39 protein-coding genes, 2 tRNA genes, 1 pseudogene and 1 riboswitch (2 of these 43 cut by a window edge) are annotated in these 57,671 nt (G+C 36.3%); of the genes and pseudogenes, 28 read left to right on the forward strand and 14 right to left on the reverse strand.

What is annotated here, in order from left to right; genetic code table 11:
- The 3 genes from GNY06_RS11875 to GNY06_RS11885 form a co-directional block, all read right to left on the reverse strand.
- Positions 1 to 215, reverse strand: partial view of a hypothetical protein gene (locus GNY06_RS11875; RefSeq protein ID WP_166520268.1) — the 5' portion only. Its footprint begins 43 nt before the window's first position; 215 of the gene's 258 nt are visible here — the first part of the coding sequence; its start codon is at positions 213 to 215; its stop codon lies off the left edge, out of view.
- Between the two features lie 57 nt (positions 216 to 272).
- Positions 273 to 1,778: a GH3 auxin-responsive promoter family protein gene (locus GNY06_RS11880; RefSeq protein ID WP_166520269.1), complete on the reverse strand. Its 1,506-nt coding sequence runs from the start codon at positions 1,776 to 1,778 to the stop codon at positions 273 to 275.
- Positions 1,779 to 1,878: 100 nt separating this feature from the next.
- Positions 1,879 to 2,175 carry a hypothetical protein gene (locus tag GNY06_RS11885; protein ID WP_166520270.1) on the reverse strand — a complete coding sequence of 99 codons (297 nt, stop codon included), beginning with the start codon at positions 2,173 to 2,175 and terminating at the stop codon, positions 1,879 to 1,881.
- Positions 2,176 to 2,817: 642 nt separating this feature from the next.
- Between GNY06_RS11885 and mfd the strand changes: the two genes are divergently transcribed.
- Together mfd and pth are read left to right on the forward strand one after the other, a co-directional pair.
- Entirely contained in the window at positions 2,818 to 6,174 is a 3,357-nt protein-coding gene (gene mfd / locus GNY06_RS11890) for a transcription-repair coupling factor (protein WP_166520271.1), read from the forward strand.
- A gap of 15 nt (positions 6,175 to 6,189) precedes the next feature.
- On the forward strand, positions 6,190 to 6,753 hold the full coding sequence (gene pth / locus GNY06_RS11895) for an aminoacyl-tRNA hydrolase (protein WP_166520272.1): 564 nt from the start codon (positions 6,190 to 6,192) through the stop codon (positions 6,751 to 6,753).
- Between the two features lie 8 nt (positions 6,754 to 6,761).
- Here pth and GNY06_RS11900 read toward each other — a convergent pair whose 3' ends face one another.
- From GNY06_RS11900 to GNY06_RS11915, 4 genes are all read right to left on the reverse strand, one after another.
- Positions 6,762 to 8,354, reverse strand: a complete 1,593-nt coding sequence (locus GNY06_RS11900) for a SulP family inorganic anion transporter (RefSeq protein ID WP_166520273.1) — start codon at positions 8,352 to 8,354, stop codon at positions 6,762 to 6,764.
- A gap of 228 nt (positions 8,355 to 8,582) precedes the next feature.
- Positions 8,583 to 8,888, reverse strand: coding sequence for a hypothetical protein (locus GNY06_RS11905; protein ID WP_176590028.1), 306 nt, complete (start codon positions 8,886 to 8,888; stop codon positions 8,583 to 8,585).
- Positions 8,889 to 8,949: 61 nt separating this feature from the next.
- Positions 8,950 to 9,615, reverse strand: a complete 666-nt coding sequence (locus GNY06_RS11910) for a carbonic anhydrase (RefSeq protein WP_166520274.1) — start codon at positions 9,613 to 9,615, stop codon at positions 8,950 to 8,952.
- A 157-nt stretch (positions 9,616 to 9,772) separates the two neighbouring features.
- Positions 9,773 to 11,083 carry a UDP-glucose dehydrogenase family protein gene (locus tag GNY06_RS11915; RefSeq protein WP_166520275.1) on the reverse strand — a complete coding sequence of 437 codons (1,311 nt, stop codon included), beginning with the start codon at positions 11,081 to 11,083 and terminating at the stop codon, positions 9,773 to 9,775.
- Between the two features lie 319 nt (positions 11,084 to 11,402).
- Between GNY06_RS11915 and rimP the strand changes: the two genes are divergently transcribed.
- The 8 genes and pseudogenes from rimP to GNY06_RS11955 all read left to right on the forward strand — a co-directional run bounded on the left by rimP (position 11,403) and on the right by GNY06_RS11955 (position 26,995).
- Complete coding sequence (gene rimP / locus GNY06_RS11920) at positions 11,403 to 11,870, forward strand: ribosome assembly cofactor RimP (protein ID WP_166520276.1); 468 nt, start codon at positions 11,403 to 11,405, stop codon at positions 11,868 to 11,870.
- Positions 11,871 to 11,900: 30 nt separating this feature from the next.
- Entirely contained in the window at positions 11,901 to 13,136 is a 1,236-nt protein-coding gene (gene nusA / locus GNY06_RS11925) for a transcription termination factor NusA (protein ID WP_166520348.1), read from the forward strand.
- A gap of 66 nt (positions 13,137 to 13,202) precedes the next feature.
- Positions 13,203 to 16,052, forward strand: a complete 2,850-nt coding sequence (gene infB / locus GNY06_RS11930; protein ID WP_166520277.1) for a translation initiation factor IF-2 — start codon at positions 13,203 to 13,205, stop codon at positions 16,050 to 16,052.
- Positions 16,053 to 16,425: 373 nt separating this feature from the next.
- A complete protein-coding gene (locus tag GNY06_RS11935; RefSeq protein ID WP_166520278.1) occupies positions 16,426 to 19,227 on the forward strand; it encodes a SusC/RagA family TonB-linked outer membrane protein in 2,802 nt (933 codons plus the stop codon).
- 20 nt (positions 19,228 to 19,247) lie between these two features.
- A complete protein-coding gene (locus GNY06_RS11940; protein ID WP_166520279.1) occupies positions 19,248 to 20,717 on the forward strand; it encodes a RagB/SusD family nutrient uptake outer membrane protein in 1,470 nt (489 codons plus the stop codon).
- A gap of 323 nt (positions 20,718 to 21,040) precedes the next feature.
- Positions 21,041 to 22,202: pseudogene (locus GNY06_RS15800) on the forward strand (IS256 family transposase).
- A 353-nt stretch (positions 22,203 to 22,555) separates the two neighbouring features.
- Positions 22,556 to 25,414, forward strand: coding sequence for a SusC/RagA family TonB-linked outer membrane protein (locus tag GNY06_RS11950; protein WP_166520280.1), 2,859 nt, complete (start codon positions 22,556 to 22,558; stop codon positions 25,412 to 25,414).
- A 15-nt stretch (positions 25,415 to 25,429) separates the two neighbouring features.
- Positions 25,430 to 26,995, forward strand: a complete 1,566-nt coding sequence (locus GNY06_RS11955) for a RagB/SusD family nutrient uptake outer membrane protein (protein ID WP_166520281.1) — start codon at positions 25,430 to 25,432, stop codon at positions 26,993 to 26,995.
- Positions 26,996 to 27,210: 215 nt separating this feature from the next.
- Here GNY06_RS11955 and GNY06_RS11960 read toward each other — a convergent pair whose 3' ends face one another.
- The gene (locus GNY06_RS11960) at positions 27,211 to 27,588 is read right to left on the reverse strand and encodes a helix-turn-helix domain-containing protein (RefSeq protein WP_244614431.1); all 378 of its coding nucleotides are present in this window, start codon (positions 27,586 to 27,588) and stop codon (positions 27,211 to 27,213) included.
- A 538-nt stretch (positions 27,589 to 28,126) separates the two neighbouring features.
- Here GNY06_RS11960 and GNY06_RS11965 point away from each other — a divergent pair.
- From GNY06_RS11965 to pckA, 8 genes are all read left to right on the forward strand, one after another.
- Positions 28,127 to 30,988 carry a SusC/RagA family TonB-linked outer membrane protein gene (locus GNY06_RS11965; RefSeq protein WP_166520282.1) on the forward strand — a complete coding sequence of 954 codons (2,862 nt, stop codon included), beginning with the start codon at positions 28,127 to 28,129 and terminating at the stop codon, positions 30,986 to 30,988.
- Between the two features lie 10 nt (positions 30,989 to 30,998).
- Entirely contained in the window at positions 30,999 to 32,549 is a 1,551-nt protein-coding gene (locus GNY06_RS11970) for a RagB/SusD family nutrient uptake outer membrane protein (RefSeq protein ID WP_166520283.1), read from the forward strand.
- A 279-nt stretch (positions 32,550 to 32,828) separates the two neighbouring features.
- Positions 32,829 to 34,757, forward strand: a complete 1,929-nt coding sequence (locus GNY06_RS11975; protein ID WP_166520284.1) for a putative porin — start codon at positions 32,829 to 32,831, stop codon at positions 34,755 to 34,757.
- A gap of 9 nt (positions 34,758 to 34,766) precedes the next feature.
- Positions 34,767 to 36,359 (forward strand): bacillithiol biosynthesis cysteine-adding enzyme BshC, encoded by a 1,593-nt coding sequence (bshC, locus tag GNY06_RS11980; protein ID WP_166520285.1) that lies wholly within the window; start codon positions 34,767 to 34,769, stop codon positions 36,357 to 36,359.
- A gap of 38 nt (positions 36,360 to 36,397) precedes the next feature.
- The gene (locus GNY06_RS11985; protein WP_166520286.1) at positions 36,398 to 38,308 is read left to right on the forward strand and encodes a LysM peptidoglycan-binding domain-containing protein; all 1,911 of its coding nucleotides are present in this window, start codon (positions 36,398 to 36,400) and stop codon (positions 38,306 to 38,308) included.
- A 55-nt stretch (positions 38,309 to 38,363) separates the two neighbouring features.
- Entirely contained in the window at positions 38,364 to 39,239 is an 876-nt protein-coding gene (gene fabD / locus GNY06_RS11990; protein ID WP_166520287.1) for an ACP S-malonyltransferase, read from the forward strand.
- Between the two features lie 52 nt (positions 39,240 to 39,291).
- Positions 39,292 to 40,209, forward strand: a complete 918-nt coding sequence (locus GNY06_RS11995; RefSeq protein ID WP_166520288.1) for a GYDIA family GHMP kinase — start codon at positions 39,292 to 39,294, stop codon at positions 40,207 to 40,209.
- Positions 40,210 to 40,302: 93 nt separating this feature from the next.
- Entirely contained in the window at positions 40,303 to 41,880 is a 1,578-nt protein-coding gene (gene pckA / locus GNY06_RS12000; RefSeq protein WP_166520289.1) for a phosphoenolpyruvate carboxykinase (ATP), read from the forward strand.
- A 47-nt stretch (positions 41,881 to 41,927) separates the two neighbouring features.
- Here the strand turns inward: pckA and GNY06_RS12005 are convergent, their stop codons facing one another.
- On the reverse strand, positions 41,928 to 42,338 hold the full coding sequence (locus GNY06_RS12005; protein ID WP_166520290.1) for a type II 3-dehydroquinate dehydratase: 411 nt from the start codon (positions 42,336 to 42,338) through the stop codon (positions 41,928 to 41,930).
- A gap of 219 nt (positions 42,339 to 42,557) precedes the next feature.
- Positions 42,558 to 42,652, forward strand: a riboswitch (SAM riboswitch).
- A gap of 80 nt (positions 42,653 to 42,732) precedes the next feature.
- On the opposite strand from GNY06_RS12005, the gene GNY06_RS12010 reads away from it, so the two are divergent.
- The gene (locus GNY06_RS12010; RefSeq protein ID WP_166520291.1) at positions 42,733 to 45,651 is read left to right on the forward strand and encodes a SusC/RagA family TonB-linked outer membrane protein; all 2,919 of its coding nucleotides are present in this window, start codon (positions 42,733 to 42,735) and stop codon (positions 45,649 to 45,651) included.
- Between the two features lie 15 nt (positions 45,652 to 45,666).
- Positions 45,667 to 47,169, forward strand: coding sequence for a RagB/SusD family nutrient uptake outer membrane protein (locus tag GNY06_RS12015; protein ID WP_166520292.1), 1,503 nt, complete (start codon positions 45,667 to 45,669; stop codon positions 47,167 to 47,169).
- Between the two features lie 130 nt (positions 47,170 to 47,299).
- Here the strand turns inward: GNY06_RS12015 and GNY06_RS12020 are convergent, their stop codons facing one another.
- From GNY06_RS12020 to GNY06_RS12030, 3 genes are read right to left on the reverse strand one after another with little or no spacing between them, the layout of a single operon-like run.
- Positions 47,300 to 47,728 (reverse strand): hypothetical protein, encoded by a 429-nt coding sequence (locus GNY06_RS12020; protein WP_166520293.1) that lies wholly within the window; start codon positions 47,726 to 47,728, stop codon positions 47,300 to 47,302.
- A gap of 7 nt (positions 47,729 to 47,735) precedes the next feature.
- Positions 47,736 to 48,116, reverse strand: coding sequence for a Rid family detoxifying hydrolase (locus tag GNY06_RS12025; protein WP_166520294.1), 381 nt, complete (start codon positions 48,114 to 48,116; stop codon positions 47,736 to 47,738).
- Between the two features lie 25 nt (positions 48,117 to 48,141).
- Entirely contained in the window at positions 48,142 to 50,745 is a 2,604-nt protein-coding gene (locus GNY06_RS12030; protein ID WP_166520295.1) for a putative LPS assembly protein LptD, read from the reverse strand.
- Positions 50,746 to 50,793: 48 nt separating this feature from the next.
- Here GNY06_RS12030 and GNY06_RS12035 point away from each other — a divergent pair, with 48 nt between their 5' ends.
- From GNY06_RS12035 to GNY06_RS12055, 5 genes are all read left to right on the forward strand, one after another.
- Positions 50,794 to 52,101, forward strand: a complete 1,308-nt coding sequence (locus tag GNY06_RS12035) for an N-acetylmuramoyl-L-alanine amidase family protein (RefSeq protein ID WP_166520296.1) — start codon at positions 50,794 to 50,796, stop codon at positions 52,099 to 52,101.
- Positions 52,102 to 52,162: 61 nt separating this feature from the next.
- Positions 52,163 to 52,234, forward strand: a tRNA-Glu gene (locus GNY06_RS12040).
- 72 nt (positions 52,235 to 52,306) lie between these two features.
- The gene (gene rpsT, locus GNY06_RS12045) at positions 52,307 to 52,561 is read left to right on the forward strand and encodes a 30S ribosomal protein S20 (RefSeq protein WP_166520297.1); all 255 of its coding nucleotides are present in this window, start codon (positions 52,307 to 52,309) and stop codon (positions 52,559 to 52,561) included.
- A gap of 9 nt (positions 52,562 to 52,570) precedes the next feature.
- A tRNA-Glu gene (locus tag GNY06_RS12050) sits at positions 52,571 to 52,642 on the forward strand.
- 425 nt (positions 52,643 to 53,067) lie between these two features.
- A complete protein-coding gene (locus GNY06_RS12055) occupies positions 53,068 to 53,280 on the forward strand; it encodes a hypothetical protein (RefSeq protein WP_166520298.1) in 213 nt (70 codons plus the stop codon).
- Between the two features lie 127 nt (positions 53,281 to 53,407).
- Here GNY06_RS12055 and GNY06_RS12060 read toward each other — a convergent pair whose 3' ends face one another.
- Positions 53,408 to 54,925 carry a Do family serine endopeptidase gene (locus GNY06_RS12060; protein WP_166520299.1) on the reverse strand — a complete coding sequence of 506 codons (1,518 nt, stop codon included), beginning with the start codon at positions 54,923 to 54,925 and terminating at the stop codon, positions 53,408 to 53,410.
- Between the two features lie 262 nt (positions 54,926 to 55,187).
- Between GNY06_RS12060 and GNY06_RS12065 the strand changes: the two genes are divergently transcribed.
- From GNY06_RS12065 to GNY06_RS12075, 3 genes are read left to right on the forward strand one after another with little or no spacing between them, the layout of a single operon-like run.
- The gene (locus GNY06_RS12065; RefSeq protein WP_166520300.1) at positions 55,188 to 56,432 is read left to right on the forward strand and encodes a peptidase U32 family protein; all 1,245 of its coding nucleotides are present in this window, start codon (positions 55,188 to 55,190) and stop codon (positions 56,430 to 56,432) included.
- Positions 56,433 to 56,435: 3 nt separating this feature from the next.
- The gene (locus tag GNY06_RS12070) at positions 56,436 to 56,666 is read left to right on the forward strand and encodes a ferredoxin (RefSeq protein WP_166520301.1); all 231 of its coding nucleotides are present in this window, start codon (positions 56,436 to 56,438) and stop codon (positions 56,664 to 56,666) included.
- Between the two features lie 3 nt (positions 56,667 to 56,669).
- Positions 56,670 to 57,233: a 5-formyltetrahydrofolate cyclo-ligase gene (locus tag GNY06_RS12075; protein WP_244614432.1), complete on the forward strand. Its 564-nt coding sequence runs from the start codon at positions 56,670 to 56,672 to the stop codon at positions 57,231 to 57,233.
- Here the strand turns inward: GNY06_RS12075 and GNY06_RS12080 are convergent.
- Positions 57,197 to 57,671 carry the 3' portion of a hypothetical protein gene (locus GNY06_RS12080; protein WP_166520302.1) on the reverse strand. The gene runs 131 nt beyond the window's last position, so 475 of the gene's 606 nt are visible here — the last part of the coding sequence; its start codon lies beyond the right edge, outside the window; it ends in the stop codon at positions 57,197 to 57,199. The genes GNY06_RS12075 and GNY06_RS12080 overlap by 37 nt on opposite strands.

Consider the following 57,671-nt stretch of genomic DNA (forward strand, 5'->3'; position numbering starts at 1 on the left):
TTATAGATAAAATAATGAAAGGATTTATATTTTTTCTGGGAGCCCTTCTCTATAGTATAGTCGTAAAAAAATCTCAAGAGACATCTGAAGGTATTGTTAATTGCCTTGTAAACTTCCTCAGCCAGCATTATCCGCAATATGGTTAATAAAATAACTCTGGAAATAGATTTTAAATCAGCATATTCTGCATTTATAAGTTTGGTTTTAGTGTGCATAAATTATGGGGGAGACGATCGAAGAACTTACTTTTGGGTGATTAATAGCTGATTGTATCATGAGGTTTGGGTAGGGTTGGTAAAAAAATCAGCAATATCTCGATTGTTCGCAAGACGCGGAATTTTATTTTGCCCTCCCAGTTTACCTTGTGTTTTTGCGTAGTGGAGGAAGCTACCTCTTTTCAGCTGTGTAATTACAAGAGGCTGGAGAATGTTTCCCATAATTAAATCATCATAATAAGTATTTCTGTCTCTTAGCGCCCTATCCAATGTCTTAGCAAAACTGTAGAGGTCACTCGGTTCTTTTTCGAATTCTATCAGCCATTCATGGTAAGGCAGTCCGTTGGTCGGACTCACTTGCGGTGCTAAATGGAACTCCGATATCTGCGCTGGATATTTTAGCAGGGTTTCTTTAAGAGCTTCTTCTACTTCATATGCGATAACATGTTCTCCAAATGCAGAGGTATAATGTTTCGTTCTGCCACTAACGATAATTTTATAAGGTTGCTTAGAGATAAAGCGTACCAGATCGCCTATCATATAGGCCCAAAGACCAGAATTGGTGGTAATCACCAGTGCGTAGTCGGTATGCAGCTCTATTTGGTCTAAGGTAAGTCGTCTAGGCATTTCTTGGCTCAAATCTTCATAGGGGATAAACTCATAAAATATACCGTGGTTGGTTAAGAGGAGTAAACCTTCTTCTTTGTAATTATTTTGATAAGCAAAAAAACCTTCTGAGGCCGGAAATGTTTGGATAATATCCACATCGCCTCCTAATAGAGTGTTCATCTTATCACGATAAGGTTCGTAGTTGACACCTCCGGTGACAATTAGTTGAAGGTGAGGAAAAAGCTCTTTTATTTTTTTTCCTGTTTCTTCGGTAAGTTTTTCAAAATACATAATAAGCCATGGGGGAATTCCGGAAATAAGCGTCATATTCTCCTTTTGCGTTTCCTCCACAATTTTGGATATTTTGATTTCCCAATCGGTTATGGTATTGGTGTCTCTGCTAGGTAATCTGTTTTTTTGTAAATACTTAGGAATATGGTGGTCTACAATACCGGATAGTCTCCCTGTAGGTATGGCATGGAGATGAGAAAGTTCCGGAGAACCTTGTAGGAAAATCATTTTTCCATTCACAAAATCGGCTTCTTTTTTTTGATTAATATAGAAAAACAGAGCGCTTTTGGCTGCATTAATCTGATAAGGAATTCCTTCTTTGGAGATGGGGATATATTTACTTCCGGAAGTCGTTCCAGAAGTTTTTGCAAAATATTCGGGTTTTCCGGGCCATAAGATATCACTTTCCCCCTGCTTAATTCTCTCAATATAATGTTTAAGATCTTCATAATCCACTAAGGGTACTCTCATTTGAAAATCCCGAATACTTCGAATGTTTTCAAAATCATGTTCTCTTCCAAAGTGTGTGTGTTTTGCTTTTTTTACTAGATTATGTAATGTTTTTTCTTGATCGGAAATGGCATTTTGAATAAATTTTTCCGATGTTTTTACATATTGCTTTGCCCAAAGTTGAGCAACTGATTTTTTTATGAAATTCAACATAGTTGCTACAAAATTAAGCAATTTTGATATTAAATCTAAAAGCGCGTCTGAAATTACAATTTCAGACGCGCAACATATGGGTTATCGTATCAAAGATGATCTATTTTTTTCGATTTTCTTTGTACCTTCTGTCCGGCGCTCCGTCTTTTTTAAGGTGTCGGGAAGATTTGTATCTTCTATCCGGAGAGCCATCTTTTTTAAGGTGAACTTTGGTAGCGGCTGTAGTGGCTTTTGCTTTTTTTAACGCTTTCTTTGTTTCTTTCCTTGTTTCTTTTACCACATTTTGAACCTCTTTTTTTAGAGGCGCAGTTTGATGGATTGAGCGGGGTGTCGTTGTTTGTGCTGTAGATAAGCCTAAGCCTACTATGAAGGCAAGGGCGGATAATAGATTTTTCATTTTTTAAAAGTTTAATTTAAAAGTTTTCTATGTGAAATTACATTAAAAATTTTATATAGAATGTTAAAAATCATCGTGTAAACACGATTTAACTAAACTTTATAAATGATTAAAATAGGCTTAATAAAATGCATGTGTGTTGTAAGCATGCCTAAAAACAATCGAATTTAAAAGAATCAAAAAGATGATTTTAAATTAAAAGATCAGATTTATCCCAGATCTTGAAGGATTATGCCCAAGGGTAATTCGTGAAGAACGATGTCCGATATCAGATAACAATCATTATATCCTCCCCATGATGACTTAAAAGAAATTCGTACGATGAATGACAGATGAGAGAATAAAATAAAAATTGATATTTTCGATCCGTAATCAGACGCAGAGTCCTCCCGTATTTTAGATCTAGCCTTTACCTGATCAAAATACTTACAGTTATCCTTCTTGTGTAAATAGCAGAGGCATGCATCTGTCTGATGAAATGGGGCTCACCATCATGTATTGTCCCTTTGCATAAAAGGGAATAAATAATTAAATTTTATTAGAATATTATAAAATTTAATTATTTGTAAATTTGCGGTTGGAACGCAGTATCAGGAAATTGTTAATATTTCTTTGTGTTCTTTAAATGAAAATTAAGACTAAGTGCAGTTAACTTCTATTAAGAATTCTCTACTGACCGATTTGTTGCATAAGCAGTGGGGCAGAGCGTTATTTGAAAGACTTCTGGAAAAACAAAAAATAAGTGTAAAAGGGGCTGTAGGTTCTTCAATGAGTCTTTTGGCAGCTGAATATTTTTTGTTACATAATCAGTCCATATTGCTGATATTTGATGATAAGGAAGAGGCTTTGTATGCTACTGCAGAGCTTGAGGAGCTTTGTGGAAAAGAAAAGGTGTTTTATTTTCCGGCAACCTTCTTACAACCTTATCAGCTGGAGAAAACACAGAATGCCAATCGTGTATTAAGAACCGAGGTGATAAATGAGATCTATTCTTCTGGATTACCTAAAATTATTGTGAGCTATGCTACAGCACTTACCGAAAAAGTGGTAAAAAAGGAGACATTTAGTAGCCTTAGCCATAGGATAAAAGTGGGGGAACAATTGGACTTTGATTTTGTGGATGAATTATTGCATCACTATAAATTCAACCGTACAGATTTTGTTTCAGAGCCCGGAGAGTTTTCGGTTAGAGGTGGTATTATCGACGTGTTTTCGTATGCTTATGAATTTCCTTTTCGTATAGGTTTTTTTGGAAATGAAGTGGAGAGTATTCGTACATTTGATATTGAGAGCCAACTCACAAAAAATAAGGTAGAAGAATTCCAGCTGGTCTCAGCTCTTCAGGGTACAGCTGTAAATGAAAGCAAGCTTTCTTTTTTAGAAATTTTACCAAAGGATACGCATATCTTTTCCAAAAATGCTTTTTTGTGCGGCAAGCATATACGCAGCTTTTTTATAAAAGCAGAAGAAGTTTATGCTAGCCTACATCAAGATATTCAATATAGCGCTCCGGCGGTTCTTTTTGTTTCGGAATCAGAGTTTTTTAAGCAGTTGAATCAGTATGTATGGGCGGATTTTACCTCGGAGCCTCTAGAAACTACACCTCTACAACTTCATTTAAAATTGAATCCACAACCCGTATTTAATAAAAACTTCGATTGGTTGATTCAAGATCTTGAAGATAAACTCGCTCAAGGTTATGATATCTGGATTTCTTTTTCCTCCGAAAAGCAAAAACAGCGGTTAGAAAGTATTTTTGAAGAACTCGAAAAATGTATTCCTTTCCGAAGTTTTGCTTCCGAATTGCATGAGGGTTTTGTAGATACCATACATAAAATATCGGTTTACACAGATCATCAAATTTTTGATCGTTACCAACGCTATAAAGCCAAAAATGCTTTCGCAAAAAGTGAACAGCTTACCCTTAAAGATTTAATGTCTCTTAAAGTGGGAGATTATATTACCCATATCGATCATGGAATAGGAAAGTTTATGGGTTTAGTAAAAGTTAATAATAATGGTAAAGTTCAGGAATGTTTTAAGCTCTCCTATAAAAATGGAGATTTACTATATGTAAGTATTCATGCACTACACAAAATTGCTAAATATCAAGGACCGGAAGGTAAAGATATTGTACTGAGTAAATTAGGGTCTTCTGCTTGGAAGACGTTGAAAAGTAAAACGAAAGCTAAGGTTAAGCAGATTGCCTTTGATCTGATTAAGCTTTATGCACAGCGTAAGAGTAACAAAGGATTCGCTTTTTCACCAGACAGCTATATGCAGAATGAGTTAGAAGCTTCTTTTATTTATGAAGATACTCCCGATCAGGAAAAAGCCACCTTGGATGTTAAAGCAGATATGGAGGCGGATAGCGTAATGGATCGTTTGGTATGTGGGGATGTAGGGTTTGGAAAAACAGAAGTAGCCATGCGCGCGGCCTTTAAAGCAGCATTAGATGGTAAGCAGGTAGCTGTGTTGGTGCCTACTACGATCTTGGCCTTTCAGCATTATAGAAGTTTTAAACAGCGGTTTAAAGATTTTCCGGTGGAAATTTCTTATCTCAGTCGGTTTAGAACTGGTAAAGAGAAAAAGGAAACCCTTGAAAAACTGGCTGCCGGAAAGATAGATATAGTGATCGGAACACATCAATTGGTAGGAGTAGGCGTTAAATTTAAAGACTTAGGCTTATTGATTATTGATGAGGAACATAAGTTTGGTGTAGCCATAAAAGATAAGTTGAAAACGATGAAGACCAATATCGATACCTTAACCCTAACAGCGACACCTATACCCAGAACCTTACAATTTTCTCTTATGGCGGCGCGGGATTTGTCGGTAATTAAAACCCCTCCGCCCAATCGTCAGCCTGTAGAAACCAAACTTATAGGCTTTAATGAGGAAATTTTGAGAGATGCCATCCTCTACGAATTGCAGCGCGATGGGCAGGTGTATTTCATTAACAATAGAATTGAAAATTTAAAGGAGATAGCAGGACTGATCCAGCGATTAATTCCCGATGCAAGAGTGATTACAGGTCATGGGCAAATGGACGGGAAGCAATTAGAGGCTAATATGATTGATTTTATGGAGGGTAAGTATGATATACTGGTTTCCACTACTATTGTGGAGAGTGGTCTTGATGTTCCCAATGCCAATACGATTTTTATAAATGATGCCCAAAGATTTGGAATGGCCGATCTCCATCAGATGAGAGGAAGAGTTGGACGTAGCGATAGAAAGGCTTTTTGTTATCTGATTACCCCGCCAATGGACTCCATATCTTCTCATTCCCGTAAACGATTGGAGGCAATTGAACAATTTTCAGATTTGGGAAGTGGTTTTCATATTGCTATGAAGGATTTGGAGATCCGAGGTGCTGGAGATCTACTGGGAGCGGATCAGAGCGGATTTATCAATGAAATGGGTTTTGATACCTATCAGAAAATTATGCAGGAAGCTTTAGAAGAGCTTAAGAATGAAGATATGGAAGATATTTTCCACAATGAGGAAGAACGTCAAAAACTTTTTAGTTCAACGAAAGATGTGAATATTGATACGGACTTAGAATTGATGTTTCCAGATGATTATATTAATAGTACTGAAGAGCGCCTTATTTTGTATCAAAAATTGGCGGGTGTAAAAAATATAGCAGAGTTAAGTCAATATGAATATGAGCTGCAGGATCGTTTCGGAACTTTGCCCCCAGAGGCGCATAATTTGCTAAAAAGTATTGAATTAAAATGGCTCGCTGGAGAAATAGGTTTTGATAAAATTGTGATGAAAAATAGTATTTTTCTCGGTTATTTCCCGAGCAATCCACAAGATAAATTCTATAGGAGTGAAAAATTTAAAAGGATTATTCAGTACCTCGAAGCGCATCCAGAATATGCACAACTTAAGGAAAAACATTCGGCCGAGGGCAGCCAATTGATGTTACGTAAAGATAAAATAACTCATGTAGATGAGGTGAATGCCTTATTGAATAATATATTGCGCTAAAAAATAATAATAAAGATGAAGTATTTAATTGTAGGTCTTGGTAATAAAGGAGAGGAGTATAAGGAAACACGACATAATATAGGTTTTAAAGTAGCAGAAAGAATAGCAGAACTTATAGAAACTTCTTTTAACACGACTAACTTTGGCTGGATGGCTGAAGGAAAATACAAGGGAAGAAAGGTTTTTGTGTTAAAACCCGATACCTATGTAAATCTTAGTGGACATGCAGTGCGTTATTGGTTACAAAAAGAGAAGATACCTATAGAAAATCTCTTAGTAATTACCGATGATTTGGCTCTTTCTTTTGGCACCTTACGCATGAAAGCAAAAGGTAGTCATGGTGGACATAATGGGTTGCGCCATATAGAAGATATTTTGCAGACGGGCCAATATGCACGTTTGCGTTTTGGGATCTCCGCTGATTTTAAAGAGGGGGAACAAGTGGATTATGTTATCGGAAGGTGGAAGGGTGAGGAAAAAGAAAAGCTACCCGAGAGAATTGAAAGGTTTTCTCAGGCAGCCTTATCTTTTGTTTTTGCGGGTATAAACCACACTATGTCCGGTTTTAATGGAAAATAGGTTTTTGTTTATATCGACCTTCGGTGCTCAATCACCACATGAGGCTCGTTTATTTTTCTATAATCGGTGCGGAATCCGATAAGTTTTACCGTGATATTGTTCTCTTTAGCAGTCACATTGGCAAACTCCTGAAGGAGTTCCAGTACGTCGGTGGCGATATAAGAGGTGCGTTTTGCATTAATGGTCACCGTAGCACCTGCTTGTATATTTTTGAGGGTTTTCTTAATAGCAGCTTTGTTGAGGAAGGAGACTTCCTCTGCTAATTCTATGGTGATTACATCTGCATCTTCTAAATCTTGGCGACTAAGATAATAGGCTCGTTTCATATTTCCCAGTAAAATAAAGAGAATGCTGATCACTAAGCCCAGTGCTACTCCTTTTAATAAATCAGTAAAAACTACGGCTAACATGGTAGCGATAAAGGGTAGAAATTGAAATTTTCCTTTAGCCCAAAAATGCATAATAGTAGCAGGATTGGCTAATTTATAACCTACGAGAATAAGCACGGCCGCTAAGGTGGCCATAGGGATCATATTGAGAATGGAAGGTATACTCAACACACATACCAATAATAATACACCATGGATGATGGCCGAAAGTTTAGAGCTTGCACCAGCATTAACATTGGCAGAACTTCTTACGACTACAGAAGTCATAGGCAGCCCCCCGATCAGTGAGCTGATCAAGTTGCCTAAACCTTGGGCACGCAGTTCTTGGTTGGTGTCGGTGATTCTCTTCTTAGCATCCATCCTATCTGCAGCCTCTATGCAAAGTAGCGTCTCAATTGAGGCAACAATAGCGATTGTGATACCCGTAATCCAGACATTAAGCATGCCAAATCCTGAAAAATTAGGCCATGTAATCAAGGTCTTAAAATCATCTGCCGTTTTTGGAATCGGCAGTTTAACCAAATGTTCGGGACCTATTGCTAGAGAGCTGCCGTAGGATATTAACAACTGGTTGATTCCAATACTGCTAGCTACAGCCAATAAAGCGGCGGGGAGCATTTTGATGTTTTTCAAGGCTGGAATTTTTTCCCATACAATCAAAATAATTAAAGAGATTATAAATATTAAAAAAACGCCACTATGAACGGCTTCAAGGGCCTCGGTGATATAAGGAATAAAATTGAAATCATCTTCAAATAAAGTTTCTTTACCTTCAAAGTTACTATCTACGCCTATAGCATGGGGCAGTTGGGTTAAAATAATAATAATGCCTATACCAGCGAGCATCCCCTCGATTACAGCAGTAGGGATATAGTTGGAGATACTACCTGCCTTCATAAATCCTAGGATAAGCTGGGTGATCCCTGCAATAATTCCTGCACATAGAAATAGATCAAAAGCGCCTAATTCTGTTATGGAGGCAAGAATGATAGCTGTAAGTCCTGCAGCCGGACCAGTAACGCTGATATGTGAAGTGCTCAAAAAGCCTACCACAATCCCCCCCACAATCCCGGATATAATTCCAGATAAAGGTGTTGCGCCAGAGGCTAAGGCAATGCCCAAACATAAAGGTAAGGCTACGAGAAAGACGACTAAGCCAGATGCCAAGTTGGACTTAGCATCACTAAATATATTGATTTTATTTTGTTTCATAATATTAAATTTTGATATATATGGAATATAAAAATATCTATATATAATCTATATTGGCAATGTATACCATGATAAAATAACATTGCAATCAGCTCAATTCTGTTTATATATTTTATTTATTGAAGATTTTTGAAGTATAAATTAAGATGTGCTGTTCAAAAGAACAAAAACAAAATTCAAAGATATCAATCAGTAATTTTGATTGATCGTAAATTGAAAAAGAATCATCTACAGTTTATATAGGGAGCTTAATATTTCTGGGGGAGGGGAAAAAATGAGAAGGAGAGGATCTACCAATTCATCGTCGTTATATCGGATAAACGCTTTGTTGACAATATTCGTGATCCAGTGTACTTTTTGAATTTGCAAAGGTTCGCTATGTAAGAGCTCTTCACTTATTCTTTTGATTTTTACTTCTTCCTCAGAAATGTTTTGAGATATAGTAGGTAAATCCCAATCCATTAGCTTTGCAAGACTGGGCAGAGCTATAAAATTGAGGAGAATCCCTAATATAATAATACTTATATATTTCATTTTCTAAGGCTAGTATTTGATGTTGCAAAGCTACTGCAGTAGCTATTTTCAGAATACTTAATTATTTTTTATGGGACATTACCCAATCAGAATTGGTGAGGTCGTATATTTTCTGAATATCTTTTAGGATGTTTTCAAAATCGATATTTAGATCGATTAGTTTTCCACTTCTTAAATCGAAGACCCAGCCATGTACCAAAGGAAAATGATCTGTAATGTATCTTTCCTGGACACAGGCCATTTTAATCACATTAATACATTGTTCCTGAACATTTAACTCCACGAGGCGGTCGTACTTTCTGTGTTCATCTTCAATCGCATCTAATTCTGCCTGATGTAATCTGTAAACATCCCGAATATTTCTTAACCAAGGGTTTAGTAGCCCTAAATCCTGTGGAGTCATCGCGGCTTTCACGCCACCACAATTGTAGTGTCCGCACACCACAATATGTTTTACTTTTAAGTGTTCTACTGCGTACTGAATCACTGCGGTAGAACTCATGTCTAAAGTGTTAACCACATTAGCGATATTACGGGTTACAAATACTTCGCCAGGTTTTGCACCCATCAGTTCTTCAGCAGTAGCCCGACTATCCGAACATCCAATATAAAGATATTCTGGGGTTTGTGTCGTGGCAAGATTTTTGAAGAACTCCGGGTTATTTGCAATTTTGTCCTCCATCCACTTTCGATTGTTTTCGAAAATTTGATCATAAGAATTTAGCATACATATAAAAAATTAAAAATTTAAGTTTCAAAAATATGCAAAAATTAAAATAAACGATGGATGTCTAAAAAAATTAATATTATTTTAACAATAATGGAATAGAATAAAGATTTATTAAATTAAAAATCAATTATTTAATTTCTTTTTTTATAATATCTCATTCTACGGTATTTCTTCCAATACTTTTGTAGAAGAAACCGTGTTGGGAAGCCAATTGCGTAGAGAACATATTTCGTCCGTCAAATATAGCTTTATGTTTTAGTTTTTTTGCCATTAGATCAAAGTTAGGATTTTTAAACTCTAGCCACTCGGTGCAAATGAGTAAAGCATCCGCTCCTTCCAAAGCGGAGTACATATCTTGTGCATAGCTTATTTTATCTCCTAATATTTTTCTTACATTATTTTCAGCGACACTATCGAAAGCGATGACTGCTGCTCCTTTTTCTAGTAATAAGTGTATATTGTCGAGTGAAGAAGCCTCGCGAATATCATCCGTATTGGCTTTAAATGCTAGACCCCAGATGGCAATTTTTTTACCTTGAAGCTCACCATTAAAATATTGCTCTAGAGCTGGAATGAGTATGGTTTTTTGTTTTTGATTGATCTTTTCGGTAGCCTTTAATATCTCAAAGTTATAATCTTGTTCTTTTCCACTTTTAATAAGAGCTTTAACATCTTTAGGGAAGCAACTCCCTCCGTAACCTATTCCAGGGAATAAAAAACGATGGCCTATCCTGTTGTCAGCCCCCATTCCTAATCTTATTTTATCAATATCGGCGCCTACCTTTTCGCAGAAATTTGCGATTTCATTCATAAAAGTAATTTTTACGGCTAAGAATGAATTCGCAGCATATTTGGTAAGCTCTGAGGATTTTTCATCCATGTAGATAATAGGGATACCAATATTGCTGAAAGGAGCATATAGGCTGGCCATTAAATTTCTTGCTTTTTCCGAACTGGTACCGATTACAACTCTAGAAGGGTTCATGCAATCTTCTACTGCGAAACCTTCACGAAGAAATTCTGGATTTGAGACCACATCAAATTCGACGGAGGTTAGCGCGGCAATAGTTTCTTTCACCTTATCCGCAGTGCCTACCGGAACAGTACTTTTATTAACGATAACTTTATATTGGGTGATCATTTTACCAATGTTTTCCGAGACTTTAAGTATATAGGAAAGATCTGCCGAACCGTCTTCTTCAGGAGGAGTGGGTAGGGCCAAAAAAATAATTTCCGAACATTCTAAGGCTTCACCAAGGTCGGTGGTAAAATGGAGGCGTTCTGCTTGGATATTGCGCAAAAACATTTCTTCTAGATTGGGCTCGTATATCGGAACGGTGCCGTTTTTCATGTCTGCGACTTTTTTTTCATCAATATCTACACAGTATACTGAATTACCTAACTCGGCTAAACACGTCCCTGTAACAAGGCCTACATAACCTGTTCCAACTATCGTAATATTCAATGTTTTTTCTTTAAAGTATAATGGGCAAAAATACTAAATAAACTAATTTGTGTTTTTTATTTTTCCATTTTTATTTTTAGGTTTGTATATGGTATATGATCTTTTATAAAAAATAAAGCATTTTGGTTAAGCACGAAGTGGTTACTGTATTTTTCTTAATAAGGTGATTTTTGCCCCTATTTTGGGATTAAGCAGTTGGTTTTATGGTGGGTATGTTTGTTATTTTTAAAAAAAAAGTCTATATTTGCAGAAGTTTTACGGAATTTAGATGTAAAGGCCTTCGGAAGAAAGCCTTTTTTCGTAAGCATAAAGATAGAATATGGAATTTAGAGAGCGTGTAGAAGATTTGGTCAATCAATATCTAGAAACTAGGCAAGATTTATTTTTAATTGAGCTTAAAATTTCTGTCGATAGCAATATTACAGTGGTGATAGATGGAGATCAGAGTGTAAGTCTTCAAGATTGCTTGGATGTAAGTCGTGCGATTGAGTTTCAACTGGACCGCGAGCAACACGATTTTAGTCTGCAGGTAATGTCTCCGGGACTTTCTGAGCCTTTGAAGTTGCCAAGGCAATTTGCTAAAAATATAGGGCGTGAACTGGAAGTATTGTTACATGATGATACGAAAATCAAAGGTCATTTGAAGTTTGTGGATGATACCTCTCTCACTTTAGAACTAAAATATAGGCGTCCCAAACTCATTGGAAAAGGTAAAGAAGATGTGGTTGAAGACAGAATCATTCCAATAAAAGAGGTGAAAAAAGCCCTAGTGGTGATTAAATTTTGATGGTAAAGAAAAATAAAAAAGATGAGCAACATAAATAATATAGCATTAATCGAGTCCTTTGGGGATTTTAAAGATGAAAAAGGGATCAGTAAAATTGATCTTATGGCTATTATTGAAGATTCTTTAAAGACTCTTTTAAGAAAAAGATATGATTCTGACGATCATTTTGATGTGATCGTTAATCCAGATAAAGGAGATTTCCAGATTTTTCTCAATAAAAAAATTGTAGAGGATGAGATGTCTGAGGATGATGATTTAGAAATTGAAATTTCTGAGGCAAAAAAAATTGATGCTACTTTTGAAGTTGGAGAGGATTTTACTCAGGAAATCCCTGTAGCACAGCTGGGAAGAAGAAATATACTTACACTTAAGCAAATTCTTGCAACCAAGCTACAGGAACATAATAATGCCATGTTGTATGAACAGTTTCGAGATAGAATTGGGGAGATTGCAGTAGGAGAAGTGCATCATATTCGTCATAAACATGTAATTTTGCTAGATGATGAAGGAAATGAGTTTATTTTACCAAAAGAAAATCAAATTCCTTCAGACTTTTTCAGAAAAGGAGATAGTGTGCGTGCCGTAATTGAAAGTGTGGATTTTAAGGGGGTAAAACCTCAAATTGTAGTCTCCAGAACGGCGCCTAAGTTTTTAGAAAAATTATTAGAACTCGAGATTCCAGAAATTCAAGATGGAACCATTATTCTGAAAAAAGTAGTCAGAATACCTGGAGAGAAAGCTAAAATAGCGGTAGATGCGTATGATGATAGAATTGATCCCGTAGGGGCCTGTGTGGGGGTTAAAGGTTCTAGGATTCATGGGGTAGTAAGAGAGCTAAGAAATGAAAATATTGACGTTATCCAATGGTCGAAAAATCCGGAAATTCTGGTAAAAAGAGCTTTAGGAAATGTAAATATTCAAAAGACCGATATGAATGAGGAGCAAGCTCACGTTCTGGTGTATGCTCCTGCCGAGGATATCTCCAAGATTATCGGTAAACAAGGACAGAATATCCGTCTTGCATCTTGGTTAACCGGTTATAATATAGACGTATACAGAGATAAGGAGGAAGGTGACGATGTTGAGTTGGTAGAATTTGCTGACGAAATCGAAGAATGGATTATTAATGAGTTTAAAAAAGTAGGTCTTGAGACCGCAAGAAGCGTATTAGATAAAGAAACAGATGCGCTTGTGGGGATGACAGACCTTGAAGAAGAAACCATTGAAGAAGTAAAACAAATCTTAAGAGAAGAATTAGAGGACTAATCCGAATCTTAATCCCAATTTTATAATAACGACGAATTTTAAAATTCAAAAGAACGAATATTTTTTATGCCAAAAATTAGATTGAATAAAGCGGTAAAGGAACTTAACATCTCTATCCCCAGAGCTGTAGAATATCTGCAGTCCAAAGGAATTGAAGTGGAAAGTAATCCCAACGCTCTATTAGAAAGCGAGGCATTTTCTGCATTGGAAGCTGAGTTCCGCAAAGATGGTGAACAGAAGAAAGCTTCCCATGAGGTCGTCATCTCTAAGGTTCCAGAGGAAAAGCTGGAAATCGAAGAAGAAGAGGTTAGGCCTGAGGTGATAAGAGCCAAAGCAGCACCCCAGGTGGGCGCAAAAATTTTAGGGAAAATTGATTTAGGAGAAATCGATAAGCCCAAAACTTCCGAAGAAGTAGTGACTCCACCAGTTCCTGAAGTGAAAACCGACAGGGAGGAGCCCATTTCTGAAAAGCCAGAGGTCATTCCACCTCAGGAGCAGGAATTTAAAGTTTTAGGTAAAATAGATTTATCTCAGATTAAATCGGATAGGCCTAAGCATTCTGATAAAAAAAACAAAAAAGCAGAAGCTGTAAAAAAAGAAACCCCTAAGGTGCATAAGGAAAAACACATCGTAAAACCACCTATTGAGAAAGTACGCGAAAGCAAACCTGTTGAGCCTTTGGTACCCCAAGAGCCTCAAAAAATTGAAACAGTTTATCAAAAACTCGATGGGCCTAAGATTCTAAAAGAAAAAGTAGACTTATCTCAGTTTCAGCAAAAACCTAAAAAAGAAAATACTACGGATAGCTCTTTTAAAAAGAAGAGAAAACGAATTACCAAAGAAGGAGGAGGCAATCAGGCTCAGAATAATAACCAAGGTGGAAACACTAATAATAACAGCGATAGAAAACCTTTTAATAGAGGGAACCAGCAGGGTGGAAATAACCGAGGTGGAGCTAAGAAAGGCGGTCATAACAATAATAGGCGAGATAAGGTTATGCCTGTTGAGTTGACGGACGAGCAAGTTAAAAATCAGATTAAAGAAACTTTAGAAAAGCTTACCAATAAAGGAGGAAAATCTAAAGGTGCGAAGCATAGAAGAGAAAAAAGATCCTTCAGAAAAGAGCGCGATGAACTTCAGCAGGAGTTAGAAGCACAAGACAGAACGCTTAAAGTTACCGAATTTATTACTGTAAGCGAATTGGCAAGCCTTATGAATGTGAGCCCTACCGAAGTGATTTCTGCTTGTTTTTCTTTAGGAGTAATGGTAACCATGAACCAGCGTTTAGAGGCTGATACACTTACCTTAGTAGCCGATGAATTTGGGTATAAAATAGAGTTCTCTGATGCAGATATAGATGATGCCTCTTTAGAAGAAGAAGTCGATGCAGAGGAAGACTTGAAAAAACGTGCACCTATCGTTACTGTAATGGGGCATGTGGATCACGGGAAAACATCTCTCTTGGATTATATTCGTAAAGCCAATGTAATTGCAGGAGAATCAGGTGGTATTACCCAGCATATTGGTGCTTATAATGTGAAGATTGAGAGTGGTGAAAAAATTACATTCTTAGATACGCCAGGACACGAGGCTTTTACAGCCATGCGTGCACGCGGAGCCCAGGTTACTGATATTGCTATTATTGTAATTGCTGCTGATGATGATGTGATGCCACAAACCAAAGAGGCTATTGCTCATGCCCAAGCCGCAGGCGTACCCATGATTATAGCTATTAATAAAGTAGATAAGCCAAATGCGAATCCTGATAGAATTCGGGAACAGTTATCGGGCATGAATATTTTAGTCGAAGAATGGGGAGGAAATGTTCAGTCTCAAGAAATCTCTGCTAAGTTTGGGAATAATGTGGATTTACTGTTAGAAAAAGTATTAATTCAGGCCGAGTTATTAGACTTAAAATCGAATCCGCATAAGAATTCTTCAGGGGTAGTGATTGAAGCTGCTTTAGATAAAGGAAGGGGCTATGTAGCTACTATGTTGGTGCAAAATGGTACACTTAAAGTCGGAGACTATGTATTGGCCGGGAAAAATCATGGTAAAGTAAAAGCGATGTTGGATGAAAGAGGAAAACCGATGAAAGAAGCCGGACCTTCTATACCTACGACGATTCTCGGTTTGGATGGAGCTCCTGCAGCAGGCGATAAGTTTAGGATTTTTGAAGATGAAAGAGAAGCCAAAAGCATTGCTACTAAGCGTGAGCAGCTTCAGCGAGAACAAACCATTAGAACTAAAAAACATCTGACTCTCGACGAGATTGGGCGTCGTATAGCCTTGGGAGACTTTAAGGAATTGAATATTATCCTAAAAGGTGATGTTGATGGCTCTGTAGAGGCACTTTCTGATATGTTACAAAGGCTATCTACTGAAGAGATACATATCAGTATACTCCACAAGGGGGTAGGGCAGATTACAGAATCGGATGTGTTATTAGCTTCTGCCTCAGATGCGATTATCATTGGCTTTAATGTTAGAGCAGGCAGCAATGCTAAGGACTTAGCAGACAAGGAAGAGATTGAAATCAGAACCTATTCTGTTATTTACGATGCGATTGATGAGGTTAAAGAAGCCATGGAAGGGATGTTGTCTCCGGAAATTAAAGAACAGGTGATTGGAAATGTGGAGATTCGAGAGACCTTTAAAATCTCTAAAGTCGGAACTATTGCCGGATGTATGGTTTTGAGTGGAAAAATAACCAGAAACTCTAAGATTCGATTAATTCGAGAGGGAATCGTCCAGTATACCGGAGAGCTGGAGAGCTTAAAACGCTTTAAAGATGATGTAAAAGAAGTAACCAAAGGCTATGAATGCGGATTGAATATTAAAGGCTATAACGATATCGAAATTGGCGATGTGTTAGAAGTTTACGAAGAAATATCTGTAAAGAAAAAGCTAAAATAAATCAGCTGGATTGCTCTGCAGCAACAGGTAAATTAAAGGGACTGTATTTCTTAAATACAGTCCCTTTTTATATAATCAATAGAGATACAGATTATTGTGTTCTAAAAAATCATGTGATCTTGATATCTCCATAACATGGCTTATTCGTATGTGTAAATTGTGTCGTTTTGAAAGGAATGCTATGTTTATATTAAAAAAAATTTTAGATGCCTTTATTTATTTGGGGAATAAATTTGCTTTTTTTCGGGGGTTTAGGCAATAAAAAGTCTTTAAAAGGTATTTATTCATAAGTATTTTCACGCAATCAAAATAATTTTGCATATGTTAATGTTTTTTAACACATTTGTTTGTTTAAATATTAAAAGATGTTAATATGGATTTGAAAATTAAGGTTTTGAGTGCAGGCGTCTTGTTCTTTTTAGGGCAAATTATGTTTGCACAAAAGATACAGCGTGATACAGCGACTTCGACTAAAAACATTGAAGAGGTAGTGGTAACCGGTTATCAAAAGAAAAAGCAGGCAACAGTCTCTCAGGCTATTTCTGTAGTGAGTGGTGATCAGCTTAAGCAGAATGCCCCTACAACATCTATAGGGAACGCAGTGCAAGGAAAGGCTGCCGGTGTTTTTGTCCAAAGTTATACCGGTCAACCCGGATCTACAGCTACCATTCTTGTTAGAGGTGTGGGTGGAGTAGGAGGATCTTCGGAGCCTGCTTATATTGTTAATGGAATGTATATGACGGCTAGACAGTTTAGTGCTATAAATCCTGCGGATGTAGAGTCTATATCAATTCTTAAAGATGCTGCAGCAACATCTATTTATGGGGCTCGGGGATCAAATGGCGTGGTGGTGGTTACCACAAAGAGTGGGGCAAATATGAAAACTGTATTCTTTGTGGAATCAAAATACGGTTATTCTGAAAAATTAAAGGACAATAATTTTAGTATGATGAATGCGAATGAATTATTGAATTTTCAGAATAAGCTTGGTTTTTTAGGTTTTCAGCAACGTTCAAAGCAAGAGATAGATAGGTTGGCTTTATATAATCATAATTGGCAAAACACTCTTTTGAGGAATTCTGCAGTTCAGTCCTTTCTATTGACAGCCCAGGGAGGATCTAATAAAAATACTTTTTATTATTCCTTAGGATATGATAGTGATACTGGGATATTGAAAGATGTTAAGGGTATTGACCGATATACGGGGACATTCAACTTTTCTAATCAATTAACAAAAAAGCTTAAAGTTGGGGTAAACTTAGGGTTTCAGTTTCAGGAGACTAATAATTTTCTAGATCGATTTAATTCCCAAAATCCATTTGCAGCTATGTATATGTACGCACCATTTGAACCTGTTTATAATTCCGATGGATCATATAATCAGACAATGTCTGCAGGATCAAATGTTGTGGAGCAAATTAGAACATATACCATGAATGAGAAAAGATTTAGATTGCCTGCAACGGTGTATGGAGAGTATAAAATATTCGATGATCTTAAGTTTAAAACCACATTTAACGGATTGTATGATTGGTACTATGCTAAAAACAAAATATCTAAAGGATCTACATTAGATCTTGTGCTTTATGGGAAACCAACGGGTAGCCTTAGTACGAATTCTTTTTATACCTTTAATTACACCTTTAATAACAGCTTAAATTATCATAAAAATATAGGGGAACATACAATCGATGTATTAGCATTTACAGAATTTAACAGAAACTTTGTGGAAACCTTAAATGCTAGTGCTATAGGTTTTAAATCTCCCAATTTGGATGTACCAGATAATACGCTCCCTTCTGACAGAAGTAGATATACCGGAAAAAAAACAATATCCTCACTGATGAGTTATGCAGGAATTTTAAACTATGATTATGCTAAAAAATATATTGTTTCTGGGTCTATAAGAAGAGATGGCTCTTCAAAATTTGGAGAAAACAATAAATATGGAACATTTTGGTCTGTGAGTGGTGCTTGGAATATTGCTCAAGAGGAGTTTTTTAAAACAGATTTATTCAATGATCTGAAGTTAAGGGTATCGTATGGTACTACGGGTAATGACGCGAATATTATTGAATACGTTAATGTCTCCAATGTTTCATATGGTATTTATGGAACATATCCTACCCTTTATCCTTTTAGAGATACAAACAATAATAACATACAAGGTAATACGAATGTAAAATGGGAAACCAATAAAATTACGGGTTTAGGAGTTGATTTTAGTCTTATGCGAAGAAGACTTCGCGGAGCCGTAGAAGTTTATCAGAATAAGAGAAAAGATTTTATTCAACTTCTTCCATTCTCCGATGATGAAGGAGGCTATTCAGCCTATACGAATGCGGGTAATATAACTCAAAAAGGCTTAGAAGTTCAAGTTTCAGCGGATATCATTAAAACAAAGGATTTAAGTTGGGCATTGAGAGCCAACAGTTCATGGCAAAAAAGTAGATTGGATAAATTAGCTGATGGAGAAAGAGAGCGGTATTTAGGTTACACTAATTTAGCAGTAGGGGAAGCTCCATATACATTTTACAATGTTCGTTTTGCAGGTGTCAATCCTGAAACCGGAGCGGCACAATATTATACGAAAAGTGGAGAGATAACAACTACCTATAATCCAGCGGATGCGGTGCTATTAAAAGGTAAAACTCCTTTTCCTAAGGCATTTGGAGGATTTGGTACTTCTTTTAAGTACAAAGGATTTGATTTAGATGCGGATTTTGTATTTAAACTTGGAGGCTATACTTACAATAATATGTGGCAGATGGCAGTAGACCCAGATTTTGCAGTTAGAGGATGGAATGTCGCAAAAGAAGCTGCCAATTTTTGGCAAGCCCCCGGAGATAATGGAGTTTTTCAAAGAATTAATAACGGAGGTGGAGGGATAAAAGATTCCGATCAATTTATAGAAAAAAATGATTATTTAAGATTTAGAACCTTAACTTTAGGCTATACTTTTGATAAATCTTTTCTAGGAGAAGGAGCTCCTGTTAATAAGATGAGGGTGTATATTCAAGGGCAAAATCTAGTCACATGGACGAAGTTTCATGGAGAACCCGAGGTGTCTCTAGGGTCGGCTGATGCACCGATGCTTTTCGTTCCGGGAGCGTATAATTTATATACATATCCTATGACGAAAACAGTATTGATGGGAATACAGTTAGACTTTTAATAATTTAAATTTCGTATAAAATGAAAAAACATATCATAAAGTTGAGTTTGTTTGTTGTTTTGGGAGCATTAGTTTTGAATTCATGTGAGAGGGAGTTGGATCAGATTTCTTCGTCTTCAGAGGAAAACTCTATTGCAATGAATAGACCAGAATCATTTAGAGCTGCCGTGGATGGAGCTTATTCAGCATTTAAGGATGAGGGCTATTATAAAGGTGATAAAAAAGGGGGTGGGCAAATAATTATGGCGGATATAATTTCCGATAATGCCGTAATGAATATGAATGGAAGAGGATCAAATAAAGCCGCTTCTAATTTTGAGTTTGACGCGGATAATGATCAAGTAACATCTCTATTCATAGCAGCTTATCACGTAATTTCAAGAGCGAATTTTGTGCTTAAATATATTAATAATGGAGTATTAACGGGAGCGGCTAAAAAAAATATTGAGGCAGAAGCAAGAGGAATTCGCGCAATCGCACATTTTGATATCGTTAGGACTTACTGCAAAATTCCTACTCAGTCATCGGATGCCAACAAATCAATTGGAATAGGATATAAAGAAATCTTTAATCCAGATAATAAATCCGGAACCAGAGACTTAAGTGTAGAACAAGTATATGATAAGATTATAGCAGATTTATTATTTGCGGCCAATAATATAACGCAGAATGACACAGATAAATCGAGATTGAGTAAATCGGCTATTTATGGAATTCTTTCACGAGTATATTTATATAAAGGGGACTACGAAAATACTATAAAATATGGGCAATTATCCTTGGGAATATCTCCGAGTATTACTTCTATAGATAATTTTAAAAGTGTTTGGAAAACGACCTCAAGTACTAGTTTTGATGGTGTTTTATTTCAAATTGCAAACTCACCATCGGAAGGAGTGACTGTTGGTTTTGCATATAATCAATTGCTTAAAGATGGATATAGAAGTGAATATGTAGTAGATTATGATTTTTTTAATTCTTATTCGGATAAAGATATTAGAAAAAAAGTATATTATACGACAAGTGATTACCTCGGGAACACCTATAATCATATTACCAAATGGGCCTCAGTAGGGGGGAGCTTAGGAGTAGTGCCTATTAAATACATTCGATCTGCTGAAGTATTATTAAATGTTGCAGAGGCCTCTTATAGAAAGGGTAAATTCTCTATTGCCCTCACCTTATTAAATGAATTGAGAACTCAGAGGTATGAAGGTTATACTCCTGGTAATGAATCCGGCACATCTTTGTTGGAGGCTATTTTACAAGAGAGAAGATTTGAGTTAGCTTTTGAAAATGATAGATGGTATACCCTGAAAAGGCTAGGATTAAGTGTAAATAGATCGGGCAAAGGATTTTATGCTAATGGTAAAGGAGAAGCTTCTGCACGACAAAATCTGGAGGTAGGCAATTATAAATGGCAGTGGCCAATCTCAAATTCTACTATTCAGAAAAGTAATCAAAAGATTAAACAAAATCCGGGTTACTAGATGTCGTTAATATAATACCTTATCTTAGCAGTTATTTTGTATATGCTGATGGCTGATAGTCAAGGCGCTTAAGAATAACTGTGTAAATAAAAATTAAGGTGGGCTTAGAAGCCCACCTTAATTTTTTGTATCATTTGATAAACCCAGTTTTTATGATAAAAGATTTTTAAAAAGTATTGTCCCACCAACTGTGTGATTTAAAAAAAATATTCTGGAAAATTTTGATTTCTTAGAGCTGAAAAAAAAATCACGAAAATAACTTTTGATTAACTTTAAGCATTACATCGTTATGATGGAGAAATAGGATTTCTTAAACAACAAAGATTTTTACAAATCCTTTTAAAAATGAAGAAGCATTAACGTTCTTCTTCAAGTAATTACACAAACGAACTGTAGAACATATGCTTGATGCAGACTTAGACTCTCATCTGGATCATGAAAAACATCAGAAATCTACCACTCGAAATTACTGCAACGGACATGGAAGTAAGAAAATAAAGTCATCGTTTGGAGAGTCTGAAATTAAAATTACAAGGGATGGTGAAGGAAATTTTGCGCCTGCATTAGTAAACAAAAGACACAATATTATTGATGATTTGGAAAACATCATCATCTCATTCTATACCAAAGCAATCAGCGTAAGTGATATTGAAGAACGGATCCGTGAAATGTATGATTTAGAAGTCTCTACATCTACTATATCACGTGTTACCAATGCTTTATCAAGTGAAGGGGAGGGTTGGCAGAACCGTCCTCTTGAAGATTTATATCTGATTGTCTGGATGTATGGAATTGTTTTCAAGGTAAAACTCCAAAGTCATTAATAAGCCCATTTATCTGGCTGTTGGACTCAATCGTGATGGCAGAAAGGAAGTATTAGGTATGTGGCTTGGAAAAAGTGAAAGTTCAGCCTTCTGGATGGGTGTTTTCACAGATTTAAAAGCTCGAGATGTGGAAGATATTCTCATCACCACTACCTATCATTTAAATAGATTTACCCAAACCGTTGGTGGTGTTTTCCGCAAATCTCAAACCCAAATTCGTGTTGTCCATCAGATTAGAAATGCTTGCAAATACGTCGTATGGAAGCAGAAAAGAATGCTCCGCCGATATGAAGCATATTTACACCGCCGCTACAAAAAAAAGCTGCTCAAGCTGCTTTGGATAATTTTTAAGCAAAATGGGAAAGCAAATATCCTATACGCCACCATCATGGAAAAACAATTGGGACGAATTAACCGTCTTTTTGAGTTTCCCATTCAAATTAGAAAAAATAATTTAAACAGCCAATTTAATTGAGAATCTGAATGGAAAAATCAGAAAATATACCAAAAATAAAATGTCTTCCGCTACAGTGATGCCATTTTGAAATCTGTTTATTTGGCATTAAAAGAAACCACTAAGAAATCGGCAATGCCAATCCAAAATTGGGGATTAATTTTAAACCAACTTATCCTTATTTTTGATAAAAGGCTCAGGTTATAAAAATCCAAGCCTAACTTTTTAACTTGCACACTTAATGGGATAGTGTCTTATTTAACTTATTTTAATGTATATATGTCATGAATATTAGAATTTTACTTTAGGATTGATTATAACATTTATAGATGATAAAAGTCTTAGGTTTGGGCGAAGCGAGCTTTTATTATTTTTTTGTAGATACAATTATTTTAAGGGCTATTTTTTTAGTTAAATGTGTAGTTTTTGTGAAGTATTTATCAATATATATATGTTTCAGTTATTTTGAATTTATTTGATTCTTAGAGTCTAAAAAAAAATTTTGCACATATTAATATTTTTTAACACATTTGCCTGTTTAAATATAAAAAAATGTTAATATGAATGTGAATATTAGGGTTTTGGGTGCTGGGGTTTTGTTCTTTTTAGGACAAAATGCAGTAGCACAAAAAACAAAGAGGGATACTACGGTCTCGACAAAAAATATTGAAGAGGTAGTAGTATTAGGATATAGTAAAACGGCTACTAAAGCAAAATCCACTGCATCATCTACAACTGTTTCGGCTGAAGCATTGGAGAATAGACCTAATGCATCTTTTTTGAATTCATTGCAAGGTCAAGCTCCTGGAATCAGCATCAATTCTTCATCGGGAACGCCTGGTTCTGGAAAAATAAGTGTTATGGTAAGGGGACTATCTTCTTTAAATGCATCTTCTGATCCTCTATATGTTATAGATGGTTTAGCCACCAGTGCAACTCAATTCAGAAATTTGAACACAAATGATATTGAGACGATTTCGGTTCTCAGGGATGCTGCTGCTACTTCTGTATATGGTAACAGAGGAGCGAATGGCGTAGTAGTCATTACCACTAAAACTGGTAAATTTAATGCGGGCTTAGTGATAAGTTATGACGCTACTACTGGTGTAGCTACGTTGCCCGCTCAGAAATATCATTTATCAAATGCTACGCAATACTTAAAAATAAAGCAATTATCTGGTGTTAAAATTACGGATAGGGAAATTGAAAATAATGCGATAAACACAGATTGGAAAAAGGTTTTTTTTAGATCGGCTCTCACACAGCAACATAATCTAGGACTTAGAATTGGAGGTAAAAATGTTTCGGTATATTCTTCTATCGGTTATTTAGAACAAGAAGGTATGGTGCGAACCACAGACTTTAAGCGTTTTACTTTTAGAAATAATATTAATGGGAGGTCTAATAATGGTAAACTTACTTATAATACACAAATTGCATTAGGTTATTCTAGAAGAAACGAACTTGAGCAAGAAACCCAAGAATCGCTGAATTCCAATATTGTACAAAATCCTTTGCATGGTTATTTATTGGGAGATCCCACTCTTCCTAAGGCTCGGTTTTCGAGTGGACAAGATATGTTTAATCAAATAGGGTCAAATACGAATGAAAATAGATTCGTTTGGTTGCTGGAAGATTATGTAAGATCAGGTAATTTTCCCTCTTATACCGATGAAAATAGTATTTTAGCCAATACGGCGATTAAATATAAAATAAACGATGACTTTTCCATAGGCAATAAATTAGGATTTGATTATAAACAATCCGATCTAATATTTGCTCAGGCGCCGTGGTCTTATTTAGCTATTGATGAGCGGCAAAAATTGAATATTCAATTTACCGGGTCAGAATTAATGACAGATACCAAAGATTTTACTTTTAACAATGTTTTAAATGCTACTTTCCAGAAGAGTTTTGCCGATCATAGTGTAGAATTAGGCGGGTATTTTGAATATATTAAAGCTCATTATTTATTCAAAAGCCAAGAGCAAACAGGATTAAACCCAAACAATTGGCGACCAGGATCAGGTACAGGATATGTTCCTTTTAATCCTGAAAATCAAAACCAATATATTCCGAAAATTGAAGCACAAAAAATTAACGCAGGATCTCTTGCATACTTTCTAACAGCGGATTATGATTATAGTGGTAAATATGGTTTTAGTGGAGTAGTAAGGAGAGATGGTACCTATAGATTTACAAAAGCTAACAAGTGGGGAACGTTTTGGTCACTAGCTGGTAGATGGAATGTTGATAAGGAATTCTTTATGGCAGATTCTACTTTTGATATGCTAAAACTAAGAGCTTCTTATGGAACACAAGGAAATCAGAATTTAATACCACCGATCAATAATTTGAACCCAATGTTCTCAGCAATTCATTTAGGTACAGACTTAAATGATTTTGGTAAAGGTTACTTGAATATGCCAAGTTATTACTTTGCGCAGTTAGGCAATCCAAATCTTCATTGGGAAAAATTAGCGCAATTCAATGTGGGGGTAGATTTCAGATTACTGAACAGAACACTGGAGGGAACATTTGATTATTATGTCAAGAGTACAGATGATATGTTTAATAAGTTGAGGCTTTCGGCCATCACCGGACAATATGAAATTGATGCAAATAATGGAAAACTTAAAAATATGGGGTTGGAACTGATGCTAAGATATTATATCTTAAACCATCAGGATTATAAATTATCGGTATTTGCAAATGCGGCATATAATAAAAACAAGATCGTAGAATTAGAGGAAGGGGATCAACTATTATCGGGTAACACTATTGTTAATTCAGTAGGGAATCTGGCTTATCAATGGAATTTGTATCGTTATGCTGGTGTTAATAAGAAAACCGGAGAAATGCAATTTTATGCCAAGGATGGAAGTATTACAGAAGCACCTACAGACCAAGACAGATTTAAGACTGGAAAAAGTTATTATCCTAAATATCAAGGGGGCTTTGGCGTAAATGCCAGCTATAAAGGTTTTTATTTGGATGCTTTATTTTCTTGGCAAGCCAAATCTTGGCAGATGGATAATACTTTATCTTGGTTATACGATGCGAGTGCCATAGGGATTACTAATCTTTCTTCGGATATGTTAGGGTCTTGGACTCCCAATAATATGAATGCTTCTATGCCCTCTTTAAAAGCTAAAAATTCAGGAATGGATACAGATTCTGATCGTTATCTTTACAGTACGGCATTTGTGAAATTAAAATCCTTGACCTTAGGCTATACGGTACCGAAAACACTGCTAAAGGATACAGCTGTAAGATCTCTAAAAATTTTCTTACAAGGCGAAAATTTAACCACATGGACTAAATGGCGAGGTTTTGACCCCGAAGGAATTGGGGAATATAGCTTAAGTATTTATCCTAATCCAAGAACCGTCTCAGTGGGTATAAATGTAGAACTTTAAAATAGAAAATTAGAAATGAAGATCAATATATATAAAATAGTATTTGGACTCGCAAGTTTAGCTTTTGGAGTCAGTAGTATGATTTCTTGTCGTGATGCCATTGATATTGTACAGCCTGGTGAAATGACAGATGAAAATACTTTTAGAGATATTTCAGATTTAAATTTTTATTTAAATGGAATATATAATACTGTAGATCCTAGAAATGAAATTTATATCTCAGCGGTATTATCTGATGAATTGAAACCAGGTAAATCCAGTGGAGGACAAGAATTTAAACAACATCGATTTTTCTTTGATAGCTCAGACGATTTTTCTGCCGATACTTGGCTGGCATATCAAAAGGTTATTAATAGGGTAAATAGAATGTTAGAGGTTGCTAAAAAGATCAATCCGAGTAAAGATCAGGTAAAGTACAATCAAATTATAGGGCAAGCTAGAGCGCTTAGAGCGTTTGCATATCTACAGTTGGAAACCTATTATTCCGAGGATATGAAAAATGATAATGCGCTTGGTGTCATTTTATTTAAACAAGTTCCTTCAATGTATGAAAAGTTGCCACGAAGTAAGAATATCGATATATATGCCTTAATGGAAGAGGATTTAAATTTTGCATATGTAAATGTTCAAGATAAAGGTGTAAATCAATATTATATTGATAAATCAGTGGTAAATGCAATCAGGGCTAGATTTTATCTTTATAGAGGGAAGTATGATTTAGCTCAAAAATATGCAGAAGAAGTCGTTAAAACTTCTGGTTTAACATTGACAAAAGCTACACCTATTAGCCTTGTTATGGATAACAAGATCCTCTCAATAGGGAGTAAACCATGGCAAACGGCTTTCTATGCTAACAATTCTTTTAATCCCTATCGGCAAATGTGGGGAGATATTAACCGGGGGGAGGTGATTTTCTCGTTAGCAAGACCTGTATATTCAACTAAAACAAGTATTAATGAATTATTTAATACCAATGCATCTGATATCACGGGATCTCCCATGTGGTTCTGGGGGAGAAACTTATATAATATTTTTGTTAACCTTCCTGGAGATATTCGTAAATATGCTTATGTAGATCCAACCTCTATTCCAAAAGAGGGTTATACCAAGCTGCAAAATACGAGAGAAGATCAATTGGTTATAGATAAATACCCAGGTAAATCCAATGCGGCTATAAAAAATGATTTTAAAATTTTCAGATTGTCGGAAATGTATTTTATTTTGGCAGAAGCTGCTATAGAACAAGGAGATTTAATCAAAGCTGCACAATACATTAAAGAGGTCAGAGATGCCAGAAATTATAAAGGCGCTGTTGCTAGGCCTAGCTATTCTAACAAAAAAGAGGCGCTCCAAGATCTATTATTGGAGAGAAGGGTAGAATTAGCATTGGAGGGACACCGTTACATTGATCTTAAAAGGTTGGGAAATGCTGCTGGGGTTACTATGGATAGGAATCCTACAGATGATATTGTAGAGGTGGGTAATTTACCAAATGCTAGTTATAAGTATACTTTCCCGATTCCCAATAAAGAAATTCAGGGAAATAAAAATTTGGTACAAAATAAAGGTTACTCGAGATAAACTCTGTTCCTGTTTTAATGTAGCAAAAAAGAGGTTGTCTTTTGGCAACCTCTTTTTTTGAAAATTCATTATACGATAGATTTTATTATCTAGCAACCAGAGGTCCCTAAATCGATTTACCAAAGCTAATCGATTGTGAATAGGTTTATCCTTACTATCTTTCACTCTCAATTTCGGGAGATACAATAGAGGTATAGGATGTTTATAAGTAGGGCTTATTTTTTTAACCTCTCTCTTAGAAAGAGAATTTCATCTTTCAGCTCTTCAATTCTGGACTCATAGGATAAAACCAGTTTTTCCAGCATTTCTTTATTTTCTTTGTATATATTCTCCTGATGGCCGATCACATTATCTGTATTTTGTTGGTTATAGATATTCTGTGGTGTGCCATCTAAAAAATGATAGGGCGGTTTTTTTAAAATGGAGGCAATAGCCAATAATCTCTCTACCGTCAGTTTACTTTCATTTTTTTCCAGATTGGTATAAGCTGCCTGGCTAATCCCTAGTTCGTGGGCCATATTTTCGTGTGAATAGCCATACTCTTTGCGGGCTTCTTTTATACGTTCTAAAATTTTTTCTACAGGGTCCATCATGTTATTATAAATATTTGTAAAACTAATAATTTATACGATAAAACTAATAAAAAATATATAAAACTAATTGTAATTACTCGGGAATCAATTTAAATTAGTGCTGTCAAATGTGAGGAATTATTTAGATTATACGAGAGACTTATGTATTTTATAATGTAAAATATGTCAAAAACTACAAATTTAGTATCAAATCAATAAAATAAAACGTTTAGAGGACGATCGCTATCCAGGGTTTCTATTAATCGAGAAACCTTATTGTTGAGGCTGGCACAAAATACTAGAGTAGAGTCATATGATTGACCCTAAGACGTATTATAAAGAGGTTATACTGTTCCCATATAAATAAAGAGGTACAGGCTCTAGCTGCAAATGTAATCATATTGATCAGGAATCCCAAAAGTGTTGATGTCTTTAATATAGGAAGATAAATAGGAAGGCAACAAAATATGCCTTCTGATATAATAGACCTATAATCGCTTCAAAAATCTATAGCCGGTTTTATTATTTATCTGCGATTCAATTTGAAAATCCATCACATATGAAAATAAAATTAACACTGTTCAGTATGGGGGTATTATTTTTTATAAATCAGCATACCCTCGCCCAAAAAAGAAAAAAAGACACCACCTCTACAAAAGATATTGAAGAAGTCGTGGTCTTAGGTTATAATAAGCGGCTTACCAAGCCCAAGGATGCGTCTGCCAATACAGTCGTCATTGCGGAAAAACTTGAAGGCCGGCCTAATATATCCTTTTTAAACACCTTACAGGGTTCAGCGCCAGGCTTAACCATCTCCTCGAACTCCGGATCTCCTGGGTCTGCCAAGATAGATGTCTTGATCAGAGGTATAGCTTCCATCAATGCCAATACCGAACCTTTAATCGTTCTAGATGGTGTTCCCACCAATGCCAATCAATTTAGAAATCTTAATACCGAGGATATAGAATCTATTTCTGTTTTGAGAGATGCTGCAGCTACATCGATTTACGGAAATAGGGGAGCCAATGGCGTATTATTGATTAACACCAAATCAGGAAAATATAATAAATCATTAAGTATGCATTACAGTGCGATGACGGGAATAAATACTTTGCCAAAGCATAGGTACAATCTCGCTAATGCTTCACAATTTCTGACCTTGCAGAAAAGATTAGGGATAAATCCTGCACTTTCTATGTCTGATGAAGAAATTGCAAATTATCCTGTTAATACCGATTGGCGAAAGGTGTTTTTCAAGCAAGATATCATCAAGCAGCATAACTTACAGATTTCTGCAGGGGGGAAGAATTTAAATGGTTTTGCTTCTTTAGGCTATTTAGAACAAGGGGGAATGGTTCCCAATACCGATTTTAAAAGAATGAGCCTTCGGACCAATCTCAATGCAAAGTCTGATGATAATAAATGGATGTTTTCTACCCAGGCAGCCATTGCATTTTCTCGGAGGAACCAATTAAATGAGGAAACAAACAGTGGATTAAGTAACAACTCTCTTCAAAATCCATTGCTCGGATCTGTCACCGGATTACCTTATCTAAAATCAGGGCAATATAAAACTGGGCAGGAGTTATGGGATGCTATAGGTGGAGATTCCGGGAAAGGAAATTTTATTTACATTCTGGAAGACAATGCAAGAAGAGCTTATCACAGTATGTTTAATCGCTATGATGATGTCAATACCTTTGTAAATGCAAATGTTAATTATAAACTGACAGAGGAGCTTAGCCTCGGAAATACTACTGGGGCAGATTACAAAGTGGTCAATAGATGGACAGGCAGAGCACCTTGGGGCTATCTGGCCTTAGTTGTGGCCAAGAATACAAACACAGAATATGGAGGCTCGGAGACTCAGCAAAATGAAAGAGAATTAAATCTGAATTCGGTGACCAAACTTCTTTTAAATAAAAAATGGGGTGATCATAGCTTAGATGCCGGAGTGTATTTAGAATATATAAAGGTACATTATTTTGCCTCCACCCAAACGCAAAATGGCTTGGATCCCAAAACGTGGGCTTTAGGAGCAGGCACGGGTTATATTCCTTATAGTGCCAGTGACCCCAATAAGTATGTACCTCAGGTTTATTCTCGTAAAATTGATGCAGGAGCACTTTCTTATTTTGGATCCATAGATTATGATTATAGAGGCAAGTATGGATTGGGAGGTGTGATCAGGAGAGATGGTAGCTATCGTTTTACCAAACAAAATAGATGGGGTACTTTTTGGGCGGTTTCTGGGCGGTGGAATGTCGATAAAGAAGCCTTTATGGAAAATGTAGGTTTTGATATGTTGAAACTTAGGCTCTCCTACGGAACCCAAGGAAATCAGAATATTATAGATCCTGATGCGGGGAGTAATGCCTTGTTGCTAGGAGCCAAGATTGTATATGATCTGAATGCTATAACAAACGGCTATGACAATCAAGTAGGATTGAAAGTAGATAATATAGGCAATCCCAATTTGGTATGGGAGAAAATATCGCAATTCAATATAGGTTTAGATTTCAGATTTCTTAGGAAACGCTTAAACGGAAATATAGATTTTTATCGAAAGAAAACCACCGAGTTGTATAATGATTTGAGATCCTCCGCCATTACTGGTTTTTATTCCTATAGGGGTAATTTTGGAAATCTTATGAATACAGGTATAGAAGTGTCGTTAAACTATGATCTACTCAAACAAAAAGAAGCACAGCTCTCTATTTTTGCCAATGCTGCGTGGAATAAAAATAAACTGCTAAAGATCGAAATTCCAATTAGAAGAGGGGCCTTGTTAATGGAAGAAGGAGGTCCTCTGTATCAATGGAATTTGGTCCCTTGGTTGGGGGTAAATCCCGAAAATGGAAAAGGGCAATATTTGGCGTCCGACGGTAGTATCACCGAGACACCCAAGGAAAAAGACAGAATAAAGAAAGGCAGAAATTTTTTTCCTAATTATAATGGAGGATTTGGTTTTAACGCATCTTACAAAGGCTTTTTTTGGGATACCCTGTTTACCTTTCAAGCTGATTTTTATAGAAGTGATAACCAACTGTCCTGGGCGTACAATCCTTCTTATGCATCTAATGGAAAAAATGTATCTGCGGATTTATTAAACGCGTGGACTCCCCAAAATCGCTATACCTCTATTCCCGATCTCAAAGCAGCTGATTATTCAGCCATGAGCGACAGGCTTTTATTTGATGCATCGTTTATAAGGTTAAAGTCCATTACTTTGGGCTATCATGTTCCCAAAAAACTTTTGCAGGAGGGGTTTGTTAAATCCTTAAAAGTATTTATTCAAGGAGAAAATCTGGCGATATGGACCAAGTGGAGAGGTTTTGATCCAGAGGGTTTAGGTACTTTTCCACTGGGGGTTTATCCCAACCCAAAAACGGTTTCAATAGGTGTAAATATTGACTTTTAATATACGATACATGAAAAATATATATATAAATAAATTAATAGCAGGCGTTCTTCTCTATATTGCATTTTCTTGTCAGGATGCTATAAATATCTCGCAGGATGGCATCTTGGATAATAAAGCAAGCTTTAAAACAATCCAAGATTTAAAGCAATTTTTGCTAGGAGATATCTACAAGATAATTGATGTCTCAGATCCTATAGCCTTTACTTCGCTGTTTACAGATGAGGTAGGACAAGGCCCTTCCAATAGTCAACTGTACCAAGATATTCACCAGTTTTACCTAGACACTAACAATAGTTTTGCTTCTTCTATTTGGTTGGATAACTATAAGATAATTAATAGAGTAAATCGCTTATTAGAAGCTTCCATATTAGTGAAGGCCACCAATAGTACTGAGATAAAAGCTAAAAATCAAATATTGGCAGAAGCAAGAGCTGCAAGAGCTTTTGCATATCTAATTTTGGAAACCTATTACTCACCTGATATGAAAGATAACAATGCTTTAGGGGTGATGATACTTGATCATGTACCTGCCAATGATGAAAAGTTACCGAGAAGCAAGAATGCTGAAGTCTTTGCCGTAATAGATGCAGATATAGCTTTTGCAGAAGAGCATTTAGCGAATTCAAACAATTATTTTTTCTTTAATCAAAATTTTGTAAAAGCCTTTAAAGCAAGATATTATTTATATAGAGGAAAATATGCTGAAGCCAAAAAATATGCTCAAAAGTTGATCCTTGAATCCAATTTGGTATTGACACCATCTCGTCCCATTCCTTCCGGTGATATAGGGTCCCCAAAATGGCATACTGAGTTGAATGCTTACTCTTCGACTAATCCTTATATAAAAATGTGGAATGATAGTGGGCAGGGCGAAATTATTTTTGCCCTAAGCAGACCGGGTTCGGGATCTTGGCCCAATATAGCCAGTGTTTATGTTACCAATGCTACCAATGTAAAAGGAGCGGTTAACTATGATATGGGGCGAAATTTATTTAATCAGATCAATGCCAATCCCCATGATATTAGAAGATGGGCTTTCGTGGATCCCTCTTCCCTCTTTGATCCTCAATATGAAACCAACCCGAATTATAAAAATTCAGATGTTATCGTGATAGATAAATATCCCGGTAAATATACAGGAACACAGCCTTTACGAAACGATGAGAAAGTATTTAGGCTTTCCGAAATGTATTTTATTCTAGCAGAATGTGCGATTCATGATCAGCAATTATCTTTGGCTGCACAGTATATTCATAAGGTAAGACAGGCCAGACAAATATCAGGAAATATCCTAGTACCTAAGTACGCAAATCAAACCCAAGCTTGGGCAGATGTACTAAAAGAAAGAAGAATAGAGCTCGCTTTTGAAGGGCATAGGTATATTGATATTAAAAGAATAGGTCCGCTGGCCCATAAGAGTATAGAGCGTCATCCTACAGATGATTTTGATAAAAAGGCGGTCTTAACGCTTTCTAATACAGATTATCGATTTACTTTACCCATTCCATTGAACGAGCTTAATAAAAATACAGAACTGATACAGAATAAAGGTTACTGAATTGCGTGAAGCATTTTTTTGCGTTTGTGTGTTTTAGGATTCTGCAGGGCTGCCTTAGTTTCTAAGGCAGCTTTTTATAGTATTAAAGAGAGGGGATATTTGGTAAAAATCAATTTATTGATAGAAAAGTCCATTTATCGAAACAATACCGTATTATACCCATGGGGAGTAGCTTGCTTCCTCGTATAAATTTCTGGCTTATTTGTTTAAAATAAGTCCCATTAGATCTCCAAAAAAGTTTCTGAAATTTTCTCTACTTTTGTAGCTCATTCCAAAGAGATGAGGTATATTTTTTTATGGCTAATATGGCTGTCAGGAACTATTTCTGCACAGGTGATTAACAAAACGGATAATAATAGAATTACTGGAGATTCGGTAATTATAGATAATGGTAGAAAAGATTCGATAAAAATCTTTAAACCCTCTATTCAAGATTACAAATTCCGAACAGAAGGAGGCGCAGATAAAATATTTGATATCGCTCTTACGCCAGATAAAACCTTTATATTTTCTCAGTTCAATAATAAAGATAATTTTGGTAAAGTTCAGTTTCCAAATTCTGGGCAGCCGTTTAATCCTTTAATGTTTGAACTTATGCCTCAGCAAAATCTAGCGGTTCTACCTACGGGCAAGGCTTTTAATATGCTTAGAGTGGCTGATATAAGGTATTATGATGTAAAAACACCTACCACTACTTTCATCTATCACAATGCACCAGGGAACGGTAGTGTATTAAGTTCTTCCTATACTCAGAATGTGGGAAAGAATTTTAATTTTTCCATTAACTATATGGGTTTGCGAGCTAAGGGATTGTATCAACGTAATCTCTCCGTTAATAATAATTTTAACTTCTCCAGTCATTATCAAAATCAGAGTGGGCGCTATGAGTTTTTTACCCACTATCTGAATCAGAATGTGAATAATGAAGAAAATGGAGGTATAAAGTTGTTGGATCAGTTTTTAGGAGGAGACTCTCGTTTTGAAAATCGCCAAAATGTGGAGATCAACCTTAGCAGCAGCGAAAGTTTTTTTAATTACAGGCGATACTATTGGAGTCATAGTTACGGACTCTTTAAAATTGATGGAGCCTATCCTCTGAAACTCAAACATACTTTTATAAATGAGGGGAATAAATACTATTATGTACAAAATGGGTCTGAAAATTTTTATAACCCCTATGCGCCAGAGGTAATAAAAGATTTTACACCCTCCTCTAAAAAATACTCTAAGAAATTTACCAATATAATAGGATTGGTTTTTAACAAACCCGCCTTTAAACTGGATGCAGGCCTTAAATATCAGAAAATCACCTTGGGGACCAATGGAATTTTATTACAGAATGAGGTTTCTCCTTTAGAGTGGAAAGAAAATAGACTCGGAATAGAGGGAAACTTACAGATAAAACTATGGAATAAATTTAATCTCGATTCCCATGCTGAATATACCACAGGGAATAAATTTGGAAATTTTATTCAAATAAACAATGATATTAGATTTGCCACTAAAGAAAACTTCGCTGTAGAGGGGAAGCTTAACTTTCAATCAGCAGCACCTTCTTTTAATTTTCTCTTGAACGGATCCATATATAAAAATTTTAATTATGCTCCGGATTTTAAACATCAGAGTATATTGGAAGCAGGGGGTCTTATAAAACTCAAGTGGTTAGATGCCTCTGGTTTTATTAACTATTTTAATATCAATAACAATACCTATCTCAACGCGCAGCGCAAAGTAGAGCAGCTAAGTTCATCCATTAATATCACCCAGATAGGGGGGGGGGCTACGCTAAGCTATAAAAAGTTTCATTTACATGGAAAAGTTTTGTTCCAGTCCGCCATCAACAATAAGGAGGTCTTTCCGATGCCTCATTTTATAGGTCGAGCCAATCTATATTTTCAGTCTCACGCTTTTAAAGATGCCGCGGAAATTCAAACTGGAATCAAGGCCTATTATTTTGATAAATTCCGATCTCGGGAATTTTTTCCAGTATTAAATGAATTTGCATTAGCTGGTAACTCTTCGCATGCTATAGGAGGTTATCCTATTATGGAGATGTATTTTAATATGAAGGTAAAAAGTATGATGTTGTTTATTGAAGGTCAGCATATTAATACAGCTATCGGGCATAATAAAAGTTTTGCGGCTCCCTATTATCCGGTGGCAGATTTTAGGCTCAACTTGGGGATAGTTTGGTATATTTTTTCATAAATTTGAAGGATGACGGATGGTCGTTTTACTATTGATTTCAGGGATATTCCTTATATCCCTGAGATGTTGAAAGATTATCTTAAGGGTGATCTTAATGAATATCAAAACTTGCACTATAGCAAGCAAAATGCCTTAATACAGGCTTATAGAAAATCTCGTAATTATTCTCCGGAATACCGAAAGGTTTTGGTAGAGGTTTTAACAAGGCAGATGCAAAAAGTATCGATTACTGCTAAGCAAATGCAGTATATAGAGTTGCTAAAGCAGGAAAATACTTTTACGGTAACCACTGGACATCAACTCAATCTTTTTACAGGGCCTGTTTTTTTTATTTATAAAATATTGCAGACGATTAAGACGGCCCAATATCTGAGTGAAAATAATGAAGGGAAAAACTTTGTTCCCCTATTTTGGATGGCTACTGAAGACCATGATTTTGAAGAAATTAATCATTTTAAAACAGAGCGTAATTTTTACAAAATTCATGAAAAATCAGGAGGAGCAGTAGGTAGAATTCAATTATCGGATCTTTCTTTTTTAGATGAGTATGAAAAAGAATTCAAGGATTTTACTTATGGAACGGAGTTAATTCGCTGGATCAGGGAGGCTTATCAGGAGGGTCGTTCGCTAGCATTGGCTACACGAATTTTAGTCAATAGAATTTTCGGGCGCTACGGTTTATTAATTCTAAATCCGGATGATAAGCAATTAAAGAAAATAGCCTCTCCTATTTTTGAAAAAGAACTTAAGGAAAAAGCTTTGTATACAAGTACTCAGCAGAGTGTTGAGCAATTGGTGAAGCAGTATGGCAAAGTGCAGGTAAATCCCAGGGAGATTAATTTGTTTTATCTTAGAAAAAATGCCAGAAATAGAATACAAAAAATAGGAGAACAATATCAGGTGCTGGATACGGATATACATTTTAGTCAAGCCGAGATACTGGCTGAGATGAGGGAGTATCCGCATCGTTTTAGTCCCAACGCTGTATTGAGACCTGTATATCAGGAAGCGATACTGCCCAATGTGGTTTATATAGGAGGAAATGCCGAGGTAATGTATTGGTTAGAATTGAAAATTTTTTTTGAAGCCCTAGGGCTAGAGTTTCCACTTTTGTTGCCCAGAGCATCCTTAGCCTTTATAACCGAGAAAACTTTTCATAAAATTCAGAAACTAAATTTAAAAGTTGAAGATTTCTTTGGAAACTATCAGGAACTAGTGCATCAGAAATTATTAGAAAACACATCGCTTTATGCTTTGTTAGAAGAGAAAGAAAAAGTTATACACACGCTTTTCAAGACGCTTAAAGAGCAGGCTGAGCTTACCGATAAAACGTTTGGAAATTTGGTTATAGCAGAACAAATGCGCCAGCTAAAATCATTTACCAGAATGAAAAAGAGGTTGCTGCGTGCTGAAAAAATTATCCAAGCCGATCTTTATCAGCGTTACAATGAGTTGTATGAAAAATTAAATCCCGAAGGAGTTTGGCAGGAGCGTAAAATCAATTTTAGTGATTTTTATGCTGAAAATGGTCCTGAATGGTTGCAGACATGTTATGAAAACATTAATGAAAATACGTCTGCATTAACGATAGTAGTTTTATAAAAAACAAAAGTTTATTTTTGTACTAATAATATACACCAATGAAAAAGACAATCATATTGGCATTATCAATTTTTGGATTTTCTGTCAGCGCACAGAAAACACATGAGGTCAGTGCTAAAGAGACACCCTATAGTATCTCCAGAAAATATGGACTTACTTTGGAAGAATTTTATAACTTAAACCCCAAGATAAAGGACGGCGGTATTTTGGGGATAGGGGATAGCGTAGTCATCTCTAAAGCCAGTAATATTAGCGATAAGAGTCCTGTAAATCCTGCTATCGGACAGGTTTCCGTACAACCTCGGCAGTCTCTATATGCTTTATCTAGGGAATATCAGATTTCGGTCGCAGAGATTCGAAGTTTAAATCCCGAGATAGGAGAATCTTTACAGATTGGGCAGAAAATAAATTTACCATTGGAAAATATTAAAAAATATATTCCTCCAAAAGTTGTTTCTCAGACTCCTGCTCCATCTCCATCTCTGGAACAGGAAGATACTCCTGTTGTTCCTGTACAGAATAAATCTGGAATCTATATGGTACAGCCTAAAGATACCTATCAAACCATCATCAAGAATTTTAATATGTCCTTGTCAGAATTGTTTAGGATCAATCCAGGACTTGAAAAAGAAGGTCTTCAGCCTGGGGTTTATATTGTGGTTGCCCGTAATAACCCCGCGATAAGTGCTCCTACGGAGAAGGTACGACAGAAAGATTTTACCCCTCGCGAAAAAACTCAGAAAAAGGAGATAAAAGCCTTTGATATTGCAGATGATGGTACTAATTATACCGTCCAGCCTGGGGATACTATTTTTGGCATTCTTAATAAATTTGGAATTAGTTTGGATCAGCTAATAGAGCTTAATCCCAGTCTTGCTACCGGATTAAAAGCAGGCATGGTCATTAGGATAAAAGGGAGTAGTGATAAAACATCTTTCATAAAATCCTCAGGAGATGCACTGAATATCGTTCTTCTTCTTCCTTTTGGTTTTGATGCTAAAGATGCTAAGTATAGGACAGCTGCTTTAGATTTCTTAACCGGAGCGAAATTGGCGATTCAGAGGAGTATAGAAAAAGGACAAAAACTCAATATCAATATCATAGACGAGGGGAGTGAAGCCTCTTTTAAGAAAGTTTTGACATCTGTAAATAGAGATAATACAGATCTTATTATTGGCCCCTTTTTTAAGTCGGATCTAGAGGCATTAATGTCCTATGTCTCTTCAAAAAAAATTCCGGTAATATCCCCTTTTGCAAATGCCAAAGATTTATATAAATACGATAATCTAATTATTGTAGAGACAGAAGCTTCTGTTTATGCTGAGCGTATTGCTAAAGAAGTGTCGACGGCTTATAACGGAGAAAAAATATATATTGTAGGAAGTGGGCAGTCTTATGCCGGTGCTATCCAGGCTATGTTGGAAAAATCATTGGGACATCCTAACATATCTGTTCTAAAGAATGCGGGTGATATTAAAATAGAAAGCAATATAGTGACCGGGCAACCTGCACCTATTATCACTATTTTAGCTTCAGATAATGAGGGAGAGAAGACTAATTTTGTCAATACAATGATCAATTTGGGAAAAGAAGCTCCAGGGACCAGAAGTTTTAGTATGTTCTACTCAACCGATTTTGAGAAAAAAGAAGATGAATTGGGCAACGTAAAGCTTGTATACATAATGGATAGGAAGATTAATACACAAGGAGAATTTGAGAGAGAAGTACTTAAGCAATACACTTCAAAATTTTGTAAATCGCCTTCTAAGTATGCGGTGGTAGGTTTTGACATCATGATTGATGCTCTTTCCCGAGAGAATGCTAAAGGCGAAATTTTTAATAAAATGGGTAAAGTTCAAACCCATCTTGCCACCAAATTTGAATATGAAAAAACAAAAGAAGGAGCCTATATTAATAAAGGCTACCGCTTAGTACGGTTAAATCCGTAGTTCATAAAATATTATTATATTTTTTAAAGAGTTTTTAAACGCGTAAATTAAACGAATGAAAGCATTAGTGTTTCCAGGTCAAGGCTCACAGTTTGTCGGGATGGGAAAGGAACTTTACGACAGTCGTAGAGAAATTAAGGATTTAATGGACTTAGCTAACGATGTTTTAGGATTCGATATTCTATCCATAATGTTCAATGGTACAGAGGAAGATCTTAAAAAAACTAGCGTAACGCAACCCGCAATTTTTATTCATTCGGTGGCCAACGTAAAGGCATTGGGTTCTTTGGGGGCGCAGATGGTTGCTGGCCATTCCTTAGGGGAATTTGCTGCTTTAGTAGCCAATGGAGCTTTAAATTTTGAAGATGGCTTAATGTTAGTTTCTAAGAGAGCGGCAGCTATGCAGGCGGCCTGTGATGCTAATCCCTCCTCTATGGCTGCCATATTGGGTTTAGATGATGACAAGGTTGAGGAAATTTGTTCTAAAGTAGATGGAGTAGTGGTACCGGCTAATTACAATTGTCCAAAGCAGTTGGTAATTTCGGGAGAAACCAAAGCGGTAGAAGAAGCCATTGAGAAGATGAAAGCAGCAGGTGCACGAAGGGCTTTATTATTGCCTGTAAATGGGGCTTTTCACTCGCCTCTTATGCAGCCTGCGCAAGAAGAATTGTCCAAAGCTATTCATGAGACTAAATTTAGCAAGCCTCTTATTCCAGTATATCAGAATATTACGATGACGGCAGTTTTAGATCCCGATCAGATTAAGGAAAATCTGATTAAGCAACTTACCGGTCCTGTAAAATGGACACAATCTGTGCGAAATATGATTAAGGATGGTGCCACTCATTTCGTAGAAGTAGGTCCCGGGAAAACCTTACAGGGATTGATAAAAAAAATAGATTCTACAGTAGACATATCTTCTGCATTTTAAAAAACAACCAGAGACACGAATAAATTCGTGTCTCTTCTTTCAAAACCAGATTTTGGAAAAACAGTATTTTTTTTCACCCGGAAAGTTGTTATTAACTTCCGAATACTTTGCATTAGACGGAGCAAAAGCACTAGCTATTCCCACTCGATTGGGGCAGGAATTATCCGCTGAATCTATAGAAGATGGCAGGTCGTATATATACTGGGAGACTTATCGAGAGGGAAGACCTTGGCTAAAAGCGTGGATAGATTATGCCAATATGAAGGTATTAGAGACAAATAGAGACAATGCCTCTGAATTTATTCTAAAAATATTTCATTTTTTAAAATATTTAGCGTCTAAAAAGTTAATAACAGACACATCCTATCGTTTAATATCCCATATAGAATTTCCCGAAAATTTTGGTTGGGGAAGCAGTTCTACGCTGATCAATAACCTATCCAAATGGGCCGAGGTAGATGCTTTTGTTCTCAATGATTTAACCTTAGGAGGGAGTGGTTATGATATAGGAGTTGCCCAAGAGGCGACTCCCATACTTTATACCCGAACAGCCAATGAGAAAATTGTGGAGAAGATTAGTTATGCACCTCGATTTAAAAATGAACTTTTATTCGTTCATTTAAATCGGAAGCAAGATTCTCGTGAAGGCATTAATATGTACCGCAGCAAAGATAGATCTTCCGATTTAATCTCTTATTTTTCCAATCTTACCGATCAAATTTTGAAAGAGAATACAGATTTAGAAAAATTTTCTTTTCTAATGCAAAAACACGAAGAGAAAATGAGTCAATTTCTAAATATACCGCCTATAAAAGAAAAATTTTTTAAAAACGCACCTTCTTTTTTTAAAAGTTTAGGCGCTTGGGGAGGTGATTTCGTTTTGACGACTAAATTTAGGGATTACGAAAGTTATTTTTTTGACAATGGATATCCTGTATTTTTCTCATACAGGGATATAATATCCAGCTGATCAGATTGTTATATATTTACGCTTAACAATGACTAATATCATCCATGCTGATTGGCATATTTTATTAACTTTAGCCAAGTGAAAAGTAAAGTAATGAAATCATTGGAAAAATTTGGACTTAACAATGGCAATGTAAAATGGCAATTGCCTCCAGAAGAACTTGAAAAAGATACAGTAAGGTATGAGCAGGGATTTGTTGCGGGTTCCGGAGCTTTGGCTATTAACACTGGGGAATTTACAGGACGTTCACCCCAAGATAGGTTTATAGTAAGAGATGAGATTACCCAAGATAGGGTATGGTGGGGTAAAGTAAATATACCTTTTGATAGTGATAAATTTGATGCTTTGTATGACAGAGTGGTCGCCTATGCTTCAGAAATTCCTCTCTATGCAAGAGCAGCCTATGCAATAGCAGATAAACGTTATCAGGTGAAGATAATGGCAGTCACTGAATATCCTTGGTCTAATATGTTTGTATACAATATGTTCCTCAGACCCAGTATTCAGGAACTGGCCGAATTTGGAGATCCCGATTGGTTAATTTTATGCATTCCAAGTTTCAAGGCGGACCCTGAAGTAGATGGTACGAGACAGCATAATTTTTCTATCCTCAACTTTAAAAGAAAAATCGCATTAATAGGTGGAACAGCTTATACTGGGGAGATGAAAAAAGGCATTTTTTCGGCATTAAACTTTACCCTCCCTGTAGAACATAATATCTTACCTATGCATTGCTCTGCTAATGCAGGAGAAGAAGGAACGGCTATTTTCTTTGGTCTTTCAGGTACCGGTAAGACGACTCTTTCCGCAGATCCCAATAGAAAATTGATCGGAGATGATGAACATGGCTGGACCCCAGATAATACTATTTTTAATATTGAAGGGGGGTGTTATGCTAAGGTGATTGATCTTTCGGCCGAAAAAGAGCCCGATATTTATGGTGCCATTAAGCGGGGAGCTATCCTTGAAAATGTATTCTTTGATGAAAAAGGAGAGCCTGATTATACCAATGATAGTATTACGCCTAATACAAGAGTTAGTTATCCGCTTGATTTTATTCATAATATTCAGGTTCCTTCCATCGGAAATAATCCCAAAAATATCTTCTTCTTAACATTTGATGCCTTTGGGGTATTACCTCCCATATCTAAACTGACCCCTGAGCAGGCTGCTTATCATTTTATTTCAGGCTACACTTCCAAAGTGGCAGGAACAGAAGTAGGAGTTATAGAACCCCAAACAACCTTCTCTGTTTGCTTTGGAGCTGCCTTCATGCCGCTTCATCCAACAGAGTATGGAAAAATGTTATCTGAAAAAATTAAAGGTGCCCAAGCAAAAGTATGGTTGGTGAATACCGGTTTTAATGGGAAAAAGGAGCGTATGGGTCTTAAAGATACTCGTGCCCTTATTTCTGCCGCATTAGCGGGTGAATTGGATAAGGTTGCCTATCAGGAGAGCCCCATATTTAAGGTTCAGATTCCAACTTCCTGTAGGAGAATTTCCGATGAAAGTTTATTATTACCCGAAAATAGTTGGAATTCTTATGAGGCTTATATAAAACAAGCCAAAGATCTTGCTGCAGCTTTTCATAAAAATTTTGAGAGATTCAATGAAATTCAAGATGTTAGTATTTTGGAGGGGGAGCCCAGAAGAGAAGTAGAAGTGATTTGATATAAATATCTTTTTAGACTCACCACAATTAATTTAATTGTGGTGTTTTATTTTATCAAATAGCGGATAGCCAATTGATAACCTGTCAGGCCAAAGCCCGAAAGTATGGCATCCGTATGAGCAGCCGTTACAGATTTTTGGCGGAATGTCTCACGTTGGTAAATATTACTGATATGTACTTCTATTTTAGGCTTAATAATATTTTTTAAACAATCCGCTAAAGCATAGGAGTAATGGGTAAAAGCTCCAAAATTAACCACCAATGCATCAAAATCATCTTGCTGTATTCTATCGATAAGTTCTCCTTCAATATTAGACTGATAATATAAGATTTCATCTTGTACAAATTCGTTGCGGAGCTCTAAAAGGAAGTCTTCCATAGAAACATTCCCATATATTTCAGGTTCGCGCCTGCCTAAAAGATTAAGATTGGGACCGTTTACAATTAAAATTTTCATAAGTCAAAATTAGAGTTTTTTATATTACGTTATTATTTTAGGCTTTTCAGCTTGTTTTATCCTAATGCGAATATAGGCATATTTTAAACTTTTGAGAAGCCTCGCAGAAGACACTTTTTGATAAATTTTTAAGATTGTTTTAAGTTTTTTGTTAAAAAAAACTTAAAGTCTACTTGTTCGATAGATGTTCTATTTGTAACTTTGTCTTCTTATATATTAAGCTTATAGAGAAAGATGGAGGGAACTGACCCCATGAAATCTTAACAACCTGCACATGCAAGGTGTTCCATTCAGCCTTAAAGGGAAGATAAGCATAGGTATTTATAAAGTGTAAATACCCTTTGCGAGAAGATATGGCAAAGGGTATTTTTTTAATTATAATTCTATAAAAAATATGTTTAGGAAATCACTTATAGCACACAGTATTAGAACACCTATAGGTATAGCAGGTGTATTCTTGGGAGGAGTGGGACTATACGCCCAGAATATTAAACAGAATAAGGATTCCCTTCGTCAGCAGCAAATTGATGAGGTAGTAGTGGTGGCCTATGGAAAGGCTAAAAAATCTAGTTTTACAGGTTCTGTATCCACTATTTCAGGTGATAGAATTGCTACGCGCCCTGTAGTGAATGTTAGTAAAGTATTAGAAGGGCAGGTAGCAGGAGTACAGGCGGTAAGCGCCTCGGGGCAACCAGGTGCTGCTGCAGAAATAAGAATTAGGGGTATAGGTTCTGTGAATTCCTCGAGTGAACCCTTGTATGTGGTTGATGGGATTCCTTTTGATGGAAATATTAATGCCATTAGTCCAAATGATATAGAATCCATTAGTGTATTGAAAGATGCTACAGCCAGTGCTTTGTATGGCTCTCGGGGCGCTAATGGAATTATCATTATTACCACTAAATCCGGAAAAAAAGGAGATTCGAGAGTGAACTTTAATATCAGTCAAGGTTTCTTAAATCGCGCGGTGAAAGATTACGAGCAGGTCAATACCAATCAGTATTTTGAGCTGTATTGGGAAGCGCTTAGAAACGGTTATGTATCGTCTAAAATTTCATCAAGTCAGGCGGCTCAGATGGCAACGGATAATTTGGTATCTGCATTGGGGATTAACCCTTATGGGGCCCAGTACCCTAATCCGGTGGGGGTTGATGGGAAACTATTGCCGGGGGCTACTCCCCTATGGAATGATGACTGGCGAAAGGTATTACAGCGGCCTGCTTCCAGAAGCCAGGTAGATTTAGATTTAAGTGGAGGAAATGGAAAAGGAAATTATTTTTTCTCCTTGGGATATCTGGATGAAAAAGGTATGGCTATAGAATCCGACTTTAAGAGATACAGCACCAGATTGAAAGTTAATTCAAAAGTGAAAGATTGGTTGGATGCTGGGGCAAACTTAAGCTATGTTAACAGCATACAAAATGCTCCTACTTCTTCGGATACCAAATCCGATAATGTCATTCTTGCTGCGAGGATAATTCCTTCATTTTACCCATATTATCAAAGAAATGTAGACGGTAGTTTTGTATTGGATAAAAATGGGAACAAAATTTACGATTTTGGCACTTATAGGCCTGCTGGTGCTTTGGCGAACGAAAATTTAGCCGCCACACTTCCTTTGGATAAAAACGAAAGACAAATTGATAACTTTTCGGGGAAAGGATTTTTGGAATTTACCTTTCTTCCGGAGCTTAAGTTTAAATCCAGCCTCTCCATTGATTTAGTTTCCAAGAATGGTCACGATTATGTAAATCCTCTTTTGGGATCCGGTAAAGACATAGGGGGAGAGGTATCTAAGATTAATTCCAGAGTGTTTTCCTATACCACCAGTAATATCTTAACCTATGATAAAAGATTAGAACAACATCATATCAACGTGTTGGCAGGACAGGAGTTTTATCAATACAAGTACCAAATTATTTCCGGGCGAAAATCTCAGTTTTCACTTCCGGGCTATACAGAACCAGATGCTGCAGCTAGCATAAGTGGCTTTGATGGAAAAAGTGATAAACTTTCACTGTATAGTTTTTTGGGTAAGCTAGAGTACGATTATCAAAACAAATATTTTTTTGCTACCTCTATTCGGAAAGATGGGTCCTCCAGATTTTATGAAAAAAAACGCTGGGGAACCTTCTGGTCTGTGGGGGGATCTTGGAAGTTATCCAAGGAATCATTCGTACAGGATTTGGGGATATTTGATCAGTTGACACTTCGCGCCAGTTATGGAGCTCAGGGTAACGATAAGTTAGATACTTATTATGGATATCAGAGTCTATACTCATTTTATAATAACCTTGGAGAACCAGGGGTGGTATTATCTCAGCCTGCGACACCTCATGTCACCTGGGAGACCAATATTAATCTGAATTTAGGTCTGGAATTTGCCATTCTTAAGAATCGCATAAAAGGAAATATAGAATACTTTAAAAGACAGAGTAAAAATTTATTATTTGAGATGCCTACAGCACCTTCTATAGGGTTTAGTAAGTACAATGCTAATGTGGGAACGCTACAAAATACTGGGGTGGAGATTAGCCTTCAGACAACCCCTATACTGGGTCAAGATTTTCGGTGGGATTTAGATATTAATGCAACCACGACGCGCAATCGATTTAAAAGCTTGCCTAAACCTTCTATAATCAAAGGATCACAAATGTTAACAGTAGGAGGATCTATTTATGATTTTTATATTCCAACATGGGCGGGGGTAGATGCTGAAACAGGTGCTCCCCTATGGAAGAAAATTACCACTGATTCAGAAGGGAAAACAGCTGAAAGCACGACCTCTGAATATGCTGAGGCAACCAGGATATATCAAGGTTCATCACTACCTAAATGGGTAGGAGGAATTAATACTGTGCTCACTTACAAAAACTTTGATATCTCGGGGCTTCTGTCTTTTAGAATAGGAGGTAAGATTTTGGACCAGGACTATACGTCTTTATTGTCGAGTGGTAGTGCGACTGGTAGGGCATGGGGTAAAGAAATACTAAATCGGTGGACACCCGATAATAGGTATACAAATGTTCCGGCATTAAACACCACTACGAACTATTGGACTTCAAGGTCTAGCAGGTTCTTATATTCTGGGACCTATGCGAGGCTAAAGACGGTGAGCCTAGGTTATTCTCTACCTCAGGAGGTTTTTGAAAAAATCGGACTAAGAAGACTAAGAATCTATTTGCAAGGAGAGAATTTACTAACATTTTATAAACACAAAGGCATGGATCCAGAGCAAACCTTTAATGGAATTACTTATTATAGATATCCTGCCATGAGGACTGTAACTTTCGGATTACAAGCCACTCTTTAATATAATACCAACAAAATGAAAAAAATAAAATACATACTATTATTAAATGTTGTAATCTCTAGTTTGATTAGCTGCGATAGAGAATTGGATACAGCCCCCACTGATAGCGCGACAGAAAAAGAGGTATTTAGTACTTTGGAGACTACAGAATCCCTTATTAATGGAACGTGGGCTAAATTTAATGAAGAGGCATCTACCTATGCAAACATTGGTTATTCTACTGTACTGCGTACCAGTGATGCGATGGGTAGTGATGTAGTGGTGAACACGGCTAGATATGGCTTTGGCTCTGCCTATGCATTTGCTGAAATGTCTCATAAAACACAGACACGCGTAGATTTTATATGGAGTTTATTGTATTCCACCATTAACAATATGAATACTTTACTTAGCCATATTGATCAGATTGAAGGACCAAAGGCTAAGAAGGATCAGGTCAAGGGGCAGGCTAAGGCTTTCAGGGCTTTTTGCTATCTCAATTTAGTGAGTTTTTATCAATTTAGTTATCTTAAAGACAAAAAGGCCTTGGTAGTTCCTATTTACACTGAGCAATCTATAATCCATACAGTACCTATCAAAAAATCGAGTTTGGAAGAAGTATATAATCAGATTAAAAGCGATTTATTAGACGCTCAACGATTATTAAAAAATTATGAGCGGAATAATAAAGAAAAGATTAACCTTTCTGTAGTGAATGGACTTTTAGCTAGGACTTATTTGAATACCGGCGAGTGGCTAAAAGCAGCAGCATCAGCCCAAGCCGCCAGAGTGGGTTATGCTTTAATGACGGCTGAAAAATACTTGGCGGGATTTAATGATATATCAAACGAAGAATGGATATGGGGGCATGGGCAAATACAGCAACAGTCTAGTGAGAGTTATGCATTTCACTACTTAGATGTTTCTACCTCGGGAAGCTATTACCGCAGTTTTATGGCAGATCCTTATTTTAAAGATTTATTTGATGATAAAGATATTAGAAACAAGTTATTTGAGTGGGATCACCTGAGGGGGAGCGAAGGGATGTTAAGATATAAAAAATTCAGATTTAAGCCTGGTCTTATCGCGGATATTGTATATATGAGATCTGCTGAAATGTATCTTATTGAAGCCGAAGCCAATGCAAGAGCAGGAAATCTGGCGAAAGCGGTAAGTCTTCTGAATGAATTGAAATCTGCTAGAAAGGCGAATGTTTATAAAGAAGGTTTAGGTTCTGATGCGGTAATAAAAGAAATTCTAATCGAAAGAAGGAAAGAACTCTTTGGAGAGGGCTTCTCTTTGTCCGATATTATACGGACTCAGGGAAGTGTTAAGAGAAAGCCTTATGTAGATAATGCAGGCAAACCTATAAAGATTGATATCAAGTTCTTAGAGGGGGGTAAAGAAAAAATCTTAAAGGTAAATGCAAAAGGACATTCTATATTTACATTTCCGGATAAAACCGATTTTGTACCCAATAGTAGGTATTATTTATTTAGTATACCTCAGGATGAAGCAGATAATAATACTAATTTGTAAGAATCTCTACTTTTTTATCCCGGGGCAAATAGCCTCGGGATTGTTAATAACTGGAGGTATAATATTAAAAATGGATATCTTGAATATGTAAGCCTGGAAATATTTTTATATTTCCATTCCAGAGATTAATTTATTTTTTTTTGAAATTTTGGGAGGTAATTACTTCTACTATTTTTCCACCCACCCACGAAAAGGGGAAAAATATTAAGAAGATAAGGATTTTGTAAAACGTTGGATGGTATGGGAATATAATAATATCCAATAGGGCTATAAAAAGTAGAATAAAACCAATTAAAATGGCATAGGCTACCTTCGCATATTTTACGATTAGTGCCGTAATAACTCCTCCTACCATAGCACCAATACCCGATGCCACCAGTAACGCAATGAAGAAATAATCTTTATTTCTAACGCTGAAGAGTAAATATTCCCATTTTTTGAAGGGGGTAAACTGATCATAGGTAATCCATGAAGGATTTAATCGAACGCCTAAAGTAATAATAAAGGCAGCTACTGCTAGCCCTAAAAGCACACCGAATGTATTTCTTAAAAAATTCACGTTTTCTCTAATTCTTATGAGCAATCATAGAAATTTCTATATCTACGTTTTTAGGAAGGCGAGAGACTTCAACGGTTTCTCTTGCAGGGTAGGATACAGGATCCAGATAAGAAGCATAAATCTCATTCACTATAGCAAAGTCATCCATATTTTTTAAAAAAATAGTTGCTTTTACCACATGGCTAAAGTCTAAACCTGCCGCATCTAAAATAGCCTGTAAGTTCTTCATGACCTGATGTGTTTGTTTATCAATTTCCTTTATAATTTCCCCATTTATTGGGTTCATAGGAATCTGTCCCGAAATATAGAGTATGCCATGGATCATATTTGCCTGGGTGTAAGGTCCAATAGCTGCTGGTGCCTGATCGGTAGAAATCATTTCTTTCATGATTTTTTTGCCAAATATAAACAAATTAGAATGAACTGTTCCCCGTAGGGAAATTCCTTGATTGATACTTCAATGCATCTTTTAGTATATCTGCTTTAATACCTATAAAGAATTCATAAGTTCTATACTGTCCAATCGGAACCCAGTTAAAGTTGATGCTAAAACTCCTTTGGTCCCTCTCAAAGCCTAGTCTGGTATAAGCTAATTTACCCGTGACTACATCGTAATTCGTACTTCCTGAGATATTCCAATACGGACTCAGTTTAAGGCTGGCATCTAGTCCGATAGCGAAATTCTCTGAACCCGTACGCATAATCCCTTTGGTATAGGTGTACTGGGCGTTAATGTTAAGAGTCCAAGGTTGTTTAAATCTCGCATAGTTATTTTTATCGAAATAGTAATTTTCGTATCTTATCTCTCCTTTTTTATCATAGGCCTTTTCCCAATCTTTTTTCTCTCCAAAAATAGCTTCGGATAAGGGCATAGATAATTGAGCATTAAAATTTGCGATGCTAAAAGCTCCAAATTTATCAGTTTGTATACCCGTATCTTTACCAGGTGTAAATTCAGTCTTATACGGATCTAGATCCATGCTCATATTAACATTCAATTTATTTTTAAAAAGCGAAGACTGGGTGCTAATAGAAAATAGAGACCATTTATGGTGTTCGGCTGCGAAATTATAATTTCCCCGAATGCTCAGATCTTCAAAAATCTTAATTTTCTCTACACCTGTGGAGTCCTTTTTAGACTTTACCTTCATCTCCAAATTATTTTTGATTTCAAATCCTATAGACTGCATAAGGCCTGAAGAGGGGGCTCCATATACGCCACCGTCAAAGATTGAGTATGGGACTAGTTGTCCAGATTTGTCATAGTATTGCTTATAATATCCCCAGGATGATGCGCTAAAATCAGGAGAATAGGATGCAGAGATACTCGGGGTAATCATATGACGTATTGCTTGTATCTTCGATGCTTTATTGAATGTCATCATGCCATAAAGTACCGTCTGTATACTTGCCGCGGTGCTGAAGGTGCTAAATCCTGAAATGTTTTTTTGTTCATGATCTTCTAGGGTGTTTTTAATCGGATCATAACTTCTTTGCAATGTTTTGGTGGTGAGCACATTTTTAGCATCTGCACTGAGGGTAAATGTAAAATATTTAAATAAAGAAGTGTTGGTGCTTATTTGAATTGTATTTTGGATACCCGTTTGCATTTTATCATACATCGCTTTGGTAAAGAGCTCTTCCTGCTGAGCGTTTACACTATTGGTAAAAGATAAACCAGTGTTAACATATATATTTTCCAATAGACCCGATCTAGCGCCTGTTTTGGATTTGAACAAATAAAATTGATTAACGCTTACCATTAAATCTGGTAGCGTAAGATTGGCCAATCCGGTGGCAAAGTTTTGAGAGTAAGAGGCTCGCCCGGTGATGTTTAAAGGCAGGTTTAAAAAACGCTTGGTAAAAGAAATAGAAGAATTTTGTTGTGTATTGAGCACATCACCGTTAAAGATATTGGTATTGTTTAGGGTATTATTATAAAATTTCATACTACTCGCATCTACAGAAGCAGAAAAAGTAAAATAAGGATTGGCCTTTTCGTTTTGCTGATGTTGCCAGCTAATGCGATAAGTGCCTACCTTAGAGTAATCACTTAAGCCTTTAATTCCTCGGATGGTTTGGCCAAATTCTGCCGTAAAATTTCCTGAATAACGGTAGTTTTTCTTATAGCTCATTTCGGGGCGTAAATTCCAACTGCCTTTAGTATAAATATCGGCGTAAATTTTAAGATCAAAATGTTCTCCTATAGGTTGGTAATAGCCCAGCTTATTTAAGAAGAAGCCCAGATCCTCTCGCTCTCCAAAAGTGGGAATAAGCAAACCGGCACTTCTTTTTTCAGAGAAAGGGAAGATAGCAAAAGGAAGGACTAGGGGGGTGGGTACATTTTCTATATACATTTGTACGGGCCCTGTAATCACTCTAGAGTTGTGTTTCCCTTTTATCATTTTAATCCTGGGCGCTAACATATAATAGTCTGCCAAACTATCTTTTTTATTTAAAAAATATTCGTCTGTGGTATATTTGCCTTGACGTAGATAGTATATAGAATCGTTAACTTTTTTGGTTTTATTTGCCACGATAGACCCACCGCTTTCTTCAGTACGGCTATTATACGCAATTGCAGCGTTGGTTTTATAGTTATAATTAAGGCTTTCTGTTTCGTATTTTTTTTCTCCCTGTGTAGTGGTAACAGGGGATATAATTTTGCCTTTATTATTGATCTTTCCTCTGGCAAAAATCAAATTTTTATTCCAATCAATTGAGATATAATCTGCGTCGATTTGTGTATCTTGATACACTACCGAAGCATTTTTATGGAGGATGGTCATCTTTTTGGGGATATCGCTTTTACTGATATCCGCTTTTGTTTTGACCACAGCTGAAATTTTCTCTGTTTTGAGCAGAGAGTCCGATTTTAGGCTGTCCATTTTTAGCGTGGCAGCATCTGTTACAGTGTTTTTCCCCTTTAAACTATCCTTAGCATTCTGTGCTAAAAAATTGTTAAAAATTAGGAAAATTAAAATATGTAAGGTATTTTTGAAACCGTTTGAACCCAATTCTATTCGTATAAATTATTTGGAGTCAAAAATAGCAAAATTTAAAAAATGAAGATGAATAACCGCTCACTTAATCTCAAAAAATATTTTTTTCTTTTAACAGGCTTACTTTTTATAAGCCTTTCCGCTCAAAGAAAAACTTTTACGGTAGTACTGGATGCGGGACATGGAGGATCGGATATGGGGGCGAATAGATATTACCCCGAAGTAGGGCAGGTGAATGAAAAAGATGTGACTTTGGGAGTCGTGCTCAAATTAGGGAAATTGTTAGAACGCGAACGAGATATACAGGTGGTTTATACCAGAACGACGGACACGTACCCCTCGTTAACTGAAAGAACGAATTTGGCCAATAGGAGCAAAGCAGATTTGTTTATATCCGTCCATTGTAATTCAACACCTCAAAGAATAGCTACGGCATATGGTTCTGAAACATATGTGCAGGGTCCCAATCAAAATGAGGCTAATTTAGAGGTGGCCAAACGGGAAAACTCTGTGATTTATTTAGATAAAGAAGACCGCCAAAATTTTGCATCTTACGATCCCAATTCCCCAGAGTCATTTATAGCACTCAAATTGCAGCAGAGTAAATATTTAGAGGGGAGTCTTCTTTTTGGGAGTATGGTCGAACAAAATTTTGAGAAAAAAGATGGGCGTTATTCCAGAGGGGTAAAGCAGCAGAACTTACACGTTTTAAGGCTGAATGCGATGCCTTCCGTACTCATTGAAACAGGTTTTATCAATCATCCTGATGATGGTTTATATTTAGCATCTTCATCTGGACAACAGGCCATTGCTGAGTCTATTTACAATGCAATACTCTCCTATAGAAAAGCTGTGAACCGAAATAATAACAATGTAGTTAGTAAAGATTATACGACGACTTCCTCAAGAGAGACTCCTATTAAAAATGATATGCGTATTTTGCTGATGTCTACACCTAGTCGTTATGCTGAAAATGATCCTGCTTTGAGAGGGCTGAACTATATATTACCCATTAAGGAAGGTCTGATTTATAAATATTATTATGCAACCACTAATTTAACATCCGTTAAAGATAATAATATAAAGACAGCTAAGGATGCAGGATTTCTCAATGCAGTGGCGATAGGTTTTATTCCCAACTTAATTATTCCGGGCGTATATTATAGAATAGAACTTGCCGTAACCAAAGATAAACTGGATAAATCGTCTTATATATTACAGGCCCTTAAAGATGTGAAACGTAATAAGCGAAAAGGAATTTTTTACTATACCTATGGGAAGGTAAATACACTTGAAGCCGCTGTACAACTTAGAAAAGCACTAGAAGAGAAAGGTATTAGAAATACAGTTATTGAAAAAGTAAAAGAATAATTGAAAAATTATTTTGCAGTTTTAGATAATATTTCTATATTTGCACTCACAAAAATCAAATGGCCTATTCGTCTAGTGGTTAGGACTCAAGATTTTCATTCTTGCAACAGGGGTTCGATTCCCCTATAGGCTACTGAATTTTGTTTGAAAAATATTTTGGTAATAAAAAAAAGATTTTATATCTTTGCAAAAGTTTTGAAAAATTATGGCAAATCATAAATCAGCTCTTAAGAGAATTAGACAAAATAACGTAAGGAGATTAAGAAACAGATACTATCATAAGACTGCAAGGACTGCGGTTAAGGTATTGAGAACTGAAGCCGATAAAGCTTCTGCTGTTGAGCAATTACCTAAAGTTGTTTCTTTGTTGGATAGATTGGTAAAGAAGAATATTATCCACAAGAATAAGGCAGCTAATCTTAAGAGTAAATTAACAAAGCACGTTAATAAACTAGCTTAAATAAAATAAGGCCCGTTCGTCTATCGGTTAGGACTCAAGATTTTCATTCTTGCAAGAGGGGTTCGACTCCCCTACGGGCTACTAAATGATTTATAGATCAGTGATTTATAAATCTCACCAACTAAAAACAGGAACTCAATGTTCCTGTTTTTTTTATTTAGAGTGTTAGGATGGTATCGCCAATAAAAAGATGTAAATAGGGATTAGGGTAGATTTAAACGTCTGCGTAATTTTTGTATAATTTTATAAGCACCGTTTTTATGAGAACAGACCTTATACAAAATCATTCATCAGAAGCGGGGTTTTAAAATGCCTCAAGAATCGGTAACATGTAACAGATTGTTGTAGGACTTGTATTCCGACTTATTAAAATCAATACTTCACCCGGAACCTGAATCGTATTTTGGGAAGTTCAAAAATACGAATCCGTTTATGTGGAGTAGGATAAAACTGTAAAGGTGATAAATAATGGAAATAGGGCTTTTTAAAAACGAAGCAGCTGCTTCTTGACAAGAGGTAAGCCTGATTTAAAAGCTCGTGCTGTGCTTATTCCTGTAACCGATCATACCAAAAGACCATCACCGATCTCTTTCCCCAGACCAATCCAAAAACATACATCGGGCATCAAATCTGTAACTTTTGCTTATTATTTCGTATGCAGGGATAGAAAAAAATCACCTCCGGCAGGGGGAACTGATTTACTCATGCGGATCTCCTAATTGAAGCTACGGGCTAAGGAATATTTGGTGGATAGACTTTCAAATAGCTCAAAAGGATATAAAAAAACATCGGGATAGTAGTTTTTCTATCCCGATTGTTGTTCGATTTTTCGGTTTTTTAAGATTTTTAAGGCATCTTAAACCCTCTGCTGGTTAATCGGCCATTGTCGTCCAAATACTTCACGTTTACCTGCCCTTTATAGCCTTTGAGTATTCTCTCTACGTCTTTTTTCGAATTTATGGGTTTACCGTTTATCTCGGTGATAATGTTCTGTTCCGAAATACCAATAGAAGCTAATAGTCCACTTTCCGAAACATTGATCACTCCTACACCGCTATCGATTCCGAAATATACTTTATCTCGATCTGTTAAAGTTTGAAAGTCGGCTCCCAGTTTTTCAGAGACGCTCAGATCAGCTTTACTTCGGAATTTTGTATTCCCCTGTTGATCTTTAAGCGTAACCGTAGTGGTGGTTTCTCTTCCATTTCTGATATAGGTTACCTTCACACTGTCTCCTGGCCTTTTGCTGCCAATTGCAAGAGAGAGGTCAGCGAAATTGTTGATATTTTGACCATCTATCTTGGTGATGATATCTCCTTTTCTAATACCAGCATCTAGTGCTCCACTATGGTCGGCTACATTCGTGACATAGACCCCACTACCGGGTTTTATATTTGTTTTGTATTGCTGGTTATATTGACGAATCAGCATCTCATTAGAGAGATCCAAATTACTTACCCCTAAGAAACCTCTTTGTACCAGTCCAAATTTCTTGATATCTTCCACCACTTTGCGGGCAAGATTAGAAGGGACTGCAAAACCATAACCTTCATAATATCCAGTAGAAGAAGAAATAGCGGAGTTGATACCGATTAAGTCTCCGTGAATGTTAATTAAGGCCCCACCACTATTTCCTCTATTGATCACGGCATCCGTCTGTATAAACGATTCAATCGGTGTTTTGCTTTGCTGACTTAGTAAATCTATACTTCTGCCTTTAGCCGAAATAATTCCTGCTGTTACTGTGGAATTCAGACCTAACGGGTTGCCGATCGCCAAAACCCATTGCCCTACTTCTACCAGGTTTGAATTGGCAAAATTTAAATACGGAAGGCCTTTGTCTTCAATTTTTAAAAGAGCAATATCTGTACTCGGATCGGTGCCTACTAAAGTAGCGATATACGTCTTTTTATTGCTCAATACTACTTCTAGTTTGCTGGCATTCGCTACTACGTGATTATTGGTAATAATGTAGCCATCAGGAGAGATAATTACACCTGAACCTAAGCCAGAGGGCATATCTTTAGGGGTCTGTCGAGGTCGTTGACTATCGCCAAATGGATTGCCAAAGAAAAATTCGAACAAATCCTGATCCATACCCCGAGACCTTCCTGCATTGATTTGATAGTTTTTTATGGTAACCACTGCTGGAACAGCCGTTTTAGAGGCTTTTACAAAATCATCTCCTAAGGCTGCTGCATTGTTTAAACTCGCAAATTGAGCATCTTTCCTCGAACTATGGAAATAATTAAAGTCCTTATTGTTGTTATCATATTTACTGTCAAAGTAGTGAAGGGTACCTACAGTAGTTGCTGCAGAAAGGACTCCGACTACAGCTAACGGCATAATTTTTTTGAAATCCATTTTATTATCGTAATTTTTTATTGTTGTGTTTAGATAGGTAATCAAATTTAAGGCAAATGTTACTGTTTTTTATCGGTAATAAACGATTTTAACTAAGTTTAACAAGAGTTTTGAAATTTTAATTCTTATCAAAATAAACTTAATGTAAGCCTGTTACTTCATTAAATAAGGGGCATGCATATAATAGACTTTATTATAGGCCTTCATTTTCATTTCATTATAAATTATAGGAATAAACAGTATCTTTGCAAAAAAATAAAAGATGACAAAAAGTGGAAGAGTTGAGCTAATGGCTCCAGCCGGAAACTTCGAATCAATGCAGGCGGCTTTGGATAATGGGGCGGATTCTATATATTTTGGAGTGGAGCAATTGAATATGAGAGCTCGTGCTTCAATGAATTTTACTATAGATGATTTGGAAGAAATTAGCCAAAGATGTAAAGAAAAAGGGGTAAGAACTTATCTTACGCTGAATACGATTATTTATGATCACGATTTATCCATTATAAAAACGTTATTGGATAGGGCTAAAGCAGCTCAAATTACTGCGGTGATTGCGATGGACCAGGCGGTGATCGCTTATGCAAGACAAATTGGTATGGAAATTCATATTTCCACCCAAATTAATATTACCAATATCGAAACGGTTAGGTTTTATGCCATGTTTGCAGATACGATGGTAATGAGCCGTGAGCTGAGTCTTAGTCAAGTCAAAAAGATTTGTAATCAGATCGAAAAAGAGCAGATTAAAGGGCCTTCTGGAAACTTGGTGGAAATAGAAATTTTTGGACATGGAGCGCTTTGTATGGCTGTTTCGGGAAAATGTTATTTAAGTCTTCATTCCCATAATTCCTCTGCCAATAGAGGAGCATGTAAGCAGAACTGTAGAAAAAAATATACGGTGATTGATCAGGAGTCTGGCTTTGAAATCGAGTTGGATAATGAGTATATGATGTCGCCTAAGGACTTGTGTACCATTGATTTTCTTGACCAGGTGCTGGACGCAGGCGTAAAAGTATTGAAGGTGGAGGGAAGAGGTAGAGCACCTGAATATGTTGCTACTGTCATAAAATGCTATCGGGAAGCTATTGATGCCGTAGCAGAGGGTACATATAATCAAGAAATGATCAGCGATTGGATGTCTCGTCTTGAAACCGTTTATAATCGCGGATTTTGGAGTGGTTATTACTTAGGACAGAAGTTAGGGGAATGGTCACCAAATCCGGGTTCTAACGCAACCCAGAAGAAAATATATATAGGAAAAGGAAGACATTTTTATCCTAAAACTAATATTGCTGAATTTTTAATAGAAGCTTATGATCTTAATGTGGGGGATTCTGTTTTAATTCAGGGGCCTACAACAGGCTCTCAGGAGATGGTGGTCGAGTCTATGAGGGTAGTCGATAAAATCGATGCCAATAAGGCGACCAAAGCTGATGTCATCACCTTTAAAACAGACTTCAGGGTGAGGCCTTCAGATAAATTGTACAAAATTGTAAGCGTATAAAACATGGTAATTATTACGCTTCAGAGAGAAAAATGCATAGGTTGTAATTACTGTGCGGAGTTTGCGCCAGAGTTTTTTCGTATGTCCAAGAAAGATGGAAAAACGGTACTTTTGAAATCTACGGATAAAAAAGGATTTTTTACATTGAAAACCCCCAGGGAAGAAGCATTTGATCCAGCCGAAAAAGCAGCTAAAGCTTGCCCGGTGAATATTATCTCGGTTAAAACGGTTTAAAATATGGGTGTTGAAAAGCGTATGCTTAGGGATAAATATATGAATAAAAGAAAAGCAATGTCCTCTGAAGATATTGCTTTTTTGTCTACAAAAATTTTCCATCAATACCTGTCTAGATTTAAACCCTTGGCTGATCAAAATATACATATATTTTTACCCATATCTTCAAAAAAAGAGATTGATACAGGCCTGTGGGTAGATTTTTTTTGGAAAAATAAGATACAAGTCTTTGTGCCGAAAATAATTAAAAATCGGATAATTTCTGTTGCGTATTTGCCCCATTCGGATATGCAGCTTAATCATTGGGGCATCCTAGAGCCGGTTTCTAATATTGGAGAAAACGTGGCTTTCGATCAAGTGATTACCCCTTTGCTCTATGCCGATCCACAGGGAAACAGAATTGGTTATGGAAAAGGATTTTATGATAGATTCTTCGCGAATTTGCATGCTGAGACACTGAGAATAGGACTTAACTATTTCTCCCCCTATGAACTAATTTCTGATGTTGATGAATACGATATAAAACTCAATCATTTAGTTTTACCCAATGAAACACTATCCTTTTGAGAAATCGGATTTTTAAAATCTACGAAATAAAATTTGAATTCACGTTTAAACTTCTTTTCCTTTACGGGTACTTCTTTTAAGATATATTGAACCTGTTTATTAAGATAGCCTGCGTATTTTTTACCTCCATCATAGTAGTCCATTCTGTATTTGGCAAAATCTAAAGTGTCTTTTTTAGTGTGGATTTCTTTAAAGGTAGATATGGCATTGATCTTCACAAAACGAGCTTTTAAACTATCCAGTTCATTTATAAAGGAATTGATCTTGCTAGAGTCGGGTTTATCAAAATATTCTTGTATTTGATGGTAAAGGGTGAAATCAATATCAGAATCCTTATTACCAGCTGCATAGTGAGCCGCTAGATCATAGAGTTCTTGTAGCTTGAGCCCCGTAATATAATTTCTTGCTTGAACACTATCAAATTCAACCGGAGAATAG

Source organism: Elizabethkingia argenteiflava, assembly GCF_009904105.1.
In the GTDB taxonomy this organism is placed as follows: domain Bacteria; phylum Bacteroidota; class Bacteroidia; order Flavobacteriales; family Weeksellaceae; genus Elizabethkingia; species Elizabethkingia argenteiflava.

Bases quoted from the DNA above. Each gene is read 5' to 3' on its own strand.
- GNY06_RS11975 (WP_166520284.1), top strand. From the start codon at position 32,829: ATGAGGTATATTTTTTTATGGCTAATATGGCTGTCAGGAACTATTTCT.
- bshC (WP_166520285.1), top strand. From the start codon at position 34,767: ATGACGGATGGTCGTTTTACTATTGATTTCAGGGATATTCCTTATATC.
- rpsT (WP_166520297.1), top strand. From the start codon at position 52,307: ATGGCAAATCATAAATCAGCTCTTAAGAGAATTAGACAAAATAACGTA.
- GNY06_RS12070 (WP_166520301.1), top strand. From the start codon at position 56,436: ATGGTAATTATTACGCTTCAGAGAGAAAAATGCATAGGTTGTAATTAC.
- rimP (WP_166520276.1), top strand. From the start codon at position 11,403: ATGGAATTTAGAGAGCGTGTAGAAGATTTGGTCAATCAATATCTAGAA.
- GNY06_RS12035 (WP_166520296.1), top strand. From the start codon at position 50,794: ATGAAGATGAATAACCGCTCACTTAATCTCAAAAAATATTTTTTTCTT.
- GNY06_RS11950 (WP_166520280.1), top strand. From the start codon at position 22,556: ATGAATGTGAATATTAGGGTTTTGGGTGCTGGGGTTTTGTTCTTTTTA.
- GNY06_RS11960 (WP_244614431.1), bottom strand. From the start codon at position 27,588: ATGATGGACCCTGTAGAAAAAATTTTAGAACGTATAAAAGAAGCCCGC.
- GNY06_RS11900 (WP_166520273.1), bottom strand. From the start codon at position 8,354: ATGAAACAAAATAAAATCAATATATTTAGTGATGCTAAGTCCAACTTG.
- GNY06_RS11885 (WP_166520270.1), bottom strand. From the start codon at position 2,175: ATGAAAAATCTATTATCCGCCCTTGCCTTCATAGTAGGCTTAGGCTTA.
- GNY06_RS12025 (WP_166520294.1), bottom strand. From the start codon at position 48,116: ATGAAAGAAATGATTTCTACCGATCAGGCACCAGCAGCTATTGGACCT.
- GNY06_RS12060 (WP_166520299.1), bottom strand. From the start codon at position 54,925: ATGGATTTCAAAAAAATTATGCCGTTAGCTGTAGTCGGAGTCCTTTCT.
- GNY06_RS11985 (WP_166520286.1), top strand. From the start codon at position 36,398: ATGAAAAAGACAATCATATTGGCATTATCAATTTTTGGATTTTCTGTC.
- fabD (WP_166520287.1), top strand. From the start codon at position 38,364: ATGAAAGCATTAGTGTTTCCAGGTCAAGGCTCACAGTTTGTCGGGATG.
- pth (WP_166520272.1), top strand. From the start codon at position 6,190: ATGAAGTATTTAATTGTAGGTCTTGGTAATAAAGGAGAGGAGTATAAG.
- GNY06_RS11970 (WP_166520283.1), top strand. From the start codon at position 30,999: ATGAAAAATATATATATAAATAAATTAATAGCAGGCGTTCTTCTCTAT.
- GNY06_RS11940 (WP_166520279.1), top strand. From the start codon at position 19,248: ATGAAAAAACATATCATAAAGTTGAGTTTGTTTGTTGTTTTGGGAGCA.
- GNY06_RS11910 (WP_166520274.1), bottom strand. From the start codon at position 9,615: ATGCTAAATTCTTATGATCAAATTTTCGAAAACAATCGAAAGTGGATG.
- GNY06_RS11955 (WP_166520281.1), top strand. From the start codon at position 25,430: ATGAAGATCAATATATATAAAATAGTATTTGGACTCGCAAGTTTAGCT.
- GNY06_RS11905 (WP_176590028.1), bottom strand. From the start codon at position 8,888: ATGAAATATATAAGTATTATTATATTAGGGATTCTCCTCAATTTTATA.
- GNY06_RS11880 (WP_166520269.1), bottom strand. From the start codon at position 1,778: ATGTTGAATTTCATAAAAAAATCAGTTGCTCAACTTTGGGCAAAGCAA.
- GNY06_RS11965 (WP_166520282.1), top strand. From the start codon at position 28,127: ATGAAAATAAAATTAACACTGTTCAGTATGGGGGTATTATTTTTTATA.
- GNY06_RS11935 (WP_166520278.1), top strand. From the start codon at position 16,426: ATGGATTTGAAAATTAAGGTTTTGAGTGCAGGCGTCTTGTTCTTTTTA.
- GNY06_RS12005 (WP_166520290.1), bottom strand. From the start codon at position 42,338: ATGAAAATTTTAATTGTAAACGGTCCCAATCTTAATCTTTTAGGCAGG.
- GNY06_RS12065 (WP_166520300.1), top strand. From the start codon at position 55,188: ATGACAAAAAGTGGAAGAGTTGAGCTAATGGCTCCAGCCGGAAACTTC.
- GNY06_RS12015 (WP_166520292.1), top strand. From the start codon at position 45,667: ATGAAAAAAATAAAATACATACTATTATTAAATGTTGTAATCTCTAGT.
- pckA (WP_166520289.1), top strand. From the start codon at position 40,303: ATGAAATCATTGGAAAAATTTGGACTTAACAATGGCAATGTAAAATGG.
- infB (WP_166520277.1), top strand. From the start codon at position 13,203: ATGCCAAAAATTAGATTGAATAAAGCGGTAAAGGAACTTAACATCTCT.
- GNY06_RS12010 (WP_166520291.1), top strand. From the start codon at position 42,733: ATGTTTAGGAAATCACTTATAGCACACAGTATTAGAACACCTATAGGT.
- GNY06_RS12075 (WP_244614432.1), top strand. From the start codon at position 56,670: ATGGGTGTTGAAAAGCGTATGCTTAGGGATAAATATATGAATAAAAGA.